This window comes from Ochrobactrum sp. BTU1 (assembly GCA_018798825.1).
In the GTDB taxonomy this organism is placed as follows: Bacteria; Pseudomonadota; Alphaproteobacteria; order Rhizobiales; family Rhizobiaceae; genus Brucella.
Genome location: CP076356.1, coordinates 346,030 through 403,700, shown reverse-complemented (window position 1 = coordinate 403,700; position 57,671 = coordinate 346,030). Strand labels below are relative to the sequence as shown.

Here is a 57,671-nt window from a genome sequence, read left to right as displayed (position 1 = left end):
AGCGCTTAATGGTGGCCATGACTTCATGCCCGAGTGGCTCCGAATTCTGAGTGAGCGCCGCGCGATTGCAATGGACATGATTGCTCAAGCTGATGGGCTCGAAGCAGATGCTCCAGAAGGCGCGTTCTATGTTTTTGCAGATTGCTCGGCCTTGTTCGGCCGTCAAACTACTGACGGCAAGGTTATTGCAAGCGATCTCGATGTCGCTTCATATCTTCTGGAGGAAGCACATGTTGGCGTTGTCCACGGCGATGCATTCGGCATGCCAGGCCACATTCGCTTCGCATATGCAGTAGCGACTGAAACCCTGCTCGGTGCTTGCGCACGCGTCGTTGCAGCAGTCAACAAACTCCAGAAATAACATCTAGAAATTTTCAGCAGGCAGTGTTTTGCCGCCTGCTGATGGACCTTCTCAACTTAAAGCGGCTCTTTAAGCCAGATAAATAGGGTGTAACAATGAAAAAGGTTCTTCTTAGCACTGTAATGGGAATGATTGCCGCCACATCTGCAACATCGATGTCTTCAGCATCCACCCTATCGGATGTGAAAGCACGGGGTGTTTTGCATTGCGGTGTCAACAGCGGGCTAGCCGGCTTCGCAGCCCCAAATGACAAAGGTGAATGGTCAGGTTTTTCTGTCGATTATTGTAAAGCCGTAGCCGCGGCCGTTCTGGGCGATGCGACAAAGGTGAAGTACATTCCTTTGACCTCTAAGGAACGCACACCAGCTCTCCAGTCGGGAGAAGTGGATCTGCTTTCACGCGAAACAACCTGGACAATCAGCCGTGATACCGCCCTTGGTTTCAACTTTCGTCCCGTCAATTTCTACGATGGTCAAGGCTTCATGGTCCGCAAAGACCTTGGCGTCAAATCCGCTCTAGATTTGGATGGCGCTTCTGTTTGTCTTCAAACCGGCACCACGACAGAAATGAACGTGGCGGATTATTTCCGCGCCAACAAGATTACGTATGAACCAATTGTCTTCGAGAAACAGGAAGAGGTTGACGGCGCCTATGCAGCAGGCCGCTGCGATGTCTACACTACAGACCAATCGGCACTTTATTCGCTGCGCTTGACTTTGAAAGATCCAGACAATCACGTTGTCCTGCCTGAAATCATTTCCAAAGAGCCACTCGGCCTCGTCGTACGTCACGGCGACGATCAATGGTTCGATATTGTCAGCTGGGTTCACTACGCACTGATCAATGCTGAAGAATTTGGCATTACACAGGCCAATCTTGATGAAATGAAGCAATCTGTGAATCCGGATATTCAGCGCTTTCTGGGTGTTGAAAGCGGCAACAAGATTGGCACGGATCTCGGCCTCGAAAACGCCTGGTCTGAAAATGCGATCAAGAGCGTCGGCAATTACGGCGAAATCTTCGAGCGAAACCTTGGCAAAGACAGCCCATTGAAAATCGACCGCGGTTTGAACCAGCTTTGGAATAAGGGTGGCATCCAATATGCCCCACCTGTTCGCTAAGTAATCCTTCGCCATATCCGGAAGAGCGCTGATGCGCTCTTCCTTATATCTGCCTTGGTATAGTTTTGGGGTCCTTCCACCAAAGCCTACCAGGACGCGCCTGACATTCGGAGGGAACTCATCCATGGCTGAAAACGTCATGACCAAAGAGCTTGGTCCAGACAAAAAAATGCGTCCCATAAACGATCCGAAGTTTCGCGGGCAACTATTTCAGATAGCTGTACTCATATGCCTTGTTGCAGCTGGATACTGGGTTATCTCAAATACAATCACAAACTTGCAGCGTGCGAATATCGCGTCAGGCTTTGGCTTCTTGGACGGCCGCGCGGGCTTCGATATTTCACAGGCGTTAATTCCCTTTTCGAGCGACTCTACCTATGGGCGCGCGCTTCTTGTTGGATTTCTCAACACTTTGCTTGTGGCTGCCACTGGAATTGTCGCTGCAACCATTCTGGGTTTCCTCATTGGTATTGGCCGGCTATCTAACAATTGGCTGGTCGCCAAATTGTGCACAGTCTACATCGAGATTTTCCGAAATATTCCGCCACTTCTGATCGTCTTTTTTTGGTACGTTGGCGTGATTTCAGTCTTGCCGCAAATTAAGCAATCGATTGAACTTCCTTTATCGATCTTCATTAACAATCGGGGCATATCATTTCCGAAACCTGACTTTGGTGGTTCTAGTAGTTTGGTTTTCTCAGCCTTTGTCATCGCCATCCTAGCAAGTATCACAATTGGGTTTTTCTCACGCAAAAGGCAGGTTGCGACGGGCAGACGTTTGCCCGTCCTTTGGACATCAATTGGACTTTTTCTAGTGTTGCCAACACTCACACTACTCATGAGTGGCGGCACGCTTTCCTTCGACCTTCCCGAACTTGGACGCTTCCGTCTTCAGGGCGGCATGACAGTTGGACCAGAGTTCTTGTCATTGTTCTTGTCACTGTCTTTTTACACGGCAGCCTACATCGCCGAGATTGTCAGGTCCGGTATCGTTGGCGTTAGCAGTGGCCAGACAGAAGCCGCACATGCATTAGGACTGTCACCCTCATTGACCAACCGCCTTGTTGTCGTACCTCAGGCAATGCGGATCATTATTCCTCCGCTCACAAGCCAGTATCTCAACCTAATGAAGGATTCCTCACTCGCTATTGCGGTCGGCTACGCTGATATCGTCTCTATCGGTGGAACAATCATGAACCAGACAGGACAGGCGATTGAAGTCATTACAATTTGGGCCATCGTGTTCGTATCGCTAAGCCTTTCCGCTTCCGGCTTCATGAACTGGTTCAATACAAAAGTGGCGCTGAAGGAGCGGTAAAATGAGCGATACACATTTCGTCCGCAAAGAAATGCACCCTGCCCTGCCAACACCAGCAATACGTACTGGTGCGCTCGGATGGATACATCGTTCGTTGTTTGGGAGCCTGAAAGATAGCATCTTTACCATTATGGCTCTGCTTCTCATCGGATGGATGCTGCCGCCCGCAGTAAAGTGGCTTTTCATTGATGCATCATGGTCAGGCAGCGGACGCGAGGCCTGTTCGACGATTGCTCAGGGTGGCATCCAGCCCGAAGGTTGGTCGGGCGCGTGCTGGGCGTTTGTCAATGCAAAGATGGATCAGTTTATTTTCGGTCGTTATCCAATGGATCAGCGCTGGCGTCCGATTGTAGTCTTTGTGCTCTTCGCAGTCCTGTTGATCCCGCTCCTTCGGTCAAAGGTCGGACACAAAGCGCTTAATGCAGCACTTATGTTCCTGCTATTGCCAGTTGTTTCAGTGGTCTTGCTTATTGGTGGTATTTTCGGCTTGCCATATGTCGAAACCTCACTCTGGGGCGGGTTGCTTGTCACGCTGACACTTTCCTTTGTGGGCATTTCTGTATCACTGCCGCTGGGTGTCCTGCTTGCGTTAGGCCGCAGGTCCGGGTTGCCTGTAGTCCGTATTCTTTCAACTGCGTTTATCGAGCTGGTGCGCGGGATACCATTGCTGGCGGTATTGTTCATGGCAAGCGTCGTCTTGCCACTCTTCCTCCCGCAAGGTTTTACCGTCGATAAATTTATCCGCGCATTGTTCGGTGTCTCGCTTTTCGCTTCAGCTTACATGGCTGAAGTGGTACGTGGTGGTCTTCAAGCAATGCCGAAAGGCCAATATGAAGGCGCAGATGCGCTTGGCTTGAACTATTGGCAGAAAATGATCCTCATCGTCCTTCCGCAGGCAATGAAACTGGTGATCCCAGGCATCGTTAACACTTTCATTGGCCTGTTCAAGGATACTTCTCTCGTGACAATTATCGCAATGTTCGACTTGCTCGGGATTGTTCGTCTGAATTTTTCCGACGCAAATTGGGCTTCACCTGTCACTCCAGTGACTGGATTAATATTCGCTGGCTTTGTATTTTGGGTTTTCTGCTTCGCTATGTCGAGATACTCAATGCACATGGAACGAAAGCTCGACACGGGTCATAAACGATAAAAAATAAAGGGAATAATACAAATGAGTGCACAAAGCGCCCTCCCGCAATCCGAACTCGGTGTCGAACTCGACCGTTCAAAGCTGGAAGTCTCGAAGACCGATGTGGCCATCGAGATCAAGAACATGCACAAGTGGTATGGCGAGTTCCACGTTCTGCGTGACATCAACTTGAAGGTCATGCGTGGCGAACGCATCGTCGTTGCTGGCCCTTCGGGTTCCGGCAAGTCAACCATGATCCGTTGCGTCAATCGTCTGGAAGAGCACCAGAAGGGCCAGATCATTGTTGATGGCATTGAGCTCACCAATGATCTCAAGAAGATCGACGAAGTGCGCCGCGAAGTCGGCATGGTGTTCCAGCACTTCAACCTCTTCCCGCATCTGACCATTTTGGAGAACTGCACGCTCGCACCGATCTGGGTTCGCAAAATGCCAAAGAAGCAGGCGGAAGAAATCGCGATGCACTATCTGGCACGCGTGAAAATTCCAGAGCAGGCCAACAAGTATCCGGGCCAGCTTTCAGGCGGTCAGCAGCAGCGTGTGGCGATTGCCCGCGCGCTTTGCATGAGCCCGAAAGTCATGCTGTTCGATGAGCCGACCTCGGCACTTGATCCGGAAATGGTCAAGGAAGTGCTTGATACAATGGTGAGCCTTGCAGATGAAGGCATGACGATGATCTGCGTAACGCATGAAATGGGCTTTGCCCGTCAGGTCGCAAACCGCGTGATCTTTATGGATCAGGGTCAGATCGTTGAGCAGAATTCGCCAGCCGAGTTCTTCGACAATCCGCAGCATGAACGCACCAAGCTGTTCCTCAGTCAGATCCTCCACTAGATCACACACGGTTTGGGGATTGATTTGCTGTCCAGAGAGCTGTGGCAAGAAGGAAAGCTTGCATTTCGTCTCAGGCCACACTCAACTATAAATCAGTGATGAATCAATTATTCGCAAGGGTCTTGCATGGTGACGACAAGCCGGGCTACGGCAGGTGGCAAAGAGGTTACGAAACAGCGCGAACTTGCGTATGCGAGCATTATTGACAAGATGTTGGCGCGTGAGTTTGTGCCGGGGCAGTTTCTCTCTCAGCGCCAGCTTGTGGAAAGCACTGGGCTCCCGCTCGGCCCCATCCGGGAAATTATCCCTCGCCTCGAGTCAGAAGGTCTTCTAACCGCTCTGCCACAGCGTGGAATTCAGATTGCACATGTGGACCTTAACCTTATCCGCGAAGCTTTCCAGTTCAGGCTCGTCATGGAAAAAGAGGCCGTGCAGCTATTTACGCGCAATGCGTCTGATGCTGTCATAAAGTCGCTCCGGGCAGAACATGAAGAGATGCTGACTCTCGCTCAGTCACGCATACTAACGTCCGAGGAGGAAGAGGCGGCACAGCAAATTGACTGGAAAATGCACAACACATTCATAGACGCGATGGGCAATAATATCATCTCGACGGCTTATCGGGTAAACTCAGTTAAAACCAGACTGATAAACCAAGAACGCTATACGATTGAGGGACGCGTCGCTCCCGTCATGCAAGAACATCTGCGCATCATCGATGCTATCGAAACGCGAGATCCCGATAAGGCGATTGAAGCATTATCAGAGCACATAAATAATTCAAAAGCACTTGCGCTAAATGTCTGAAATCAGTTGATTTCTCAATACAACGCCCGTGACTGGATGAAGCCAATCCTGAGATCAGCCAGGTAGCATTCTTTGCTCCATGCCTTGATAGCAGCAAGATCGCTCGCTCTCCGCTATAATCTGTCAGTGACGAGAACGGCGATCAGTCGCTTTAGATACTATGACGGCGATGAACAAATCTTGGAAGCTGGACCGAATAGGAGTTGCCGTTCGACGAATTCGCGCCTTGACATCTTGCAATCTGAGGATCCCAAATCATCTTGCTCTGTAGCCATGTCGTAACGTCCTGGCAGCGAAACTATATTCTCTGCGTACGCTAGCTGCCGCCTCTCTTCTCTGTTTGACGGAAGGCGCGCGGGCTCAACCCAATGGCACTACGAAACATGTAGGTGAAAGCACTGGGCGATTGGTATCCTAGATCGAGCGCTACCGAGCTGATTTTTTTACCTGCGGCTAGTTGGGAAACGGCTTGAAGAATGCGGACTTGCCTCAACCAGCGCGAAGGCGGCATTCCGGTTTCGGCTATAAAAAGCCGCTCGATTGTCTTACGGCTAGCCGAGGCACCAGACAGCCATTGATCAACAGACGTAATCGAGCCCGGATCATCTAGCGCAGCCTGGGCGAGTGCCGTGCTGCGCTTATCCTGCGGCATTGCAATTGAAAGTGGGATGTCTCTGGCAGCCAATATTTCGTGACAGAGCAGGTCATATAAAGCAGCCTCATGTGGCTTTGTGAAACTAGACCGCTCGCTGTTTGGGATAACGCGCATGAGGGCTTGAAGAAGCGGTGTCATCTGAACGATGCGCGCCTCTGTTCCGAGTTTGTCTGCCTCAGCCCGGTTAACGTCGACATAAATGATCTCATTGCTCGAAACATAGCGGAGCCAATGGTCAGCATGAGGCGGTATCCAAACAGCCATAGCGGGATTGAGAAGAAGAACACGGTCGCGCGTTCCAACATACATTGATCCACGAATGGCAGAAAAGAACTGCCCGAAGTCGTGGGTATGCCAGCCGAGGTCTCGTCCTGCCTCCTGGCTCTCAATGTCGCGAATATATCGAGGTCGCATTGCGTCAGGCATCGCTGTGGTACCAAGTGTCGATTTGACGAAATCTAGATAGAGATAGATCAATCGTCGACAGAAAGACAGTGCGTTTTCCGCTATTCTTGCCGTAAACTGGGACAGCGAAGGGACATTGCCGCCATGGTCGCAACTTCAACACACCAGAACGTGGTGACGGATTGGGCCGCTATCGTGATCGTCATATTGAGTGTAACAGCCTTTGCAGTCGCTCAGGGTCTCACCTTTCCGCTCATATCACTTGCGCTTGAAGCAAGAGGCGTGACGGGAAGTTTGATCGGTCTAAATGCCGCCACCTACGCTGCCGGTGCCATTGTCTCTGTTCTGATTATAGATCGGCTCACTGTGAAAGTTCCAGGAAGCCGCTTGATTGTCGCGGCGTTATTTGGCTGCTCGGCCAGTCTCGCGGCCTTCGCGATGACTGACTTGTTGTCAGTCTGGTTCATTGCCCGTTTTACTGTTGGCTTTTGTGCGAGTTTGATCTCAATCCTCAGCGGAGCATGGCTTAACACCGCAACCCCCGACGCCATACGCGGACGGGTATCCGGTTTCTACGGGGCCGGAATGTGTGTGGGATTTGCAGCCGGCCCATTGGCCATTCCGCTTCTGGGCACGAGCAGCGGCGTGGCCTTTACGGTTGTGGCTGGATATATTGCAACGATTGGGTTTGCGTGCGCAGTTTTTAACGGCAGGACGCGCACAGTACCAGAACGCGCGCCAGCTGGCGGTTTGCTACGCTTCATCAGCACGGCGCCTATGCTGGTACTCATTGAGTTAGCTTTCGGCTTCTCGGATATTGCTGCTATATCCGGTATGGCCGTCTACTTTGTTCGCGTCGGTCACTCAGAAGCGTTTGCAGCCTACGCGATCACTGTGCTGTCGCTTCCTACAGCTTTTGCCCAGCCGGTGGTCGGGTGGCTGCTAGACAAGGCTTCGCGGGCCGGTGTGACGATCAGCTGTGGCCTTTTGGGCGCGATCGCATTCCTGATCATTCCATTCCTTCAGTCCCAAACCCTCATTTTGATTATATTTGCCATCATTGGCATCGCGACCTTTGCACTGAGCACTTGCGCCCTCACAATTCTGGGAGAACGTTTTGATGGCGGGATGCTGATAGCGGGAACCGCCAGCTTCTCGCTGGCCTATTCCATCGGCAGCGCAATCGGATCAACGGGCACTGGCCTGCTTCTGGAATGGGTTTCGCCAAGTGCTGTCCCGACAAGCGTTGGCTTAGGTCTGCTTGCTTTCACGATACTAATTCTTTTTAAAAGACCATAATTTGCAGAAGCGTACTAAGCCTGGGGAAATCAACGATTGCGCATAAAATCGAAGAGTTTCCATTCACCATTTTACAGACATTGGCTGCAATGAAGCGGCACAACCGCTTTAAGAAGCGTGTGAATGACAAGCAAAACACCGAAAAGGAGGTTTAAAGCGGCGTACACGCAAGCACCGATACGCATTTATGTCGGTGACGATTTCAATCAGATCCGGGTTGATGAGCTTCATCGCCACTCTATCTTGGACAGGCTGAGCGTGAATGTGATATTTTAGGTACATCAGTGCGACAAAGGCTTCGGCTTATATTCTTGTTGCAAATAATGAGAGCAGCGACCTCGTCTTGCAGAAGCCTCTGTTTTGCAAAGATAAAAGATGAGTTTCCAATACATATTTTATTTGATTGCTTGGAATTCTTCTAAATCACTGTGATTGCGCAATATTTTTCAGACCATTAATGCGTGAGAGAGCTTCTGCGAATTTGCAGATGTCACGATTTATGCCCTGTACGGAGTGCGCGAAGGAATGACTTCCCGATTGTGGGATCTGACAGAACTCTATGAAAGTGAGCAGAGCGGTCTGCGGGCTTTTGTGCGTCGTATTGTTGGAAACTCTGCCACTGCGGAGGATGTCGTTCAACAAGCTTTCCTGAACCTCCTTTCCCGCTATGATGATACGGCACAGGCGCCAGGTCCCGCTTATGTGAAGCGGACAGCGCGCAATCTTGCGCTTAATCACCTACGCGATTCCCGTCGAAGGGCGGATGTCGAAGTCGCGGTGGATGAGCCGGAGAGATTCGCTGATTCAAGACCTTCGCCGGAAATGACTGTGCTTTATCGCAGTGAGCTTCATCGTCTTTTACATTCGATTACGCAGCTTCCGCCCCGTCGACGCGAAGCCTTTGTTCTCAACAGAATTGAAGGATTGAGTTATGACGAGGTGGCCGAACGTATGGGAATTTCGCGAAATACTGTTATAACGCAAATTGTTGCAGCCTTGGCTGAACTCGACCGACGGCTTTCAGAATAATAATAAGCGGGACATCAAGGCGCGCATGACGGAGTTTGAAACCGATCCGGTTTATATGAAAGCGCTGGAATGGTTTGTCCTGTTGCAGGATAAAAGCGTCAGCGCTGATGACCGGCGTGCGTTCTCGGCATGGATTGATTCTGATCCTGCACATCGGATGGCCTATGAGCGTGCGCAAACGCTATGGCAACGCTTTGACACAGTTAAGCCTGAATATGACCGGTTCCGTCGATCGGGTCATCCATCGGCTCGACGTGTGGGTCGGCGTGGCGTGGTTTTGGGCGGAATTGCAGCTCTCGTTCTCATTACAAATGCCTATCTCATGTCGCGCGACGGTCGTTTTGCCACTTATCAAACAAGTGTCGGCGAACGCCGCAGCTTTAGGCTTGCCGATGGCAGCTCTGTGGAGCTGGGAAGCTATTCGGCTCTTTCTGTCGATTTTTCGGAGAATACCCGCAATCTTGTGCTCCATGAGGGACAGGGATTCTTTCAGGTCGCCTCCGATCCGTCACGTCCCTTTGTAGTTAGTGCCAATGGAGGCACGATAACCGCCCTCGGGACTGTTTTTGACGTGAAACTGCTAGATCAAGCAGTCACAGTATCAGTTATCGAACACGCGGTTTCTGTGGCGTTCGATCAGGGTACACCCGTGCGCCTTAATGAGGGTTGGCAACTGAGCTATGGGGGCGATGAAGCAACTTTCCCTCATCGCGCTGACCCGCAGACGGTGGAAGCATGGCGGAACGACCGGATCATCTTTGAGGATGTTCCGCTGCGCCGGGTACTCAGCGAGTTGGAACGTTATCGTCGCGGAAGGATTTTCCTCACCGACTCTGAAATCGGCAATATGCCAGTGACCGCCATTTTCGATACGCGTGATGCCGAAGCGGCTCTTGCGACCATTGCCGAAGCCTTGCCGGTTAGGGTGCTCAACGGTTTAGGCTGGATAACTGTCGTTACACGGCGATAGTAACTGAATCAGAAAAATCAGATTTTTTACGAAGGCGATCATTAGATCGTGTTTCCGAGGTGTCTATTCCTCTGAGGGCTGCGCGGCGGCCATGAATTAACAGGAAAATCCTGCCAAACGCAGGGGCGTCAGACATCGAGGATTAAACTATGCGCGTCGATATGAAGAGCCAACTTCGGAACTGTAACAGCCAGGGTTCTCAGGCTCTTCTTAAAACCGGCTTCTCTGTGCATTTGCTTGCAGCCAGTGCGCTGGTAGCGATTACGGCACTCGCACCAAGTACCGTTTGGGCGCAAGTTGCAGGAAATGGCCAGGTGCAGCGCACGTCATTTGACATTCCAGCACAGCCGCTTTCCTCAGCCCTGGTTCAATACTCAAACAAAACCGGCGTCCAGCTGTTCTTTGACGCAAATATTGTGCGTGGCAAAAACTCAGCAGGTGCACAAGGTTCTCTGACACGTACAGAAGCGTTGAGCCGGATTATCTCCGGCTCTGGTCTCAGCTATAGCCTGCAAAGCAATACGGTCACGATATCGGCGCAGCAATCTAGCAATCCGAGCGGCGTTGCGCCCGACGGTGCTTTGGTGCTCAACACGATCACGGTTGAAGGAAATGCCGGTCAGAGCGCATTTGGTCCCGTCGACGGCTATTTCGCGCCCAGCACTTCATCTGCAACCAAAATGGATACGCCACTGATTGAAACACCGCAGTCAATCACGGTTGTTACTGCCGATCAGGTGCGAGATCAGAAAGCCACATCGATCGCCCAGACACTGAGTTATACGCCTGGTGTCTCCGCGCAATCAGGCTCATTCAGCCGGATGGTTGATGATTTGACCATTCGTGGGTTCAATGTAGCTTCCGGCAACAGTGGAACTTTGCGCGATGGTATGAAACTGCAATCCAACGTTTATGACGGTGGGCAAGAGCCCTACGGATTAGAACGAGTAGAAGTTCTGCGCGGTGCCTCCTCAGTTCTCTATGGGCAACTTTCTCCGGGTGGTGTAGTCAATGGTGTTTCCAAGCGCCCTACCGATAAGCCTTTGCATGAAGTCAATGTTGAATATGGCAGCTATAATCGCAAGCAGCTCTCGGCCGATTTCGGGGGCCCAATTACCAATGATGGCAGTCTGACCTATCGTTTAACGGGCCTATTCCGCGATGCGGACAACTGGGTCGATCATACTCCAGACGACAAGTTTTACATCGCGCCAGCTTTGACGTGGAAGCCGGATGAGGCGACATCGCTTACCGTGCTTGGCAGCTATCAGCGTATCAAAACTGGTTTTGCCACTCCACTTCGTTATGAAGATGTCAGCCAGCAGACTATTCCGAGCGATCGTTTTCTGGGAATTGAAGGCTTCGATAAATACAACGTCGATATGTATACAATTGGTGGATTGTTCGAGCACCAATTTGAAAATGGCGTGAAGTTGCGTAGCAACAATCGCTATTTTCATTCTGACGTTGAGTGGAACTACATGTTCGGCAATCTGACTCCGTCAAGCAATGGAAAGCTTACGCGTCTTGCGAGTGAACGTTTTGAGGCGTCGTATGGCGCGACCTCTGACACGTCTCTTGAATATACCTTCAACACGGGTTCGATCGAACATAAAGTTATAGGTGGTTTCGACTATTATCGACGGTCATATGATTCAAATCGATACAGAGGCACAGCTTATAGCGTGCTCGATCTTGAAACAGGCCAATACACTGGTAGCCCTGCAGTGAGTCACGCCGTCAATCGCGGTCAGAGAGCATTAGGTAATCAATACGGGCTTTATCTACAGGACCAAATTAATTTTGACGAGCATTGGACGTTGTTGCTTGGTGGCAGACATGACTGGTCTGAGAGCACAACGACGAATTATCAAAATGGAAAGGTCACAGATCAGAAGAATAACGCATTCACCGGACGAGCTGGTCTCGTCTATCTTTTTGATAGCGGTGTAGCCCCTTATGTAAGCGTTAGCCAGTCATTTGATCCGCAAATCGGAGCAGATGTAAACGGTGATGCTCTTGAGCCGAACAAGGGACTGCAATACGAAGCTGGCATTCGCTATCAACCAGATGGAACCAATCTCATGTTGAGCGCTGCAGTGTTCGACCTGACCCAAAAAAATGTGGTTACCTACAATTCTTTCGGTGAGGCGTTTCAACAAGGTGAAGTTCACTCGCGCGGCCTCGAACTGGAAGCTAGAGGGCAAGTTGGGGATCTTGGCCTGATTGCAGCCTATACTTTTACCGATGCGACGATCGAACAAAGCGCTAGACCCTACGAAATCGGAGAGCAGGTCGCCCTCGTTCCACGCCATAGTTTCTCACTTTGGGCTGATTATGACCTTGATAAGATCGGCGTGACCGGGGTGAATGTCGGAGCAGGTCTTCGTTATGTTGGAAAAACCAACTTGCCGGATATGGAGCAGGATGTCCCAGGCTACACGATGGTCGATGCGATGATGCGGTTCGATTTGGGTGCCTTTAAAAACGAACTTGAGGGGACCTCTTTGACGATCAATGCACGCAATCTTTTCGACAAAAAGTATTACACATGCGTTGCTCAGGACGGATGCCGCTATGGCGAGCCGCTTACAGTCACAGCGACTCTCGGATATAAATGGTAATCGATAGAAGCATCACGCGTCGAGAATTACTTGGGGCGGCATTAGCCGCTCCTTTCGCGTTTGTTAGTACGACCGGCAAAACCGACCAATCAGGCGATACATCGTCGATTTCACGCATTGTCAGCATGGATTTGCTGTTAACTGAATTACTTGTGACGCTGGGCCAACAACCGGTGGCAACGGCTAATGTCCCGCTTTATCAACGTCTTGTGGGCGATCCGGTACTTGATAGCGATGTTGCTGATCTTGGCCCACTGAACGAGCCAAATATCGAATATATGTTCTCACTAAGACCTGATCACATATTGATCGCTGACTGGCAGGCTCCCTCTCTCGATGCCCTTAGAAAAGTCGCCCCAGTCACAGCGTACCCGGTCTTTGCGGGCAAGACCCCCGCCGTTGACCATGTTCAGGCGCTTCTTCGCCAAATTGCCAAACAGACAGATTGTTCTGCGGTTGCAGACCAAGCAATCAATGACTGCGAACGTGCAATCAGTGCAGCGTCGCGCTCACTTACTGGCTTTGACCGCCCGGTTTACGTCTGCCGCTTCAATCGTGACGGCCGAAATCTAGCTATATTCGGCGGCAATGGTTTGATCGGTGATATGCTAAAGCGCCTTGATTTGCAAAATGCTTTTACTGGCCGCGTGAATGCATCTGGTGTTACATCGGCTGCGCTCAACCGTCTTACGGAGAATTCTGAAGCAGTCATTGTCCACTTTGACAGAGGTTCAGAAACAGACGCGGCGTTAGAAAGGCTCTCACAAAATCCGATCTGGAATGCTTTTCCGGCGGTGCGTGCCGGTCGCGTTCTTCGTATGCCTGTAATCTATCCCAATGGGGGTGTGCGTTCTGCTGAACGATTGGCCATACAATTGAGCGAAGGGCTTTCCCATGCCTAAAGCCACCTCCACTGCAGCGTCGCAACCTGAAACCCCTCGCAATAAAAGTATCGCCCTTGGAAGTTCTCTGATTGTTCTGGGGCTTGTCCTTTTCGCTCTTAACCTTCGGCAAAGTGGGGCCTGGCCTGTCACTATTAGGGCGATGTTTATTCCCGATGACGCGCGGCTTACTGAAATGCTCGTTCATTATGGCTATTTGCCACGTGTAATGGTCGCTATTCTAGCTGGTTTACTGCTTGGTCTGTGCACAACGCTACTGCAGCAGGTGCTCTCCAATCCGCTCGCCGAGCCTGGCACTTTAGGCATTTTCTCGGCTTCACGCCTTGCCGTTGCTATGACGATCCTCTTCCTTCCCCTCGCGGCAAACTCTGGGTTTATTCTTCCCTCACTGATTGGCAGCAGCATTGCGCTGGCAATCATTCTACTTCTCACTCGCGCAGAACGGTTCGCTCCGCTCAGGATCGTCCTCTACGGAATGGTGCTTTCGCTTTGTTTTGAAGCCGTAACTGCAATGCTATTGATTGCGCATTTTGAAGATCTAGGTGAACTGATCGTCTGGCAATCGGGATCTTTGTCACAGAATAGCTGGCATGTGGCGCTGCTGCTTTTGGGTTCAGTTCTGGCTCTCACCTCGGTGGCTTTTCTGCTGTTGCGCCCTTTGACGACGATGGGTGTCGACGAAAAGGTGGCAACCAGCCTGGGTTCATCACCTAAACTCATCCGGGGGATCGCTTTGGTCGCGGCGGTTGTCGGATCAGCGATTGTAGTTGCTGCGTGCGGCGTGATTGCGTTTATAGGCCTTGGCGGCGCAGCGATAGCCCAGTTTTCTGGAGCAAGGCGGTTCCAAGATCGGTTGATTGCGGCACCACTGATTGCGGCCGGGCTGTTGCTGACGACTGATCAACTGATGGTCTTCCTTCTGCCCTCGATTGATATCCCAGCGGGCAGCGTGACGGCAGTCCTTGGTGCGCCATTGCTCTTGATCATTCTGCGAAAATCAAGATCGTTGGGCGTCCAGATATCAACTTTAACTTCAGCCGCCTCAATCAACCGCCCCGATTACGGATTTCTCATAGTTAGCCTTTTTGCACTGCCGGCTTTGACGATATTGGTCCTCTTTATCGGCCGAAATCCGGAAGGCTGGTATATTCTGACGCCCAGTGAATGGAGAAGCTATTTTGACTGGAGGGTACCGCGCACAATAGCTGCAGCTGCGAGCGGGGCCATGCTTGCGACTTCGGGATGTCTCATGCAACGTATGACCGGCAATCCGATGGCAAGTCCTGAATTACTGGGGGTTTCCTCTGGAGCAGCGCTCCTGATGATCCCGGTTGTCCTGTTTTTGCCGCCGCTCGGTCGATCAGAAACTATTATAATTGCGGCGCTCGGCAGCATATTTTTTCTCTCCCTCTCCCTTCGTTTGACGGCAAGATCCGGTTTTTCGCCGGAAAGACTGCTGATGACCGGCATTGCAATCACGGCGCTTTCTGGCTCTGTCATGTCAATTGTGATTTTCCTTGGGGATATGAGACTGACCCGATTGCTGGGCTGGATGTCGGGGTCGCTTTATTCAGTCCGCATGTCCGACGCTTTGATCGCATCAGCAATCTGTTTGACCGGCCTTTGCATGGCATTGCTACAACAGCGTTGGATCGAGATCCTGCCACTCGGCCAACAAGTCTCCCGTTCACTAGGCTTAAGGTTGAGCAGAGCGCGTCTGCTGATAATTCTTCTGACTGGCATTATGACAGGAACCTCCATTCTCCTTATTGGCCCAATCAGCTTTATTGGTTTGCTGGCGCCGCATATTGCTCGATTAACTGGCCAGCAAAGGCCGGCCCCTTTTTTGCTTGCTTCAGCCATGTTGGGTGCTGCCATCCTTACACTAGCAGACTGGGTGGGCAGGTATGTCGCGTTTCCTTGGGAAATACCAGCCGGGCTAATCGCCACGTTTGTTGGTGGTTTCTTTGTCTGCGCGGTAGCAGGTCGCCGATGATCAAAATTCTTGGTGATCAGTTTACAGGACCACTTGCCGAACTGGCTGAGACGCTTTTTTTGATGGTTGAAACGGCGCCAGATTTTGAGCCCGCACTTTCAATATTCACTGCAAGTCGCTTAGATAGCGTTTTGAAAAAATTCTCTACCCGGTATGAGGAGCCTGAGCCGCGCGCGGTGGCTTCGCAATGGTCTAAACTTTACTTCTCTCGGCTTATTTTACCCGCCGCCGCAGCCGTAATCCTGTTTGATTGGAAGCTTGAGCTTGATCTTTCAACCATGCGGATCGCTCTGGATGACGATGGCGGTAATATGCGTTTTGGTTTGCGCTCAAAGGGCACAAAGCAAACCCCGCTCAACTCCAAGGACCGTTTTTCTTTTCTTGTTGACGCGCACCTTAGCCATGTCATTCCAATACTGTCGGAAGTCAGCGGATTGCCGCGCAAGGTTCTTTGGAGCAATGCCGGAAATATTCTTGAAACTGTGGTGCAGCGTTGCACTGCGTTCCAAGGCCCCGAACACCAGGGCGTCCGGGACGGGCAACACTATCTTGCAACGCGCCGTTTTGACGACAATTCACTCAATCCGCTATTCGAACCGGTGCGATACACTTGCCATAACGCAGAAACGCAACGCAAACGTCGCATTTGCTGCTTGCGTTATTTCATCCCCAGTTTATCGATCTGCAAAACCTGCCCTTTGGAAAAAGATTAGTCGGCCCCAATATCGGGCCTGCCCTTCGTCGAGTGGCTGCAGTGGAGCGGCTGACGGTATAGCGTCCCGAGGGATATATCTTTCTCAGTGAAATCCGTTCATTATGGTGCTAGGAAATAATCGCGTGGGAATTCAGACCAAAAAAAGCCGCGCTTCAGCCTGAACTCACCGTGTTGAAATCAACAGTCAGCCGACGCAAAGGTGGGTGTCGACAAATGAGCGTGCATGCTGTGCAAGTTCAAATCCGTCAGTCCAGGTATCGCGCCAGATAGCGAGATCGTTCGAAAGCCCTTCAGCAATCACTGCCGACGAAAAGGACTCAAATGTAATGGGCCCCTTATAGCCAATATCCACCAGTGCATGAAAGAAGCCCGTGAAGTCTATATGACCTGACCCCAGATAGCCGCGATGGTTTTCACCTATATGGATATATCCCAACCGCTCACCAACTTCATGCAGCGGACGGATCAAGTTATCCTCTTCGATATTCATGTGATAAGTATCAAGATGGATAACCATATTGTCGGCACCGATCTCATCAGCCAATGACAACGCCTGTCTTGCTGTATTGACGAGATGGGTTTCATAGCGGTTACAGACTTCAAGACCCAGTGTGATGCCGAGTTTGCTGGCATCATTTGCCAGATCCTTGATAACAGCGACAGCATTCTCGCGCCCTCTTGCGCTTGCTGGTTTGCCATACTTGCCAAGAGCACTATAAAGCGCGCCAGTGAGTAATTTTCCGCCCAATCCATGTGTTGCGATCAGCGACTGACGCAATAGTTCTGCACCTTTGCGAACCACGGATGTGTCATCGCTTGAAACATCGGCATCAAATGCCAGCCCGCGCGAGCAGACAATCGAAAGGTCCGATGCGCTTAGGACAGAGCGTGCATGCTCGACGTCAAGATTATCAAGGTCATGCAACGAGAGCTCGAGCAAATCGTAACCGGCCTCCACACTGCGCTTAGCAGCCAGTTCAATTGAAGCTTTTGATGTATCACCGGTCCACACCAATGCATGAACGCCAATCAGATTGTCATAGGTTTTCATCATGCATTCTCCCTCGAACAGTTTTGTACATCGACCCAGCCGTTTGCGGCTTGATTGGATCGGATGCAGGCATCAATGAAATAAAGGCCGTTCAAGCCATCTTCGATCGTCGGATAGGCAATCTTACTCGGATCGCTGATGCGCTGCTGATGGCAGCGAATGGCAGTGGCTGCGGATTTGTAAATATTGCCGAACGCTTCCAGAAATCCTTCAGGATGGCCGGGAGGAACTCGAGCCGAACTCGTATTTCCATAGCTTGCGCCAGCGCCAGCACGCGTCAGCATGCTGCGTGGTTGACCGGCTTTACAATACCAGAGCCGGTTCGGATCTTCCTGTGACCATTCAAGTGAGCCTTTGGTACCGAAGATACGACAATTCAGACGATTTTCATTACCAATGGCAACCTGGCTGATCCAAAATTGTCCCTTCGCGCCATTCTCGTAGCGCAGCAGGATCGAGGCATTATCGTCAACCCTGCGACCTTTGATAAAAGATGTGAGATCCGCGCACAATTGTCCAGGCGTAAGCCCGGTCACGTAGGATGCAAGATTATATGCATGGGTTCCAATATCACCTATTGATCCGCCTGCGCCCGCCTTTTGTGGATCGGTACGCCATTCAGCCGCTTTGGAGCCGTGCAACTCGACAGGTTCACTCAGCCAGTCCTGAACATATTCGCAATTAACGAAACGAATATCGCCCAGTTCACCAGAGAGTACCATGTCCCGCATCTGCCGCACCATGGCATTGCCTGTATAATTGTGTGTGAGGAAAAACAATCCAGGTGCGTTTCGAACGATATCGACAAGTGCTACCGCATCTTCCAGCCTGGATGTAACAGGCTTATCGCAAATAACGTGAAATCCGCCCTCAAGACAGGCCTTCACCGCTGCAAAATGCAGGTGGTTTGGAGTGGCAATTGCCATGACCTCCGCACCGTCTGGTCTGCTTTTCTCTCCGTCAATCAGGGCTTGCACGGTGTCATAAACACGGTCCTGCGCAATACCGAAGGAGGCTGCGGACTTCAGGTTGCGTTCGGGATCCGAACTGAAATCGCCTGCGACCAGCTCAAACTCGTTATCAAGGCGGGCGGCAATGCGGTGCACATTGCCGATTAGGGCACCTTCTCCACCACCGATCATCGCCAATCTAATCTTCTGCATGATTTTCTCCCCATCACCAGTTTGGGATTTAGCCGTTGCACGGAACAACAGATTCGCGCACGCGCATATCCGTCATATGCGTAACGTGTGACAGCGGGCGTTCAGGTTCGCCAATTCGCTGCATAAGAAGCTGCCATGCGCTATCCACCATAGCATTGATGGGCTGCGCGACTGTACTGATTGTCGGTTTGAGCACCGTCATCCAATCGGAATCGTCGAAACCCAGCAACGACAAATCGCGTGGAATTTCCAGTCCTGCCTGTCGTGCCGCCTTGATTGCCCCAAGCGTGGCAATATAGGCAGACGCAAACATTGCAGTCGGTGGCTTTTGACTAAACACTTGTTGCTGCAAGGATTGACGGCACTCCTCTATTGTGACGCCTGCATAGATCACCTTTACCCGGTCCGAGAGACCGGCCTCTGTCATCGCGCGTCGATAGCCTTCGACACGCTGGTTCATATGAACAAGAGTATCGCGCGTTGCGACAAAGGTTATGTCACTATGTCCCTTTTCAATAAGATGGGATGTCCCTGCCCGGGTTGCTGCGATATTGTCGATCGCAACCGTATCGAAATCAGGCAGTTCTGCGCCACGATCCACCAGCACAGTTGGGACAGAACGGATCAGCGAACAACCACTTGAAGATATTTCCTCATCACTGAGAAAAACAATCATTCCATCCACCTGACGGGCAACCAGGGTATCGATAAGATCGGTCTGCGTTGCCAGAAGCTCATTGCTGTTCATCAGCAAAAGCTGCATTCCATGCTGCATGGCGATGGTGCCTGCACGCTGCACAAATTCCGAGAAGAACGGGTTGGTGATATCAGGCACGATAATCCCGATGGAGTTGGTCCGTCCCTGCCGCAGGCTGGAGGCGACAAAATTTGGCTTGTAGTTCATCTCCTCTACAGCTGCGAGAACTGTTTTCCTAAGATGTTGATGTACAAACTTGCGACCGGTCAACACATTGGAAACGGTGCTGGGCGCAACACCTGCATACTTAGCAACGTCCTGAATAGTGACCGGCCTGCTAGCCTTTGGCGGGGTTTTTCGTGTCATGATTTCAGGCAACAGCTCCTGTTTACTTCTTGGTGGCGATCAATCGATCCAGCGTAACCGCTACAATGATGAGGCCCCCCATGACAACCAATTGATAGAATGTGGGAACCCGCATCAGATTGAGACCGTTGCTGATCGTTCCGATAATGAGGCCACCGATCACCACCGATGGAATGCGGCCCTTCCCGCCAAAAAAGCTTGTTCCACCAATGATGGCAGAAGCGATTGCAAACGTTTCAAAGCCAGTCCCTGCAGCAGGTTCAGCTGCACCAAGACGTGCCGTACTCAATACGCCAGCAAGGCCTGCACAAAGGCCGGAAATCATAAACACAATCAGCGTATGGCGCTTGACATTAATGCCCGAAAAGAAGGCCGCTTCGCGGTTACCGCCAATCGCATAAATGTTACGGCCAAGTCGTGTCTGCTGTGTGAGGTACCAAAGAATAGCAGCCATACCAAAAGCAACGATTACCGGCACAGGGACCCATAGGATGGTACCTGCAAAAGTGTCCGTAAAACTATATGGAAAACCAAACACCGGGCTGGCGCCGGAAATAATCAGCGTTATGCCACGGAAAATGGCGTTGGTACCCAAGGTGATGATGAATGGATGCAAACCCGTAAAGTTGACAAGAAGGCCGTTGAATGCCCCAAGGCTAAGCCCTACCCCCGCGCCGCCAATGATCGCTGCACTATAGGGATCAAAGCCTGCGAGCAACAATTTTCCGGTCACAATACCCGCCAGAGCCAAAATAGAGCCGACAGAAAGATCGATACCCGCAATCAGGATAGGGAAGAACTCGCCCAACGCCAAAAGGATCGTGATCGAGCTTTGCAGCATGATCTGAACTAGATTCTGGCGACGCAGGAAATATTCAGGTGAAAGGACACTAAAGAGGACGAGAATGACTACCAGAATGCACAGTGTACCGTATCTGTCCCAGTTTTCCTGAAATTTTCTCATGATGCTGCTCCACCAATTGCGTGGCTTAAGAGTGTTTCTTCGGTTGCGCTATGTCCGTCGACGATCGTGGCAATGCTGCCATCACGATAGACAGCGATGCGGTCACAGACACCAAGCACCTCCGCAAGTTCCGAAGACACGACGATAATAGCCTTGCCCTGCAATGCCAGTTGTCGGATGATGGCGTAGATTTCAGCTTTGGCACCAACATCAATACCGCGTGTCGGCTCATCAAAGATGATCAGATCGGGTTCCGTCGCCATCCATTTGGCAACAATGACTTTTTGCTGATTACCGCCGGAAAGTTCGGTCACCATCTGGTCGACAGACGAACTTTTGACCGCAAGTTTCTTCCGCTCTATTTCCGCGAGCCTGCGATCTTCATGTCTATTTACCACCGCACCCATGCCACCGAGCGGCGCATCCTTCACACGCTTGGAAATGATAATGTTTTCCAGGATAGTAAAATTTTGAAAAAAGCCGCTTTTTCTGCGGTTCTCAGTAATGAACGCCATCCCGTTCTTTAAAGCCTCGGATGGTGATTGGGGCGTAATATCCCGGCCATTCAGTTCGATTTTGCCGGATGATCGCTTATCTGCCCCAAACAGGCATTCCATAAGTTCCGTACGACCTGAACCGATCAGACCTGCAAAGCCAAATACTTCGCCATGGCGCACTTGAAAACTCACGTCGCAGACACGGTCATTGGTTGCAGACGTGACATGACTGACTTTGAGAACCACGGGCGATTCATCGGTGAGCGCCTGATTGGTATAATTATGAATGAGCGCGCGGCCAACCATCATCTGCACCAAATCCTCATTGGTGAAGTCAGCGATCAATCCTGTGCCATTGGAGCTACCATCTTTGAGTACCGTGAAACGGTCGCCAATCTGACGCACTTCATCGAATTTGTGAGAAATGAACAATATTGCCATTCCCTCCTGACGAAGCTGGCTGACCAGTTGCAGAAGGTTCTGAATCTCGACGCGTGTGAGTGAGGATGTCGGCTCGTCCATCACCAGAACTTTGACGTTGCCCATCAACGCTTTGGCGATTTCTAGAATTTGCTTATGTGCAATCGGCAGATCACCGGCCCGCCGGTCAAGATTAATATTGATCTTAAGTTTGGCAAGAATTGCCTGGGCTCGCGTGCGCATCAGTGTCCAGTCGATCTTGGACACAAGAAGGTTTCGCTTGACGGGAAGATTGCCAACAAACAGATTTTCGAGCGCAGAGAGCTCATCAATAATGCTGAGTTCCTGATAGATAATGGAAATGCCCGCCTGTGCAGCCTGACCCGGCGTCAGGCGCGTATGGGTTTCATCACCAATTTTGATTTCACCACTCGTTGGCGCGAAAACACCGGACAAAACCTTCATCAACGTTGATTTGCCAGCACCATTTTCACCCAAAAGCACATGAACTTCCCCGACGTGAATATCGAGATTTACGCCTTTCAAGGCTTGAATACCGCCGAATGACTTCGCGATGTTGCGCATCTCGATAAGAGGACGCGATAGTTCGTCGCCAGAATCCGGCATGAGACTCTCCCCGATTTAGGCTCTGTTGAAAATTGGGGTACGGTCAAATTCTCTGTTTTTCGCATTGTGCACCGCAAACGTGCTTCACACCTTTGCTCAGAAAACTCAGACCGCACCCCATATTCTGACTTTTTGCGTTATTCCTTGGTCACCAGCACAGATTCAATATTGACCTGTGGTGCCTCAGCATCCGGCGCAATAAGCTTGCCGGATTTAACTGCCTCAACAGCGGCGACGAGCGCATCTGCTCCAATTGTTGCGGGGTTCTGGGCAACCGTCGCGTCAAGGCGTCCGGCCTTTACAGATTCACGTGCCTCCGGCGCGCCATCCGTGCCCACAACAATCACTTCGCCAGTTTTCCCAGCGTTCTGCACCGCCTGCACAACGCCCAGCGCCATTGTATCATTGGCGCAATAGAAGGCTTTGAGATCCGGCGACGATTGTAGAATATTGGCCGCAACATCGAGAGCTTTCAGACGATCCCAATCGGCAGGCTGACTTGCAACGAGCTTGATGTTGGATGCTTTGCTGAAAGCCTCGGTAGCACCAGCTTTGCGGTCCTCACCCGACGCAACGCCAGCCTTTCCTTCGATGATTGCGACTTCACCACCATCTGCACCAAGCTTTTCAATGATGAAGTTTGCACCATTGGCACCAACAGCCTTATTGTCTGTTGTAATAAAAGCCTGGATGTTTGCACCTGCCTGTTTGAGAGCCGCAAGATCGACCTTCTCATCGATATTTATGAGCGGGATGTTCTTTTTATAGGCTTGTGCTGCTGGCTGGACCAGATTGACCGGTGAAATCGGTGCAAACATGATCGCCTTATAATCGCGGTTGAGTACATCCTCGAACAATTGGAGTTGCGCCTGCGTATCGTCTTCGGTTGGCGATGCAAACACATCGACTTCAACGCCGAGTTCCTTGGCCTTGTCCTCGACCCCTTGTTTCATCGACTGCCAGAAAGGGTTAGAAAGAGTCTTCAGAATAACCGCATAGTCGGCGGCCTGAACAACAGATGCATTCATGAATGCACCGACTGCAAAAACTGCTGACAACAAAAGTGCTTTACCGGATTTCATGTTCATTCTCCTCCATAGAACGTGAAAATATTGGTAGGCTGGTTTTATATTATGAAATTGATACCGGCTTTGACCGGAGCTTGGCAGCTGTTGCGGGATCGGCTCGGCGGCACAATTGCGGCGGCAACCCCTTCATGATCAGTTCAGCGTCTGCGACCGTCATCGAGCCAATTTCAAAAAACGCGTCGCGTGTTCCACCTGTACGATGTGCCGAGAGCAGAAGCCCGTCGATCGATCGCACCGGGTCGTCCGCGGCAACGGGTTCGTCGGGAAACACATCGGTTGCGGCCTGAATGTGACCAGACGCAACTGCTTCAAGCATTGCTGGGAAATTCACTACGGCCGCTCGGCTCATTAGAAGAAACTTCGCGCCCTTTTGCATCATCGCAAATTCACGGGCACCAATCAGGCCCTGATTTTCGCTTGTGACGCTAGCAAACACTAGAATGAATTGGCTCTCCTTAACAACCCGATCAAGGGATGCGGGAATACACTCAGCCCGTTCGATGATTTCAGTCGGTAGCCACGGATCATAAACCAACGTCTTGTTGCGAAACGGACGGATCAGATCGCGGAATTGCCGTCCTAGGTCACCAAAGCCGATAATTCCGACCGTTGCCCCCATAAAACGCACAGTATCGACGTTGCCTTCGAGACCATATTGCTCCGTGCCTGCACGCATTTCGCGGTCAGCACTGGTAATCCCACGTGCCAGGTCCAGCGTCATCGCAAGAGCGGATTCAGCAACCGGACCGGCAAAGGCAGAGGCCGGGGTGAGTACCCAAATGCCACGCTCGACACAAGCCTGATAATCGATATTGGGCAGGAAGTTCGTTTCAACGTTGAAGATGCCCTTGAGCTTCGGCGCGCGGTCAAGACGCTCTTTTGGCATAGCCGTTTGGCCGATCAGAAGAACTGTATCAGGCAAATACCGCTCAACAACCTCATCGTCCATTGGCTTGTCTTCGCTGATGACAAGCTCACCCAGGGCTTCAAGTCGAGCCCTGACTTCAGGACGCGCAATCAGGTCTAGGGTCCGCGGTAACGGATCCACGAGAATTACATTCTTTGTCATAGCTCCTCCCACAAAGCCCGATCAATGTGACGGAAAAATCGATTTTCTGCAACTGTAAATTTGAGTGGTACAAGTCGACGAGAATATTTGGGCCGGTTGTGCAAAAAACCCTCCTTATCGTTGAGCGCACTGAATGCCGCTTTCTCGGCCTGCCAAAAGCTGTTTGCGGAGACTGCGCTCGCTTCGTTTTCTCCCCGAGCCCTTAGCGCCAGATGCAGGGGCGAATTTATCGCCCCCGCTTACCTCTCGTGAGCTACCAGTCCAGACAGAATTTTCACCGAATATCTTTCGCTACCGTCTTTGTAAGCGCAAGTTACCGAGAATGCGGGTAATGCGCTGCGTCCTCCGGCGTTGATTGCGCTCACGTGTACGCCTCCAGACTGCACATTATGCAGAATAGCTTTTAGCAAGGCTGCCGTGACGGATAGGGTTGAGATTTTCTTGGTCATTTGCAAAGCCATTTTGGCTTCCCTAGCTGGAAGAGGCTAATCCAGTGGTTGCATCTGTACCCGCATATTTCGTGAGGAAAGCATGCACGATATTTTGAGATACAGGTCTCATATCTGTGCCGGTTTCGGGTTGTGATCGGAGAAATTAAGGCATAGACCGTTTACATTGGCTCAGCAGCACCCACATTTCATTTTGTGATCCCGCATAAGATTGGCCAAAAGACACGATGCAGCTAACGTTTTTTGAGTTAAAGGTATTCTTTTCCCTCGTCAGGTGTCTGCAGAACGGATTAACGCAATTAATCCCGCCCGTTGTTGCAGTTTTGGTCCCTGAGCGCGCCATCTCGAAACGCTGCTCAGCGTAGGCTCGCTCATACTTTCAGTCGCTCATGACAACGTGCGAAAAGCAGGAAGCAATTTCCTTGTTAGCACCCAGATCTCGGGCCCACTTTATCAAAATCGGGCCATCACCCTCTTCGGCCATGCCTCCCCACACGTCTTTGAAAACCGGTACACCCGATGAACTGTCAAAGAAGAAATAACCTGGGTCTGCAACGGGTGTGGACGCATATATAACGGTCCATTTTCCAGAATGAAGCGCCGCGTCGATTTCAATGTTCGCTGGCTTCAACTTTTTATCGAGGCTCTTGGCAACAAGGGTAGCGTATTCGGCTTTGTTCTGCTTCGTCAGACTTTGATCGACGCCTGAGCAAGGATTCGCAGCTATTGCTTGTTGGCTAAGACCAAGAACCCCAATTAGAACTACTCCAAACGTATAGCCAGTTATTTTACGCATATTTGTATCTCCGCGGGGATTGCTCCTATGGAAACTATTTTGCGAGCACATTGCAATTTCACCTTCCCAATTTCGAACGAAATGTAAAGTAACATTTATAAACTAAACTTACCTGCAACAGTGAACCACCTCGGCTAGAATGCACCGCTGCCGGCGGCGCAGATCCAATTAGCTTTCAAAGAATATGAAGGAGGATCGAGCTGATGCAGCCACGTTGGTCCGTCTTGAACCTGACGCCAGACTTCGGTGCTTACCGTGGTTGAACTACGGCCAAGGCAATGCTCCCGCGGATCGGCATCACCACACAAAAATGACCGACGCCGCAAAAAGCCGGCTTCCTTGGGCATAATGTCCACTCATCGGAATTATTAGAGCCGCATCATGGGCGACATATCTCCGCACTTCCCACCAGCATGCAGATTGCGCACTTTTGAAGCGGCATCTGGAAAGGGTATGAGTTCAACTCTTCAAGTAGAATTCCACTCAAATCTGAAAAACACTATCGCCGGAGATCCTATAGACTACCCGACTGCGGCTCGTTTAAACTGTTGTTGAGTTTGTCGGGTATTCCAGTCTTCCTCGCTTATTGAAACTGCTTGACCCATTTGTTTTTAAGCATGATCGATCCCAAACCCAATCTCACTTTCGAGAAGCTTGCTTTAGTCGGAGACGAAGCCTTAATGATCAAGGGTATCGCGTTACTTTTGTTGTTCCAGCTCACTGGCGAAAGTATCATATTCATGAGTGGGTTCCCCGTACCGGGGCCCGTTGTGGGACTTGTACTCCTGTTTGCAGCCATGCAGCTGTGCAAAACACTCAACTGGAACATTTTTACTCAAGCTGAAACAGCGGCCGACGGATTTCTTAGAAATCTCGGACTGCTCTTCGTTCCGGCGGGTGTCGGGCTAGTTGCGATGTGGAGCCAGATCCAGGGGCAAGCCACTGCAATCCTAGCGATCGTCGTTGTCTCAGCGATATTGACATTGGCGGTGACGGTCTGGACCTTCATTCTCGTTCAACGTGTCATGGGGAAGAGATAACGCCATGAAGCATCCCCTTGAACTATGGGTCTATCTTTCAGCTTCGCCCTTGCTTTGGCTCACACTCACCTTATGTTCTTGGATCGCAGCAACAGAAATATCAGTCCGGTTAAGGCGTCATCCGCTGGCTAACCCAGTCTTGATTTCCATCGTACTGCTCTCCAGCCTCCTTTTGATTTTCGATGTGCCCTATGAGAGATTTTTTGAGGGAGCCCAGTTTATCCACTTCCTGCTTGGCCCCGCTACCGTTGCCATCGCCGTACCTCTGTTCCGCCAATGGCACCAGGTGCGCAAAACCCTTATACCCATGGTGTCCGCGTTGGTCGCCGGCTGCTTCTTTTCTGTTTTTTCCGTCGTTGTAATGGGCAAATGGGCCAATCTCTCAAATGAAGTATTGATTTCGTTCCTTCCGAAATCGGCAACGGCAGGGGTAGCGATGGCAATCTCTTTCACGCTTGGCGGTACACCGCCGCTGACTGCAGTGCTGGTCATACTCACGGGTATCATCGGAGCGCTCGTCGTCACTCCTTTCATGAACGCAATGCGGATAACCGACTATGCGGCACGGGGATTTGCTGTTGGTCTGACATCGCACGGCATTGGAACTGCGCGCGCCTTTGATGTCAACGAGACCGCGGGGCTGTTTGCCGGGATTGCGATGGCGCTCAATGCAATTGCGACCTCCCTTGTCGTTCCGCTACTCGTCAATATGCTTATCAATTGAATTGCCAAAACAGCGGTTAAACATTTGGCCGGCTAATATTAAATTATCCCAATCTGTCCCAATGGCCACTACGAGCACACCGGCTCTCCGGTGGCCTGACCGTCTTCTCCATACCTTTCTTCAAGTTCAGTCCACGCCCCCCCGACCTGATTCTTCGCGGCGCTCATCTGAAAACGGCCGATGCTTTCGATGAGGAACCTTGGAGCAAGTCTATTCCCCCGAAATAGCCGATCTACGTAGCGCTTGTGGAGGTAGGTGCCCAAATGCATTTCCTGTAAGAAAACACACGCAAAACCTGCCAGATCGTCCTGGACTTCCACTAAGTGATGTAGATTGTTCGAGCGGATATGATTTTACGCGTCAACGCCACTCTCTATTTCAGCGTATGTATTGTCCGCTATGTTTCGACCGTTCAATATCGCGTACATTCACAATATCGCGGAACCATTGCTTGATAGGGCGGGCCGGTACCCCTCCCCACCGTTCGCCATCGGGAATATTGTTTATAACGTCGCTACCGGCTGCCACCCCCACACTTGTCCCTATCACCGTGTGGTCAGCAACACTGACAAGGCCCCCAAGCATAGTATTGTCGCCAATTATACAACTGGCGGAAATACTACAATGCGCGGCGATCAGACAGAAGCGCCCGATACGAACACTCTGTGCGATCTGAACAAGGTTATCGATTTTGGTGCCAGCGCCTATAATTGTATCGCCGGGCGCGCCCCGAGCCACTGTGGTGTTCGCACCTATTTCAACGTCATCTTCAATAATGGCGCGCCCCAGCGGAGGTATGTTTTCTACGCTTCCAACGCCCGCCCCAAAGCCAAAGCCGTCCTGCCCGATGCGCACGCCGGGATGCAGGGAAACAGTGTTACCGATGAGGGCAAACTGAACAGAAACGCCGGGCGCGACGTAGCAGTCGCTCCCAATCTGGCATCCTGCTCCAATAACAGCGGAGGACGATACGAGTGAGCCTGCACCGACTATGACGTTTTTGCCTAAGACCGCTCCGGCCTCTATCGTTGCACCAACCCCTACATGCGCGGTGGGATGAATAATTGCCTCCGGAGAAATGCCCGTATTTCCGAACCAGCTTTCCGGGCGTACAGCATTAGGGAACAGCATGCGTCCGACCGATGAGAAATCGCGGCGCGGATGGGGCGTAATTAAAACAGCTGTGTCGCCGGAAAGACTGGTGGCGACGGCTTCGGTACAAAGAACAGCTGCAACGTTCATGTTCTTGAACTCTCCGAAGTTCTTCGTGTTCTCCAAAAAAACGAGGGCTCCTTCGCCTGCGTCTGCGATAGAAGTAAGACGGGTGACGATACGCGAAGCATGTGTTTGGTCGAGAAGGGTCGCACCGGTATAGTCAGCAACCTCACCAATCGTAAGTTCACGTGACGGCGAGAAAAAAACGGGACCTAGCATCAGAGCACTTTCTCTCCGGCGACCAAATTCGCCAGAAGATAGCAAATTTATCAGAACATTTGATAAACCGAAGTGAAATTCTCTTGTTTGTCTCAAATACCTTCTGAGAGAAGCACTAGCTGCGGCCTAATTTCTTTCATTTGTCGAAATTGCAGACTGGCTCGATTCCATATCGGTCGCCGCCGCAAGATGCCGCATTGGGTCTACGCGCGAATTATTGGTGGAACTGCTTCAACGCGCTTATTCGGACGAACTGATAGACTGGCAAGCAAAAATACTTGTGGAGCGTTCCCTGCAGTCCGTTACCCGGATTACCTTCGTCAATTCGCGAGTTCACCGACTTCATCCATTGCGCGCATTCTATTTGCCAAGCCATCGACAATCAATGAGAGCCCCGATCAAACGTTGCATCGGGTCTCACTCCGTTCCAACTATTGACCGCGACACTAAGCAAAGGCGGAGCAAGCACGGTTCCTTGTGCCATTGCGTTCGCTCGTATCGCTTTCACGGGCGTGATCCTCAAGCACGTCCCCAACCGTATAGAAGTTAATGGTCACCAGGGGATTCGTTGCAGCATCAACTGAAAATCCTGCCTCACAAAGAAACTGGAGCTGCGCTGCGCCTGTGCTGTTTCCATCTGCGAAGACCGCGGCCGCGTACGTGCGTGAATAGGCGTTCCGTCACGAGCAGCGCTTGCCCAAAACTTCTAGCGTTCCTAATCAGAAATGATATCCAATCATCATCGGCACCTCCGTGCATCTCATAGCTATATCAGCTTGAGGCATGCTCTAGTGAACTGATCAGCTTTAGATGTGAATACATGGTCAGGTGAGCCCGATCGATATCACGAGCTTCAATCGCATCAACGATCGCAATATGCATCTCACTTTGCTGGCTCGCATATTCGCGTTTACGTGCCTCGCGAAAGATCGCATCATGGGTGCGTTGCCATTTCGAGCGCGCTCGCACAGACGCGAGAGAGCGAAAGATCGCAGCAAGCAAGGCGTTTCCGCTTGCACGTGCGACGGCCTTATGAAAAGCGTCATCGAGACGCTCATATTCGCGCCAATCCTTGGCCATCCCAGTGGCAACAGCAAGGTTACGCAAACTGTCGAGATCGTCATGAGTGGCATTCAATGCTGCAGCTGCAGCCAATGCTGGTTCGTAAACAAGCCTTGCTTCCATAAGATCCCGAGCGGATGCAGATTCGATGATGCGCTCAATCGGCCGTTCGACGTCTGAGGACGGGCTACCCATGAAAGTGCCCTTGCCCTGATGACGCCAAACCAGACCTTCGATCTCAAGCTGGCGTAGAACTTTTCGTGTCGTTTCACGGCTGCAACCAAGTCTGGTCGATAGAATCCGCTCGGGCGGTATTTTGTCCTGAGGACCCAGCCGCTCTTTTTCGAAGAAGCTTAGCATCCGTTGCATAGCTTCCGCGGTCGACATTCGGTCACTCATCACTGTTTTTCCATACCAATTTGCAGACCATTTCACTCCACACCTAGTCTCCTATCAACTGTCGGTCAAGCCGACCAATTTAAGGTGAATAATTGATGCGTTTTGATCCGTTTTTGATTTTGATGATTGCTGCGGTTGTGCTGGCAACCATTTTACCAGCAACCGGGAGCGCATCCGACATCGTCAGTACATTAGGTTCTATCGGCGTTGCCCTGTTGTTTTTTGGCCATGGAGCCGCATTGTCTCATCGCGCAATCGTTTCAGGGCTGAAGCAATGGCAGCTTCATTTATTTATTTTTGCGACGACATTCATCATCTTCCCACTGATCGTGCAGCCTCTGCGCCTCATTCCCGAAACAATCCTGCCGCCCGACCTTGTCCTCGGGTTCATTTATCTGGGAGTTCTTCCTTCGGCGATCTCCAGCTCTATTGCCTATACCGCTATTGCAAAAGGCAACGTTCCGGCAGCAGTATGCAATTCGGCGGGTTCGAACGTCTTCGGACTTTTATTGACACCAATTTTGATGGCGATTTTTATGCGTTCGTCCGGATCGATTGATCTCGGACATGCATTAGGCGATGTAGTATTTGAACTTCTTATACCGTTTGGACTGGGGCAAGCCTGCCATCGCTGGCTGGGTCCACTCCTTGCAACGCGCAAACATTGGCTGGAAAACTACGATCAGTCGGTGATTGTGCTCATTATCTATTCTGCTTTTTCTCAGTCTGTCACCGCGGGTCTTTGGCATGTCCTGCCGACATCGGGCCTCATCACTGCTGTTGCGCTTTGCCTTCTTGTCCTCACTTTTGTGATTAGCTTCACCATGACGGGGTCGCGCTGGTTAGGTTTCGCTCGTGAAGATGAAATTGCGGCTGTGTTCTGCGGGTCAAAGAAAAGCCTTGCATCAGGACTTCCACTGGCCCAAGTCCTTTTTGCAGGCGTGCCAGGATTTGGCATGATCGTGTTGCCTATCATGCTCTATAATCAGATCCAGATCCTTGTTGGAGCGATCCTGGCCCGACGCTATGCAATGCGAATTTCCGACTCGTCCAAAGCTATGGGGATGGATTAACATGACAAAAGACCAGGTTCATCTTGATAACCCCGCCGAATGGTTGCGACCCCTGGATAATCAGCCACTTTCCATACAAGTCGCTGAGAAGGTGCGGCTCGCGATCCAGGAGGGATGCTGGCAAGAAGATCAACGCCTACCAAACGAAAAAGACATGGCGCAATCTCTTAACGTGTCGCGGGCCACTTTAAGAGAGGCGATCGGGATGTTGGTTTTCGCCGGCATTGTCGAGCGTCGACATGGCTCCGGAACGTTCGTGAGGGAAACACAAAGCTGCCGTTAATGGCCAGCATTTTACCCTCATTACATGCTTTAACGGTGCGATCTATGAGGACGCAAGCTGCCCATATCGCTTTGATGCGCTTGCAATAAATGCTAAAAAGTGAACGCAGATAGGTTTACCTTAACTTCAAGATCTGTAGACCGACTTACTTCATGTCTTCCAGAGTGATCCGATAGGAAGTTTGCCGAACCTGGGAATAAACTTTGCGGATAACATCGTAGATCTAGTTGCGTAAAGCGTCGAAGGCAACCAGATGCGATGATTCCGGGGCAGCGATGACACCGTATTTCTCAAGTGCGGATTTATCGATTAAAAATGGAACCGAAGTCATTAAATCGTAGCTGACAAATCGGACGCCCGTCGTTAAATCATCGAGACTTCAGCCAGGGTCTGGAAATGAAAGGGCCATTATGTTTCGCTTTTAATTGCGCCACCTTCATCATCCCAACGCTCAACGGCTTTCGCCATTGTTCGATGCTTCTTGGCGAATTGTTTCAACGCGATATTCAGTCGACCTTCGTCACATGTTCCCTCCTGAAACCGTCGCGCAAGGTAGCGTGCAGCATCGGTGCGCAATTCTTGCGTGTCGCCGGGCTTGCGAACCTCCCTGAGTAGACGCGAAATCATAGTAATGTTTCTGTAATTCAAGGCGTTGGAAGACATGGGGTCCTCCTTTGTTGCGGGCCAGGCATTCTAAGCCTGAATGACAGCGCCCGTTTCAAATGCTGTCGTGATGATCACCATGCGCTTTATGGACGGAGAAAGCAAATAAGGCTGCGATATTACCGTTCTTAGCCCAGTCTGTGCTGCGTCGTTGGAAACGGCTCCCTCTTCATATAGGCCGATGCCGCCGCACCGGCCATCAATTTTGTACGTCCCCAACTCCACCGCAATAGCTTTTGGGCGGCTTCGGGACACGAAACAGGCAGTACGGTCCAGACGAATAAGCTAGCGAAGCGGCCATCGTTGTGTGCCAGCACGGCCGCTTGATCGCCAGTCAGGGTCCCCGGAATTCTACCGACTGTAATGGGGCCATTGGCGGAAGGACCGGTTTAACGGCATAAAATTTAAATGCAGAAACAAGCATCTGCCGATCTGATTGATTGCCACTCAAGAAATAGGCAACATGATAAACTTCCAATGACCTTAGCTCGCTCTTTCGGTTCAACTATTGATGCCCCAAGGGCCGTGAGGAATATCTTTGCCGTCAACCCGCTCAAAGCCGTGTGCGCCAAAGAAATCGCGCTGCGCCTGAATGACATTGGCCGTGCCGCGTGAACGGCGATAGCTGTCAAAATAGCCCAGTGCCGATGCGAGAGCAGGCACTGGCAGACCCGCCAGTACTGCGGTCGAAACAACGCGCCTTAATGCGCCATCTGTTTCATTGATCAAGGTTGCAAAAGCTGGCGTCACAATAAGATTGGCAACGTCCGGCGCAGCTTCAAATGCACTCGCAATCTCATTAAGGAACTGGGAGCGAATAATACAACCCTCGCGCCAGATCTTCGCGATAGTGGGCATTGGTAGATTCCAGTTGAACTCCCGTGAAGCGGCAGCAAGTGTTGCAAATCCCTGAGCATAAGCGCCAATTTTGGCGGCCAGGAGCGCATTTTCCAGATCATCAATAAAGATGGCTCTGTCTTCGACGGACAATGCCGGGACTGGCGGCATTCCGAGAATTTTCTCGGCTGCGATACGCTCTTGTTTTAGCGCGGAAATACAACGCGCGGCAACAGCTGCTTCAATCGTGGTTGCAGCGACGCCCATGTTCTGCGCTTCAATTACAGACCACTTCCCGGTGCCTTTTTGGCCTGCTTTATCAAGAATAACATCAACAACAGGATTTCCGCTGACGGGATCGCTCGCGGCAAGTACCTTTTCGGTAATTTGGATCAGATAAGAGTTCAGGCGTCGCTTGTTCCACGACCCAAACACTTCACTAATTTCGCCAGCCGACATTTTAAGTCCATCACGCAGAACTCCGTAAACTTCGGCGATCATCTGCATATCGGCGTATTCAATGCCGTTGTGAATGGTTTTCACAAAATGGCCCGCACCATTTTCACCAAGCCAGGCAACACATGGTTCACCATTATATTTTGCGGCAATCGATTTGAGAACTGACTGAACGCGATTGTAAGAGTCCTCGGTGCCGCCAACCATGATCGAAGGGCCGTGTCGTGCCCCCTCTTCGCCACCTGAAACACCCATACCAATAAAGGTCAGGCCACTGTTTTTGAGGCTTTCAAAACGGCGCATGGTATCGCGGAAATTCGCGTTGCCTGCATCTATCATAATGTCACCATCAGAGAGGTGGCTGGAGAGCGCCTCCATCTGCTGATCGACGGCCTCGCCGGCTTTGATCATGATGATAATCGGGCGTGGCGGACGAATTGCAGCAATGAATTCTTCGATCGTCTCGCAAGGAATGATCTGGCTCTGTAGCTCGCCCGCTTCCTCATAAAATTTTCTGGTCGCTTCGACGGTACGATTAAATACAGCGATGCGGTTGCCCTTCTCGGCAATATTCAGCGCCAGATTCGACCCCATAACACCGAGGCCAATCAGGCCTATTTCAGCTTGCGACATTAAATTCCTCCATTTTCATTTCTTTTCCCGAAGAGTGCCGGCACCTTGCGGCGCAAGCGCGTTTCCCCATCCTGGATCAGAAACTTAGCTGAACTTTCATAGACTGACTACGATCTCCAGCTATTTCGAACGCTTTGATTGCATCCTCGTACGGATAAACAGCTGATAAGAGCGGCTTGAGGTCGACGCGCTTCGTGTTGATGAGATCAACGGCCAGACCAAACTCGCCATGGAAGCGGAATGTGCCCTTCAATTCGATTTCTTTTGCAACGATGGTATTCTGCGGAAGTGACATTTCATCGCCGAGCCCAAGCTGAACGAGAACAGAACGCGGCCTCAACACCTCAAGCCCACTGCGGATAGCTTGTTCATTGCCAGAGGCCTCAAACTGCACGTCAAAATAGCCTTTATTTGCAGCATAAGCTGCAAGGGCCTGCGGATCTTTGCGGATATTGAGAACTTTATCCGCACCAACCGCTAGAGCTTTTGTTAGTACCGCATCCATTACGTCTGTTGCCACAATCTCACAGGCACCATGTGCGCGCGCTGCAATGATGGCCAACGCACCGATCGGACCACAACCACTCACCAGGACACGCTTGCCCAACAGACTGCCTGCGCGCGCAGCCGCATGCAAAGCCACTGCAAATGGCTCAGCCAATGCTGCTTCATTGATGGAGATGTCGTCTGCGACCTTGAAACATTGCGCCTGTCGGGCAACAAGCCGCTGGCGAAATGCGCCCTGAATATGCGGCATGGGCATTGCGCTTCCATAAAAACGCATATTGATGCAGTGGTTCTGCATACCTTTGTGACAATAGTCACAATCACCACAGGGACGACTGGGTGAAACAGCAACCCGGTCACCGATGGCAAGACCGGATACGCCATCGCCCAAAGCAACAATCGTTCCGGCGACTTCGTGACCAAGCACCATGGGTTCACGCAGGCGAACCGTACCAAAGCCACCATGGTTATAATAGTGCAGATCGGAGCCGCAAATGCCGCCGGCTTCAATCTTCACTTCTACTTCACCAACCCCTGCCGTTTCAGGCACGCGTTCCTCAATACGCAAATCTTTTGCGGCATGAATGACAATAGCTTGCATGGCGTTTCCTCACACAACTGAAGTAAGTAGGTCTAACCCGGCGAAATGGGCAGCCAGATTGTCGCGCACAAGTTTGCCCATCGCCTGTCGCGTCTCTAATGTTCCTGAACCGTGATGCGGCTGAACGACAACATTATCGAGAGCAAAAAAACGCTCATCGATCTCTGGTTCATTCAGGAAAACATCAAGGCCAGCGCCCTTAATCGCTTTGTTTTCCAGCACTTTAAGAAGTGCGGCTTCATCGACAGTTGAACCGCGCGAAACATTGACCAGAATACCCTGCTTACCGAGCGCTTCTAGCACAGCGCTGTCGATCATGTTTCGGGTTGCATCACCGCCTGAAAGTGTAACAATCAAAAATTCCGACCATTTTGCCATTTCCAGAAGATCTTTGAAAAAAGGATAGGCTACACCGTCGCGTTGATTTCTGCTGAAGTAGGCAACATCACAATCAAATGCGGCCAGTCGTTTTGCAACGGCTGCGCCGATCCGGCCAAAACCGACCACACCAACACGCTTCCCACTGACGCGTGTGACCATTTCCATATTGCCTCTGGCCCATTTGCCCTCACGGACAAATTGATCTCCCTGCGGTAACTTGCGTGCAGTTGCGAGCAACAATGCCACGCCAAGATCGGCAACATCAGCGGTCAGAACATCCGGTGTATTGGTTACACGGATGCCGGCACCTCGCGCATATGCCAAATCAATCGCATCAGTACCCACGCCGTAGCAGGCAACAATTTCGAGCTTAGGGAGTGCCTGCATCAGCCTGGCTGATGCGCCGAGTTCACCACGGGTCGCGATCGCGCGAATTTCCGGCGCATGCTGTGCAATGAAAGCATCCCTATCCTGCGCTTCATAGACCTTGTGAACATGATAACAGGCTTGAAGTGCTAAAAGATCCCATTCAGGATAAGCGCCCATCAGAAGAATTTCGGGTTTTGACATAGCTTCACCGTGATAATTTGGAGGAATGTTCGTCATCGCCGCCTGACAATCAGCGGCAGCGCGAGATCAGCGACATTCTGGGCCGAGCGCTCAATATCGACGATGATCGCATCATCTTCGTCTGTCGGAAGTTCAAGTGTGTTGAACTGACTGTCAAGCAACGCGGCTGGCATGTAATGGTTCTGGCGCGCTGATATTCGTTCAAACAGCAGCTGCCTTGGCCCCTGCAGACAAACGAATGTCAGCGGACGCCCGGCCGCCACCCGCAACCGCTCTCTGTAAACTCTGCGCAGTGCCGAACAGGACACCACCACATTTGGGTTCCAAGCGAGCCTGTTGCCGATGGCATCAAGCCATGGCCAGCGATCATCGTCAGTGAGTGGAATGCCAGCCTGCATTTTTGAGACATTGTGGGGCGAGTGAAGATCATCGCCTTCAATAAATTCTGCCTCAAGGCTAACCGCGAGAAGTCGTCCGACGGATGACTTGCCACAGCCTGAAACTCCCATCACAATAACCGGCGCCGGCGACGTTAAATCAGAGACAAGTGGTGATCCCGCCGTCAACATAAAGAGTGTGTCCATTTACAAATGACGATGCCTGCGCGGACAGAAACACCGCTGCTCCGATCAGTTCTTCCACCTCACCCCAGCGTCCTGCAGGAGTGCGGTTTTGCAGCCATGAGGAAAACTCCTCACTGTCCACAAGCGCCTGATTGAGAGGTGTTTTGAAATAGCCCGGCGCAATAGCGTTGATCTGCAACCCATAGCGAGCCCAGTCCGCACACATTCCTCGGGTAAGGTTCTTTATAGCGCCTTTTGTTGCGGTATAGGGTGCGATCCCTGGCCGTGCGAGTTCACTTTGAACGGACGCGATATTGATGATCTTGCCTTTGCCGCGCTTAATCATAAAGCGCGCAACAGCTTGTCCGGCATAAAAGGCGCTTGAGATATTTGTCCTAAGCAACTCATCCCAGCGATCAACAGGAAAATCCTCAAGCGGCGAGCGAAACTGCATACCGGCATTGTTAATCAGGATATCAATAGGACCCTGATCTTCCTCAATTGCAGCAACGCCTTGCTGCACGCCACTTGCATTCGTCACGTCAAACGCTGCCGTCTCTACAGAAAAGCCTTGCGCCCGCAAACAGGCAGCCGCCGCGTCAAGTTTTGCGACATCGCGTCCATTAAGGACAACGGCGGCGCCGTGCGCGGCCAGCCCGCCAGCGATTGCAAGACCAATACCTTGCGAGGAGCCAGTGATGAGTGCGCGTCGGCCACCAAGATCAAATAATGGAAACGTCATGTATCGGGTCCTACAGATGCCAGTGTCGATTTAATTTCCATAATGCCATTGCGGAGGAAAGGATCGGAGTGAATATAAAAGAACTGCACCCCTTTCGCCCGCCAGTGTGGGATTTCCTGAAGCGTTGCCAGTGTACCTGCAATCTTCCCCGCATTGCGGATTTTATCGATGGCTTCCGCGACCTTTGCCATTACCTCTTCAGGGCGTGGCTTGCCAAATGGCGGAGCCGGAGGAAACCCCATGTCCTGTGAGAGGTCACCAGGCCCAATGAAGAAGACATCAACACCTTCAACGGCAAGAATATCCTCTAGGTTGTCAATTGCCGACGTCGTTTCTATCATCGCAACGATCAGTCGCTTCGCATGGTCCGAAGGTAAAGCATAACGCACAGCATCAACGATTAACCGCGCCTGTTCCGCCGATTCAACCATTGGAACCATAATGCCATCTGCGCCTGCATTAAGATAGCGGATGATGATAGGTCGTTCATGTGAGTGTGGACGAACGACGGCAGCGCCGCCAACAGATCGTGTAATCTGCACCGTCGTGCGGACATCATCAAAGCCCCAGGTTCCGTGCTCACAATCAAGAAACACGGAATCGGCACCGAGCTCAATCAGACGAGCTGCCAGTCCAGTTGAAACATGATGGGGATTGAACATCGTAACGCTCGCACCAGTTGCCAGTTTACTGCGTAACACGTCACCACTCATTGGCGTGCGTCCCTGTTCTTGATCGTAGATGAATGAATAATTATCGCAGTGCCTGTATTGCAGCAGCGATACGAGTGCAGCCTTCCCGGATTACCTCTTCCGAAGTCGCAATTGAAAGCCGGAAGTATCCCGGCATTCCATATGCACTGCCGTGAAGAGCAGCGACACCGACGCTTTCGAGGAGGTAGATGATGAAGTCGAGATCAGTTTCGATCTGCTTGCCATCTGGCTTTACCTTGCCAAAAACGCCGGTGCAGTTTGGAAAAACATAGAACGCGCCGTTGGGTGACGTGCAACGAATGCAGGGAATTGCATTGAGAAGACCGACTGCAAGGTCACGCCGCCCACGATAAACGCTTGCAGCTGTCGTAATAAAAGATTGATCGCCATCAAGTGCTTCCACCGCAGCGGCCTGACTGATCGAGGACGGGCAGGAAGACATTTGTGATTGCAGTTTATTTATCGCTGCAACAAGCTTCACGTTTCCGACACCGTACCCGATGCGCCAACCGGTCATAGCATAGGTCTTTGAGACGCCGTTGATGATAAACAAGCGCTCTTTAAGGCTCGCTTCAACAGTTGCAACGTTGTCCGGTGCGTTGCTGTCAAAAAGGACCTCATTGTAGATTTCATCGGCGAGCACCCATACATGCGGATGCCGGACAAGCACGGCCGCAAGCTGAGTGAGTTCTTCGCGCGTATAAACGGAACCGGAAGGGTTGGACGGCGAGTTGATAATCAGCCAACGTGTGTTCGGGGTAATGGCCTGTTCGAGCGCTTCCGCGGTGAGCTTGAAGCCATTTTCTTCACGGCATTCCACAATGACTGGTTTGCCATTGTTAGCCAACACCATGTCAGGATAGGAGACCCAATAAGGGGTAGGAATAATGACTTCACTTCCACGTTCAACGCTTGCCATTAGCGCCAGAAAAATAATCTGCTTGGCGCCGCCCCCAACACATATCTGATCATTTTCGTAGCAAAGGCCGGATGAACGCTTAAATTTAGCTTGAATTGCTTTGCGCAGAGCCGCCGTGCCGTTAACGGGAGTGTATTTCGTATCGCCCGACCTGATTGCTTCAATACCCGCTTCCTTGATATTGTCAGGTGTGTCGAAATCCGGCTCCCCTACGGTGAGGTCGACAATATCGCGCCCCTCCGCCTTAAGATCCCGTGCGCGCGCTGAAGCAAGTGAACTCGGAGATGGCTTGATACGATTTACCCGGGATGCAGGTTGAAACTCAATCACTGTAATGTCCTTCTGCTTTTATGGCTGGCGCTGAACCAAGCCAGCGCTCCGCTAGCCACTGCCTTGTCATGTGCTGGACCGGTGTCCTACAAAATTTCGGAAAGGAACTTTTTAGCTCGTTCACTTTTTGGGTTTGCGAAGAACTCAGATGGCGTTGCGGTTTCGATAAGACGGCCTTCGTCCATAAACCAAATGCGATCTGCGACTTCGCGGGCAAAGCCCATTTCGTGGGTGACGCAAACCATCGTCATGCCCTCACTGGCGAGCCCCTTCATAACCTGCAGGACTTCACCGACCATTTCAGGATCAAGTGAGCTTGTCGGCTCGTCAAAAAGCATGACTGGTGGCCGCATCACCAGAGCCCGCGCAATTGCTACACGTTGCTGCTGACCGCCTGAAAGTTGGAGGGGATAGGCGTTTGCCTTATGCGCAAGGCCAACACGGGTCAACAGCTCCGTCGCCCGCGACTGAGCTTCTGCCTTTTTGGCCTTTTTCAGTTCCAAAGGTGCAAGAGTGAGGTTCTCCAGCACGCTCAGATGAGGAAATAGATTGAACTGCTGGAAGACAAAGCCGATATGCGTGCGCAGCTCATCAATATTGGTAGACCGCGCATTTACATTCACGCCATCAACCTGAATTTCCCCTGACTGGATCGCTTCAAGACGGTTTATCGTCCTAATCAGAGTTGATTTACCAGAACCGGATGGTCCACAGATAACAACAACTTCCCCGCGGCTGACACCAGCGTTGATGTCATCGAGTGCCTTATACTCGCCGTACCATTTGCAGACGTTCGAAAATTTTATCATACCGTTGCACTTTCGACTGTCGACCTGGCGCCAGAACGCTTGTCATTGATTTTATTCTCGGCAAACTTCGCGATAGATGTCAGCGTGAAGTTCAAAACAAAGTAGGTCAGTGCCAGCAGGCCAAATACTTCAAAAGGCTTGGTCAACAGGACATTGTTGATCTGGTCTGCAGCAAAAGTTAATTCCTGCGTTCCAATGATATAGGCCAGTGAAGTTTCCTTAACCGTCGAGACCAACTGATTGAGCATGCTCGGGAGCATGTTGAAGAGTGCCTGAGGAAGAATGATCACCCGCATAACTTTTAGATACGGCAGCCCCAGAGTTCTTCCTGCCTCGTACTGGCCAGCAGGAAGTGCTTGAATTCCAGCGCGTATAATCTCCGCAAGATATGCACTTTCATAAAAGGCAAGCGTGACAATCATGACGACATAACCAGGAACGGAAGCACCGGTAACAAGGGGAATAAGAAAATAAGCCCAGAAGATGAACATCAGTAGCGGCACGCCGCGCACGAAGTAGATGACAGCGATAGCCGGCAGTCGAACAGCTGCGAAAGGACTAAGCCGGGCAAGAGCGAGCAGAATGCTTAACGGCAGTGCCAGCAATATGCTGCTTATTGCCATTCCCAAAGTTGCAGCGAGCCCACCAATAGGACCATGTGGATAGGAGCCAATGAGAAGCAAAAGCCAATTGTTTTGAATGATTTCAAGCATCTCAGCCAGCCTTTACGGATGCTGGGTCTGTGCGCACGACAGTAGAATAGCGATGCGCAAGGACACTACCACCCCACATGATTAATAGCGAGAACACGAGATAGAACACGGTGATGACGACATAGATTTCAAATGTTTTGAAGGTGTAGTTTTCGATCTCCCGACCCGCAGCCGTAAGCTCTAGGACACCGATTGCCATAGCCAGGCTGGTGTTTTTGAACATCAATACTGTCTGACTGACCAGTGGCGGTACTGCGATGCGAAATGCCTGAGGCAGGATAATGCGTCGCAATGTCGATATGTAGTTTAGCCCAAGCGCACGGGCAGCTTCTGTCTGGCCTGCCGGTATCGAGCGAACGGCGCTACGCAAATCTTCGGAAATGTAGGCCGATCCGACCAGACCGATCGCGATCATCGCCATCAGGAATTCAGCATTGTGATCATAAAGCCAGTTCGTCACAGATTGTGGCAGAAGGGCCGCAACACCGAAATACCAAAACAGGATATGGACCACCATCGGAACGTTTCGGTGGAAAGCCACATAAACGGCGACAAACTTGTCCGCAATCCACCAGCCCGTGAGCCGAAGACCTGTCAGAACACTGCCGACAAAGAATGCAAGCAAAAGCGAAGTCAGCGTGAGCAAGATTGTCGTCGAGAAGCCGGAGACGAGAAGATTAAAGTATTGTTCCTGGAAGATAATACCAAGATCGAAATTGTACTGCATGGCCTCATCTCACTTTGTGATGGCCTTCCCGGTAAGTACGCTTTGCAGAGCAAAGCGAAAACTCATTTAAGAAACAGCCCACATTGTGGGCTGCTATCGGAGCAAACGAATTACTCCTTGATTTCCTCAATCTTGAATTCCCGCTTCAACCCGCCAAACGACGTTTCAGCGCCAAACCACTTATCAAAAATCTGGTCGAATTTTCCGGAAGTTTCGAGATCAGACAGAACCTTATTCACATGGTCCTTGAATACATCTTCCCCCTTTTTGATACCAAGACCCCATGGTTCAGCAAACAGAGCAGGTTCGAGAATAGTAACTTCGACGCCACCATCTTTCTTCGCAGCATCGCGTAACTTTATATGCGCCATCTCAGAGGACACCATGCCACTCACCTTCCCTTGCTGAACTGCAAGAAACGCGCTCGCGCCATCCTTGAAGGTCAGGACATTCACGTCTTTTATATGTTCACGCGCGCCGCGCTCCGAACTAGATCCGCGAACGGCACTCACACGCTTGCCCGCCAATTCGTCAGAGGATTTCAACCCGGAATCGGCACGAACAAGGATTTTCTGCATGCTGACAAAATGCTGGTTGGAATAGTCAATCTGCTGGGCACGTTCAGGGTTCCAGCCAAGATTGGCAGCGACAAGATCGACGCGGCCTGCAATGAGTTCCGGGATGCGGGCCTCAACTGAAATCAGCTTCAACTCAAGTGGCACGCCGAGACTGTCAGCAATTGCCTGACAGATATCAACTTCATATCCAACAACCTCACGTGTTTTGCCGTCCTGGAAACTAAAAGGCTCAGAAGTACCGAGTGTCCCGCAGATAAATTTGCCGCGTTCCTTGACGTCTTTCACGACGTCCGCGCTTGCGGAGGTCACAACAGCTGCGCCAGCCACAAAGACACAGCCCGCAAGCAACACCGATTTCAGATAAGTCATGTCATTCCCCATTTGTTAAATTTCCGAGGTCGAATTTATTATTCCTCGGTTTAAAACGGCTCGATCAGGCACCTATCACAAAGCCCTTATCACGGAGCTTGTCTTCTAGATTGCTGACTTCGATAACCGATTTTCCAGCCTTGTAAGCTGCAATATATTCAGCCTCGTTTTCTTCACGTAGCCGGGATTGCTCCACTACGTTTGCAACCTCGGACTTACGGACAACCACGACGCCATCTGCATCACCAGAAACCACATCACCCGGGTTAATCGTTTCTCCTCCGATAATGATTGGCTGATTGATTGCCCCCAAGGTTTCCTTGACCGTACCTTTAATCGAAACACTGAGCGAGAAGACCGGAAAGCCAAGCTTCCGCAATTGCGCGGTATCGCGCACACCGGTATCGGTGACAAGGCCACCGATCTTCGCTGCCAAACATGCATTCGCGAGCACATCACCGAAAGAGCCCGCCTCCTCGTATTCGCCAGCGGAGACTACGATGATATCGCCTGGCGATGCATAAGAGATTGCCACCTGCAGCATAATATTATCGCGAGGAGCACAGCTAACGGTGAATGCCGGTCCGCAAAGCTTCATGGCAGGATCAACCGGTTTGATCCGCGATGACAACGCACCACGCCTTCCTTGTGCTTCATGGATCGTAGCGGGTGCATATGCACTGAGCGCAGACACCAAGGTAGCGTCTGGGCGATCGACCAATCTGTGAAGATGGACCATTGTTCCTCCAAAAAATCTGCTTTTTTGCTTTTAGCGTTTATTGCTTGAAGGAATATATTGCGCATTAAAATCAATCAAATATATAATGCTAATATGATTCATAAAGTATTTTTATATTACTAGGTCTCAATAGATCCCGCATCCAGTGGATGGGCGCGACGTACCGCTGTCACTGCTATCGCATAGGAGTTCGCATGATCCTGACTGTCATCCGGATGCGCTATTTTGTAAGCATCGCAGAGCATGGCTCGCTCACAAAAGCTTCCGCCGAACTTGGGATTGCGCAACCAGCTCTCAGTCACCACATTCGCCTTCTTGAAGACGAGCTGAATGTGAAGCTGCTAACGCGCACTGCCCGTGGAATGGTGCTCACTGAGGCTGGTGATACGCTACTTGTTCACTGTCAAAGCATCCTTCACGCGCTAGAGCGTGCAGAGAATGCGACACGCGAGAAAGCTTCTGTCCCCTCTGGCGACGTAATTTTGGGGGTCGTGAGTTCGATTGCCCCTATTTTGGCACCTCCTCTCATCAAGGTCTGCCGAGAAAAATATCCGCGCTTGCGTCTTATTTTACGCGAAGGTGACAGCCAGACGCTGAAAAGCGGGCTTGAAGCCGGCAGCTACGACATTGTTGTGAACCTTTCAGACGTCGCAGGAAAGGATGCGCCATTGGCCTTCAGGGAGGGCCTATATGTCCTTGGGGCAGCTGGCTATTTCAAAGGAAAAAGCCCGCAGATTGAGCTTCAGAACCTCGCAGATTTGCCGCTGATTTTACCGTCGAGGAAGCACGCCATACGTATTTTGATGGAGCGTGAAGCCGAAAAAGCCGGCTTCAGTCTGAATGTTTCACTTGAAATAGAAGGTGCAGGTAGCATCAAAGCCGCAGTGCGTGCTGGCTTGGGCATGACGGTCATGGGCTGGAGCCTGACAGAACCGGAAAGTACACCTCACAACTATTCGAGCGCACTAATCTCAAAGCCTGCCCTTTATAGAAAATTTGCTATGTTCACGGCGCAACGTAGCCGGACAAGCAACGCGGTTTTGGCTGTACAAAACCAACTCAAGCAACTCGTCAGCGATTTCTGCCAAAATGGCCATTGGAAACTCGATTAACTTGAACCGCCAGGGCGATAACTTTAACCCCCGGCTTCGAGCCGTCAGTTAATGCACACATCGCCGGGTGAGCATCGAACGGACGAAAACACCGAGCTGCGCTATTTGCGGTGGGCATCTCCATTGCCATCACCCACCATCACTACAGCCTCTGCCAAGATATGGAGATGTTGCCCCGGATTGAGACCGGGGGATCAGTCTCAATCCAAAGCAATTCCGTACCACCAGCATCCGATACCTACGGTTTAGTGCACCGATCCTCGTTCTTATAAACCACATCATAACAGGCCTTGCGTACCCAGCGACTAACGTGCTCCGCGCACGAAGCTTTCGCCCAGTGCTTGTGGAAGGCTTGCTTTGCGACCAGCGATCAACAGCACCAGCATCACCATGGCAAATGGTAACATCTGAATGACGTCTGTTGGCACGTTGACACCGGCGACCTGTAAGGCTGTTGCCAGCGATAGGCTGGCACCGAACAATAGTGCGCCGCCCAATACCCATGACGGTCTACCCCGCGCCAGCATTGCTAGTACGATGGCGATGAAACCATTGCCATGGCTCATGAACGGAATGAATACGCCAGCAACTGCAACAGACATGAAAGCACCACCGAGACCGGCCAGTGCGCCCGTCATCAGCACAGCAACGCTTCGCGTTCGGACAACATCCACACCGGTCGCATCGAGCGCAGCCGGTTTATCGCCTGCCGCCTGCAAGGCGGTGCCGAGATGCGTCATACGATAAATCCAGGCGAAAACTGCGACAAGGACGACAGCTACATAAACGATCGGATTGTGATTAAACAGGATCGGTCCAAGAACCGGAATTTCGACCAAAGGCCAGATAGGCCATTTCGGCACCCCGTCCAGGCGTGGATAAGTTTGCGAAAACTGTACGAAATGCAGGAGCGCGGTCATGCCTTGAACTGCCAATGTCAGAGCAATACCGATGACGATCTGATTGAGGCCTAGCCGCACACAAAACAGCACCATGAACGACGCGACGAACGCGCCCGCAGCGATACCGCCTACAAAGCCGAGCCCCATGCTGCCGGTGGTCCACGCCGCAAGAAAACCGGCATAGGCACCGGCCAGAATCATGCCTTCCAACCCGATATTGAGTACGCCTGCCTTTTCCGACAATTGCTCTCCCAGTCCTGCAAGCAAAAGCGGCGTGCCCGCAGCGATTGCACCGAGAAACAGCGTGATGATGAAACTTTCCGTAAAAAGTGCCATGTTCTTCTCCTTCTCAGACCTTGGCTCGGTAACGGCGGTTCTTGTCAAAATATTCCGCCAACGCCAAAGTGATCAGCAACAACGCCACGATAACTAACGAGAAAAAACTCGGCACACCGAGGCGGCGTGCTGCACTTTCCCCACCGATCGTGAGCGCGGAAAACAGGAAGACATAAGCGATGGAACCAAAGCCGTTGAGCCGCGCAAGGAAAACCAGCGGTACCACCGTCAGGCTATAGGCCGGATTCCAGTCCGCGCGGACATTGCCTTGCGTACCCAGAATGTCGACCGCGCCCGACAGCCCCGCAAGGCCTGCCGAAATGGCGAAGACGGCTATGGTCAGTTTGGGGACCGAAAGTCCCGCGTGAACAGCGGCACGTGGATTGGCCCCGACCAGTCGCAATTTCATTCCAAACGACGTTTTCGTCATCATCAGATGCATAGCTATGATAACGACGAGACCGATGATCAGGCCAGACGAAATGGTGGTATCAAACAACTTCGGCAAGCGCGCATCCACAGGAAGTGTGCGCGTTTGCGGAGTGGTGGTCGCGGGATCAAGAAAAGCGAGTTTCACCAGCACATTGGCCAGCGAAACGCCGAGGAAACTCATCATCAGCGTGGTAATGATTTCATTGATGCCGTGCCATGCCTTGAGTATTGCAGGCAACAGGCCCCACACCGCACCAACCGCCAAACCAATCACCAGACCGACAGCGAGGTTAAGCCAGATTGGCAGCCCCGCCGTGTACAAAAGCGGCGTCGTGGCCGCAACAATCACTGCAGCCAGCAGAAACTGTCCGTCACCGCCAAGGTTCCAGATTCCAGCACGGAAAGCCACAATCAAGCTTGCCGCAATCAGGAGAAACGGCCCCATACGTGTCAGTGTTGCCGAAAGGCCGGAAGGCGACATAATTCCCCGCTCGACCACATAGGCATAGTAACTTAGCGGATTGACGCCCATAGCAAGCAGGATCAGTCCACCCAAGACAAGGGCTGAGATCAGCGGTCCAACGCTTACGGCAAGGATTCTGCCCCATGCGGAAAATGGCGGACGCGTCATCTGTCCAGCTATTCTGGCCGTGCCGGCTTGCTGATCGCTCATTCTTCTTCTCCGGTACTCATCATGCGGCCGATTGCATCGCGCGCGCCTAATCCATTTTGGACCGTGCCGAGCAGTCTGCCCTGGTCGATCACGGCTATTCTGTCGGCAAGCTCCAAAAGCTCGTCCAGATCGGTTGAAATAAGCAACACTGCCTTGCCAGCATCTGCGGCATCGCCAATACGCCGGCGGACCGCGCGAATGTTTTTTACGTCGAGCCCATATGTCGGCTTTGCAAAAATCACCGCTTCGGCTGTGCCTGTCAGTTCACGCGCCAACAATACCTTCTGGATGTTACCGCCCGACAAGGTGCCGACCGGCGTCTCAACATCCGGCGTTCGGATATCGAAATTGCGTACATGTTCCGCAGCTTGCGCGCGGATATGCTGCGGCTTTTCCAGCCCTTTGCGCCAAAACGGCGCAGCGCCGATGTCCTTTAGGAGAAAATTTGTGGCAACCGCGAATGCACCCACCGTCCCCTCTCCGAGACGATCATCCGTCACGTAACGCAATCCGGCCATGCGACGCTCGCCCACCGAAAGCGCACCGATCTCGGTCCCGTGTAAGCAAACACTCCCAACCGACGGCAATTGTCCAGCAAGCGCCTCTGCAAGCTCCTTTTGACCGTTGCCGTCAATCCCGGCAATTCCGAGCACTTCGCGGGAGCGGATTGTCAATGAAACATTCCGAAGGGGGATGCGTCCTGCGATGGAATTAAGCTTATCGACGCTGAGGACCGTCCCACCAAGCTCACGACTGATCCGTGGCTCGGATTCACCCTCGCCCGTAACAGCATTGCCAAACATGAGTCGAATGATATTAGCAGTATTTTCCGCATCGGTATGGGTTTGCAACTCTTCAGGCGTGATAGCGCCTGCATTCTTACCTAGGCGCAGCACGGAGATGCGGTCGCCATAGGCAAGTGCTTCATTGAGCTTGTGGGTGATAAATATGACGGCCAATCCTTCCGCAACGAGCCGCCGCATTAGCTGCCCCAGCGACACCGCCTCGTTGGGGGTCAGCATGGCTGTCGCTTCGTCAAGGATCAGGCATCGGCTGCCGCGCATCAACGCACGCAGAATTTCTACCTGCTGGCGTTCTCCAAGCGACAGGCTTGAAACCAGCGCAAAGGGATCGACCCGCAATCCCACGCGGCTCGCCGTTTCGTTAATGCGCTTTGCAACGCCGCTGCGATCCGGTTTCCGCCACCAGGTCCCGCCCAGCGTAAAATTGTCGACAACCGTCAAACTCGGTACCAGCATCGAATGCTGGAACACAGTGCCCATCCCCAGCGACAAGGCATGGCGGGGCGATGTAATGTTTACCTTCGTACCATCTACCTCGATCCAGCCGTCGTCGGGCTGTTGAAGACCTGCCAACATGCCAACGAGTGTGGATTTTCCCGCGCCGTTTTCGCCCAACAGAACATGGACCTCCCCCGGCCAGACATCTGTACTGACGTTATTATTGGCGACGACGCCGGGAAAGCGCTTGGTTATGCCGCGCAAAGCGACAAAGGGCACGCCCGAAGAACTGACCGGAGAACTTTTTGCCTGTGATGAAAGAGGGACTACTTTTTGTGTTGTCACCTGCATCAAACTGTCCTTCATGGAAGCCGGCTCGTCGCGACCGGACGGATCACGATTATGCCCGGAAGCAACGAGACGGGTATTCGAGCGCTGTACGTTGTATCGGTCGCACATTGTCGCTCTCACTGCTTGGTCCAGGCATCGAACGTTTCAGAAGCTGTTACAGATTTCTGGGCCGATGCTTGAATAAGCTGGTTACTTGGAAGCGACCGTTTTGACCAACGCATGCACGCTGTCGGCATCGAACTTCGGCTCAACCTTGATCTCGCCGGAGACAATCTTGGCCTGAAGATCTTCGATCTCCTTCCACACATTGTCCGGAATGTTTTTGGTCTTCAAAAGACGCAAGCTACCGTCATCCAGTTTGATATTATAGTTGTGGCTCCCATATTTGCCGCCTTTGAGATCCTCGATCATGGCCGCATAAACGGGCTGCAAATCCCAGATGACGGAGGACAGAAGAAAGCCCTTGTCGATCGAACTCTTGTCGCCGATGACGTCGATGAAATAGGCCTTGCCACCATCCGTGGCCGGCGTTGTCTCGACGGCTTGCAGCATGCCAAAGCTGGAACCGTTGCCCTGTCCAAAGATAACATCAGCGCCGGAAGCAATGACGGTTTCGGTCACGCGCTTGCCACCTGCGGCATCGGCATAGGCAGCTGGTCCGATGACGGCATAACGAACTTCAACCGCCGGGTTTTCAGCCTTCACACCCTGCGCGAAAGCAACCGACATGTTGTTCCACGATGGCGGCTCACCCGAAACGACGATACCGACGATCTTCGTACGGCTGACTTTGGCGGCGAGACGACCGGCGAGATAAGCACCATCGCTGCCAGCGGCGGTGTAATCGGCAACCTTGCCTGCGGAAAGCTTATCTGGGCTATCGACAATCGCGACAGGAATCTTCATTTCCTCGCCGATTTCCGGAGCGGCGGTGTTGTAGCCAGAGGCATGCGCGATCAGCAAGCCAGCGCCATCTTCAGCGAGTTCGCGTAGCGTTGGACGCACATCGCCATAGCCGAGGTTTTCCGCAACCACGACCTTGATACCGGCAGCCTCGCCCGCGGCCTTTGCCGCTGCAACGCCTTGCTGGTTCCAGCCCATGTCAGTTCCCATTTCCGGGGCCAGAATAGCAATTGATTTGATATCTTCCGCCAATGCAGCATTGGCCATCCAACCACTTACTGCAAGAGCAAGCACAGCTTTACTTACTGCACTGATTCCCATTTTTTTCATTATATCGTTCCCTATTGTAGATTTTTGTTGACTATTTTTTACCTCCCGGTTGAACTCTTCAGTACAAATGGGAGCAATGTTTGCAAATGCGAATTCACCTTACCTTTCTTGCTACGGCATTTCTTAGTTTGAATTCAGCTAATTCTGCTATCAGTGAACCAAATCTCGACATTACCGTCGAGAACAGTGGTAAGACTTCACTGGTTTGCTCGGCCGCTTTCGCGCACTGGTTCTCTGCTGATCTCGGTGAAGTTAAGCCTGGAGCAAGCCGCTCATTCAGTTTTGGCGTCGATGTGAAGACGGGCAATGTCTTCCAGTTGAATTCGGTAGGTGACAAAATGGCCGTGCAGCGCATCTGGTGCGGGCACAAGGGTGATGACTGGTCAACACGCGCCGAAATACCCATGGAGCGTCGCGCAGGCGTTACACCGAAAGCTGTGCATCTGGTCTGCGAGGCGGGCGTCAATGCGACCCGATGCGCCGCCCCATAGCGTCGCTCGAACAAGCCCTGGATTGGGCGAATTGCCAATCTGTTACAGCCCTGCATCTGACCCCTCCATTTGGAACGAAGCGGGTCGCAAACGCAGATCACCGAAAGATCTCTGCTGCCCATGAACCTCACCCCGATTGACAGTGCGAGAATACGATAGCATGATCATACCGTAATACAATATTGAAAATCGAGTAACGGTGAATTTGCAGAAATCCTTGTATCCATTTGGGTATAAAGGACAATTTCAGAAACGCCGGCAGTCCAGCAATTACAAGAGAGAGAAAATGCGCACAGCAATTGTTACCGGGGCGAGCCGCGGGTTGGGGAAAGCTTTCGCGATCGGACTAGCAAAAGACGGATTTGCACTTAGTCTTTGCGCCCGCGATGCGGCTGCTCTTGAAGAGACAGCGGAGGCTGCTCGCGCCTGTGGCGCGCCGGAAGTCGTCGTCATTGCCGCCGATCTTTCGCAGCCTGGTGCAGCAGAAAAAGTCGTCGCAGATACTCTCGCCGTCTCTGGTCGGATCGATGCGCTTATCAACAACGCGGGCGCAACGAAACGCGCCGACTTCCTGTCGCTTACAGACGATGACTTTCTCGAAGGCTTTGCGCTGAAGTTTCATGCCACTGTGCGCTTTTGTCGAGCCGCATGGCCTTCGCTAGTCGAAAGCAAAGGCAGCATCGTGAATATATCGGGCGTTGGCGCACATACGCCAGAACCCGATTTCGCAATTGGCGGCTCGGTCAATTCGGCACTTATCAACTTTACAAAGGCGATTGCAAAGCGCGCCCAAGGCACCGGGATGCGGATCAATACACTTTGCCCCGGACATATCGTGACTGACCGGCTGCTGCGTCGAATTGAGACGCTGGCAAAGGAACGTAATATCCCTGTGGATGCGGCGCGTGATGCGCTACGCGAAGCCCAAGGAATCCAGCGCTACGGAGAAGCAGAAGAAGTTGCCGACGTTGTGCGCTTCCTGTGCAGCCCAGCCGCCAGCTATGTGCACGGCACTGTCATCAATGTCGATGGTGGAGCGACGCCGGGAATATGACCCCGGCGTCAAACTTTCGGTTTAAGAAGCGCTGGCCTCCTCGGCCAATCGCTCACGCAGAATGGCGATTGCGACTTTTCCCGCATTCATGACGTGATAGGCCGCGGCTTTGCGGGCTTGTTTGCCGCGCCTTGCTGCAAGATGCCCAACGACCTCTTCCAGCTCGGTAAGGCTTTCGCGCGTTCTGCCCGGTGCGCCGAGCGACGTTGCGCGCAGAACCATGACACGGGCGTTTAGCGAAGACAGCGTATGCCCCAGCGCCTCATTGTGCGCCCCATAGATCAGGCATTCATAGAAGGCGTTTTTCGCCGTCAGCCGCTCCAGAGGATCAGTGATCTTGTCGCTATTCTTCAGTATTTCGAATGCTGCCTTTAGGGCAGCGATGTCATCATCTGTCGCATTTTGGGCGAACAGCTCACAGGCGAGACCTTCAAGTTCGACACGAACCTGATAGATACCCTCAGCCTGTTCGGGCTTCAGCCTCGCAACGATGGGACCGCGATGCGGCACCACTTCCACTAGGCCTTCACTTTCGAGCTGGCGTAGCGCTTCGCGCACAGCTGTGCGGCTCACGCCGGTCATTTCGCACAAATCACGTTCCGTGATACGCTGCCCGGCGGTGAAATATCCAATCGCAATAGAATTACGGATACTTTCCGTAACGCTATGACGAACAGGCGCGGCAGCCTTTATCACTTTGAAATCAATAGGTGGGGTTTTTCCGTTCATTAATATCGCCATAAGTTTGTGCCCCCATAAGCGAAAAGCGGGCATATTACCGTATTACTATACGATAACTGCACTTTTTGAAAGCATGCTACTGTGCGCTCTGCCCGTTTTAGGTGCACAACGTTACGCGGATGCCTCTTCAATCACCGCCATTGCCGCAGATACGCCTGCGCCAATGTCGATATTGGGAGCCCCTGCGGCTTTGAGACCGCCTGCAATTGCTGCAACCGAAACCAGCGAATAGGTCGGCCGTGCCGTTGGCCCCATATGTCCGATACGGATTAGCTTGCCGAGCGTTTCACCACGCCCGGAAGAAAAGACGACACCGTAACGCTCTCGGATCGCCGACCGCAGTTTGGCTTCATCCACTCCTTCCGGGATGGCCACAGCCGTACAGGTCGGCGACGCAATTTCTTCCCGTGCGGCCCATAGTTTCAGACCGGCGGCTTGAATGCCTGCCCGGCATGCTTTTGCGGTCCATGCGTGACGCGCCCATACCGCCCGTTCGCCCTCTTCCAGATAAAGGTCAAGCGCCGCATCCAGCGCGTTGATTTCGGAAACAGATGGCGTGAACGGAAATGGCATATGTGCTTCATGAGCACGTTTCCAATCAATGATCGACAGGATGGAAGCCGTCGGCGCATTGGGATTGGCGGCGATTTTCTCCCAGGCAGCGTCGCTGACATGTAGGAGAGTCAATCCTGGCGGGCAGCCAAGACATTTGTTAGGGCCAGTCACGAACACATCTGCATGCGCAGTTTCAGGCAACACGTCCATGCCGCCGAAGGCCGACACGGAATCAACAATGAACAATTTACCAGCGGCCTGAACAACGGCTCCGATTTCCGCAACGGGATTGACTGTACCAGATGGCGTATCGTGGTGGCAGATCGCCACAATCGCCACATCAGGGCGCTTTTTGAGGAAATCAGCCACCAATTCAGCGCTCAGCACCTCATTATAAGGCACTTCGAGATCGACCACTTCCTTTGCATAACGCGCAGCCCAGGCGCCGAAGCCTTTTCCATAAACGCCCGAAACGAGATTGAGTACAACATCATTTCTTGCAATCAATGAGGCGGCTGCCGCTTCCAGCCCCAAAACAGGCTCTCCATGCAGAATAACCGGCGGTGTTTTGGTATGAAATACGCGCTGCACCTTTGCATTCACAGCCTCGTAGAATGCAAGAAACGCCGGGTCATAATCATAGAGAACAGGACGCGACAAGGCTCGCAGCACAGCCGGATAGGCATCGACTGGACCAGTGGTCAGCGTAAAAATCGGATCAACAATTTTTCCTGCATTCATTTCGGTCTCCCTTAATTATATTTTATTTTGATGCGCTAGTTGGCTCGCGCCAAATTGAGAAATGATGTTGCGTCGATTGCGTCCTCTATCCCTTCAAGAGTAGCGATCAATGCCCCCGCGTCGATTTCGATCCCGCGCCAGTCAATCTGCGTTCTGAATTTCTGCACCAGTTCGGCGTTGCTCATCGGATGAGCAAGTCCACCTTTGGCGCCGTCGATCTTGCACACCAATTTGCGCCCATCTTGCAAGAGAACGCTAACCTCCACCGCCTCAAAGGAGAACGACGGATCATCGACAAAAGCCAGCTTTTTGCCCAGCGCCTTCAGTTCAGGATCGGCTACGGCAGCATCGGAGAACGCCCACAGATCTGCTTTTCCCCACAACAAGCTGACGGCAACAGCATGTTGGGCGCTGACCTGCGCCAGCCTGCCAGTGGTAACGTGGGGCCTATCCGTACGCTGGCGCAACAGCGGATTTCCAGTCAGGATCACAGCAGCAATAGTATCAGCCCGCAGGCCACCTTCACCGTGCAATTTAAGGCAGGCTTCAATCACCGGATTGAGGACAACACCGCACGGATAGGGCTTGAACGTATTCTTCAAGATTTCCCAATCGCCACCAAGTCCGCCGATCAGTGCTTCATAATCGGGGGCATCAGAATGCAGGGCCAGAAAGCCACGCGCTCCCTCTAGTGGCTCAGCCGGGCCCGTATAGCCATCAGATGCCAGCAAAGCGGACATGAGGCCTGATCGTGCCGCCTGCCCCACTGAAAGGCTTTTGGACATCGTACCCAAGGTCTCGACGGAACCGGAAGCCTGCGCCAGAGCATGACCCAAGGCATCGACGAGTTGCGACGCAGAAAGCCCCAACAGTCGACCCGCCGCCAATGCTGCGCCAAAGGTCCCTGTGGTGGAGGTGATGTGCCAGCCGCGTGCGTAATGAACCGGGTGCAGCGCATTGCCCAACCGGCATGTGACTTCCGTGCCAAGCACGAAGGCTTCTATCAACGCGGTGCCCGATACTGGACGCCCCTCCCCAGCCATCGCTTCTGCCAGCGCCAAGACAGCCGGCGCAACCGGTGCCGAGGGATGAATGACCGTCGGCACATGGGTATCGTCAAAATCAAAAATATTGGAGGACGCAGCATTGATATAGGCAGCCCAGAGTACATCGGCGCGTTCGGAGCGCCCAATGATGCTTGCTTTTGCGGGACCTGAGAAAGCTGGCAGCAATGCCACCAGCTTTTGTATCGCAGCTTCATTCGAACCGCCTATGGCGGTGCCGACCATATTGAGCAAGGAGCGTCGTCCTGCAACGAGCACTGCTTCAGGCAAAGCATGCGTCGCATGGACAAACTCCGCCAGAGTGAGGCTTAAACCCTTCATGTCACCTGCCAGCAGCTTTGCCGCGCACCTCGGCGCCCGCCCATTTTTCAAGCGGACGAATAATTGCGGTCATGTCGGCATCCGCTCCAAGCTCGGCCTTGGTGATCGAGAAGAGCATACGCACCGCGTTGCCGACCATCATAGGCACACCGAGCCGTTCGGCTTCTTCAAGGCACAAACGAATATCCTTAAGCGACAACCCGATTGCAAAGCCAAAATCAAACCCGCGTGGCAGCACGAAGCGGGGGAGTTTATCTGCGCTGGCGGAAGTGCGGCCCGAACCGGCATTGAGGACTTCAATCATCACATCGGCATCAAGACCGGCCTTGGCGCCCATCACCATGGCTTCGGAGGTAATCGCAAGTGCGGCAGCAGAGCAGATATTGTTGATCAGCTTCATCACCTGCGCCTTGCCTGGTTCCTCGGCGACGCGGATCACCTTACCAAGCGCGAGCAGCATCGGCTCGACGACAGAAAAATGCGGCGAAGGACCTGCGGCCATCAGCGCAAGCGTTCCTTTCTTGGCGCCTGCGACGCCGCCAGAAACTGGGCTATCGATCAGAGCGATTTGCGCGGCCGACAATATTTCTTCCAGATCCATTTCCGCCTTCGGTCCGGTGGTCGACAGATCTACAACGCGCTTAACGACACCGGGATTGGCAGCAATGCTGCGACCAACGGCAATCACTACTTCAGGCGTCGGCAAAGAGAGGAAAATCGTCTCTGTGCGTGCGGTTAATTCGCCGATCGTGTCAGCTGCTTGCGCTCCTACGGCAATCAAAGCGGCTACGGCCGCTTCGGCGCGGTCATTCACGGCAAGGCTGTAACCTGCGCTGATGATACGCTCCGCCATCGGGCGTCCCATATTGCCAAGGCCGACAAAACCGACTTCGCTCATTCCACTCTCCTTTTATTGCGGTCAGCACTTATGCAAACGACCAGCCATTATCTACCGGTATTGCCGCACCGTTAATTCCTTCGCTGGCAGCGCCACAAAGGAACAGCGCCAAAGCAGTCACCGTCTCCATCGGAATAAATTTTCCACCCGGTTGACGGGTTGAAAGAAAAAGTCGCGTCGCTTCATCGGTGGTGATGCCTTTTTCCGAAGCCAGCACTTTGATGCGGTTAAGTGCGGAATCGGTTGCCATAAGTCCGGGGCAGATCGCGTTGCAGGTGATCGATGTGGAAGCCAGTTCAAGCGCCACTGTCCGCGTCAGGCCGATCATCGCATGTTTGGTGGTGACATAATCCGCGCGACCCGCGAGTGCGATGAGACTGTAAACTGAGGCCATATTGATGATCCGACCCCACCCCTGCGCCTGCATACCGGGCAGGCAGTTACGAATTAGCCGGAAGGGTGTCGAGAGATTAACCTCGAGTGCCTTGTCCCAATCGGAGTCAGCCAGCGCCTCGACTGGCGACATCTTGCGAATAACCGCATTGTTGATCAGAATATCAATACCACCCAACTGGTCACGGGCAGTTGCTGCAAGATGATCGACTGCCCCGACCTTAGAAAGATCCACCACCAACGAGCCAACTGTCTGTCCTGTTTCCCGGCTCAATGCGCTTGCGGCATCGCTTACTTCGGGCTGAATATCGGTGAGGAAAATGTGATCACCAGCCTTCGCAAAGCTGCGGGCCAGTTCCAGGCCTAAGCCGAGAGCCGAACCGGTGATTAGAACACGACGTCGTGTTGCAAATGTCATCGCGTCAGCTCCGCCCAAGTCAAACGCGGTGCAACATCAAGGCGGACAACAATGCCTTCCAATTCCGCCGAAGGTGATGAATAGGCACGCATTACTGCGGGGTCATGGCCGGGAACAATATGATCAAGGCTCGGCGCAAGTTCGTTCAGCCGGGCATAGACGCGGATGAGAGATGCCTCGTCATAGAGCACAGGAAATGGATTGCGGCGCTCCATATTGGCGTAAAAATGGGTAGCATCAGAAGCAAGAACCACCCAGCCCCGGGCGGTATAGACGCGAACCACTTGCAATCCCGCACTGTGGCCAGGCACGGCATGAAGCCAGAAACCAGGCGAGAGCTCATGGTCGCCCCGGTGAAACGCTATCCTGCCCGCATAGAGGCTACGAACATAGGCCACAATGTTTTCTACATCGAAAGGAGCGCGCGCTTTCGTGTCGCACATGCAGGGGCCTGTGGCATGTCCCGCTTCATCAACTTGCAAATGAAAATGCGCAGCCGGGAAATCGCCAAGCGTTCCTGCGTGATCATAATGGAGATGCGTCAGCACAACCTGCGACACATGGTTTGCATCGACGCCAAGAAGCGCAAGGGCATCGACTGGTTTGCGTAGCAGGGTCCGGCCACGCGCATCGGCTGCATCCTGCCCAAAGCCAGTATCTATCACGAAGACCTCGTCGCCGCGCCGGGCAAGCCAGACGAAATAATCGAGATCAGCGCCCGACTCATGTGGGTCGGAAACATGAAGAAAATTGTCATTCACAGTCCGTCCACCATGTGTGGCGTAACGCAAAGCATAAAGCTCGAAGGGCGCTATTTTCCCGTCAGTTTCGGCTATCGGTTCTGCCATGATCCTCCCGCCCCAAAGCTTATTCAACGTCGGCGCGTCAAACAATTTTATCCTAGCCTACAGTATGACCGTAATCTTGTCATACAATCTATTGACAGGTCAAGTCCGACATGTCTAACCTTGGCTCAATAAACAAGACAACTATGGGGACCAGCTGGCGCACTGCCACCTTAACGGAGACATGTATGACTCGTCCTGAATTCAAAGGTGAACAATTCGAGAAGGGGTTGAAGGTTCGGCGCGAAGTGCTTGGCGAGGCTTATGTCGCGCCTTCGCTGGCCAATGCCGACGATTTGACCGCACCGCTTCAAAAGCTCGTGACCGAATGGTGCTGGGGTGAAATTTGGACCCGTCCTGGTCTCGAGCGAAAGACACGCAGTTTTCTCAACCTCGCCATGCTGACGGCTTTGAACCGTCCGCATGAAATCAAGATTCACGTTCGCGGTGCATTGAACAATGGCGTGACCGAGAACGAAATCGTCGAGGTCATTCTTCAGGCCGCGATTTACTGCGGTGTGCCTGCCGCGCTCGACGCCATGCGCGTTGCTTCGGACGTAATCCGGCAAATGCGTGAAGAAAGGGCCGAAAGCGCCTGACTTATATAATCGGAAACGCTTCATAAAACCGGG

General features: G+C 52.2%; 55 protein-coding genes and 1 pseudogene (1 of these 56 running past the window's edge). 21 read left to right on the top strand and 35 right to left on the bottom strand.

Translation table 11 applies throughout. The annotated features are described in order from the left end of the window. The 6 genes from KMS41_21045 to KMS41_21020 all read left to right on the top strand — a co-directional run. Positions 1–361, top strand: partial view of a pyridoxal phosphate-dependent aminotransferase gene (locus tag KMS41_21045; GenBank protein ID QWK81143.1) — the end only. 821 nt of this gene lie to the left of the window's left edge; only the last 361 of its 1,182 coding nucleotides appear in the window; its start codon lies beyond the left edge, outside the window; the stop codon is at positions 359–361. A 95-nt stretch (positions 362–456) separates the two neighbouring features. Then, positions 457–1,482: an amino acid ABC transporter substrate-binding protein gene (locus KMS41_21040; protein ID QWK81049.1), complete on the top strand. Its 1,026-nt coding sequence runs from the start codon at positions 457–459 to the stop codon at positions 1,480–1,482. A 124-nt stretch (positions 1,483–1,606) separates the two neighbouring features. Beyond that, positions 1,607–2,800: an amino acid ABC transporter permease gene (locus tag KMS41_21035; protein ID QWK81048.1), complete on the top strand. Its 1,194-nt coding sequence runs from the start codon at positions 1,607–1,609 to the stop codon at positions 2,798–2,800. 1 nt (position 2,801) lies between these two features. Then, positions 2,802–3,953, top strand: coding sequence for an amino acid ABC transporter permease (locus tag KMS41_21030; GenBank protein ID QWK81047.1), 1,152 nt, complete (start codon positions 2,802–2,804; stop codon positions 3,951–3,953). Positions 3,954–3,974: 21 nt separating this feature from the next. After that, positions 3,975–4,784, top strand: coding sequence for an amino acid ABC transporter ATP-binding protein (locus tag KMS41_21025; GenBank protein ID QWK81046.1), 810 nt, complete (start codon positions 3,975–3,977; stop codon positions 4,782–4,784). Positions 4,785–4,910: 126 nt separating this feature from the next. Next, positions 4,911–5,591, top strand: coding sequence for a GntR family transcriptional regulator (locus KMS41_21020; GenBank protein QWK81045.1), 681 nt, complete (start codon positions 4,911–4,913; stop codon positions 5,589–5,591). A gap of 316 nt (positions 5,592–5,907) precedes the next feature. Here KMS41_21020 and KMS41_21015 read toward each other — a convergent pair whose 3' ends face one another. After that, a complete protein-coding gene (locus KMS41_21015; protein ID QWK81044.1) occupies positions 5,908–6,672 on the bottom strand; it encodes an AraC family transcriptional regulator in 765 nt (254 codons plus the stop codon). Positions 6,673–6,795: 123 nt separating this feature from the next. Here KMS41_21015 and KMS41_21010 point away from each other — a divergent pair, with 123 nt between their 5' ends. The 7 genes from KMS41_21010 to fhuF all read left to right on the top strand — a co-directional run bounded on the left by KMS41_21010 (position 6,796) and on the right by fhuF (position 16,184). Continuing rightward, complete coding sequence (locus KMS41_21010) at positions 6,796–7,950, top strand: MFS transporter (GenBank protein QWK81043.1); 1,155 nt, start codon at positions 6,796–6,798, stop codon at positions 7,948–7,950. A gap of 525 nt (positions 7,951–8,475) precedes the next feature. Then, positions 8,476–8,979 (top strand): sigma-70 family RNA polymerase sigma factor, encoded by a 504-nt coding sequence (locus KMS41_21005; protein QWK81042.1) that lies wholly within the window; start codon positions 8,476–8,478, stop codon positions 8,977–8,979. A 25-nt stretch (positions 8,980–9,004) separates the two neighbouring features. Then, positions 9,005–9,949, top strand: a complete 945-nt coding sequence (locus tag KMS41_21000) for a FecR family protein (protein QWK81041.1) — start codon at positions 9,005–9,007, stop codon at positions 9,947–9,949. Positions 9,950–10,098: 149 nt separating this feature from the next. Then, positions 10,099–12,573 carry a TonB-dependent siderophore receptor gene (locus KMS41_20995; GenBank protein QWK81040.1) on the top strand — a complete coding sequence of 825 codons (2,475 nt, stop codon included), beginning with the start codon at positions 10,099–10,101 and terminating at the stop codon, positions 12,571–12,573. Then, entirely contained in the window at positions 12,567–13,475 is a 909-nt protein-coding gene (locus tag KMS41_20990; protein ID QWK81039.1) for an ABC transporter substrate-binding protein, read from the top strand. The genes KMS41_20995 and KMS41_20990 overlap by 7 nt, the downstream gene beginning before the upstream one ends. Beyond that, positions 13,468–15,471 carry a Fe(3+)-hydroxamate ABC transporter permease FhuB gene (gene fhuB / locus KMS41_20985; GenBank protein ID QWK81038.1) on the top strand — a complete coding sequence of 668 codons (2,004 nt, stop codon included), beginning with the start codon at positions 13,468–13,470 and terminating at the stop codon, positions 15,469–15,471. The genes KMS41_20990 and fhuB overlap by 8 nt, the downstream gene beginning before the upstream one ends. Further along, complete coding sequence (gene fhuF / locus KMS41_20980; GenBank protein QWK81037.1) at positions 15,468–16,184, top strand: siderophore-iron reductase FhuF; 717 nt, start codon at positions 15,468–15,470, stop codon at positions 16,182–16,184. Before fhuB ends, fhuF begins: the two co-directional genes overlap by 4 nt. Before the next feature lie 186 nt (positions 16,185–16,370). On the opposite strand, the gene KMS41_20975 is transcribed toward fhuF, so the two are convergent. From KMS41_20975 to KMS41_20940, 8 genes are all read right to left on the bottom strand, one after another. Continuing rightward, positions 16,371–17,240, bottom strand: coding sequence for a sugar phosphate isomerase/epimerase (locus KMS41_20975; protein ID QWK81036.1), 870 nt, complete (start codon positions 17,238–17,240; stop codon positions 16,371–16,373). Next, positions 17,237–18,400 (bottom strand): Gfo/Idh/MocA family oxidoreductase, encoded by a 1,164-nt coding sequence (locus tag KMS41_20970; protein ID QWK81035.1) that lies wholly within the window; start codon positions 18,398–18,400, stop codon positions 17,237–17,239. The genes KMS41_20975 and KMS41_20970 overlap by 4 nt, the downstream gene beginning before the upstream one ends. 28 nt (positions 18,401–18,428) lie before the next feature. Beyond that, positions 18,429–19,463: a LacI family transcriptional regulator gene (locus tag KMS41_20965; GenBank protein QWK81034.1), complete on the bottom strand. Its 1,035-nt coding sequence runs from the start codon at positions 19,461–19,463 to the stop codon at positions 18,429–18,431. Positions 19,464–19,485: 22 nt separating this feature from the next. Continuing rightward, on the bottom strand, positions 19,486–20,427 hold the full coding sequence (gene alsC / locus KMS41_20960) for a D-allose ABC transporter permease (protein ID QWK81033.1): 942 nt from the start codon (positions 20,425–20,427) through the stop codon (positions 19,486–19,488). Further along, entirely contained in the window at positions 20,424–21,971 is a 1,548-nt protein-coding gene (locus tag KMS41_20955; protein QWK81032.1) for an ATP-binding cassette domain-containing protein, read from the bottom strand. The genes alsC and KMS41_20955 overlap by 4 nt, the downstream gene beginning before the upstream one ends. Positions 21,972–22,108: 137 nt before the next feature. Further along, positions 22,109–23,053 (bottom strand): D-allose transporter substrate-binding protein, encoded by a 945-nt coding sequence (alsB, locus tag KMS41_20950; protein ID QWK81031.1) that lies wholly within the window; start codon positions 23,051–23,053, stop codon positions 22,109–22,111. Between the two features lie 49 nt (positions 23,054–23,102). Then, on the bottom strand, positions 23,103–24,128 hold the full coding sequence (locus KMS41_20945; protein ID QWK81030.1) for a hydroxyacid dehydrogenase: 1,026 nt from the start codon (positions 24,126–24,128) through the stop codon (positions 23,103–23,105). Positions 24,129–24,956: 828 nt separating this feature from the next. After that, positions 24,957–25,373, bottom strand: a complete 417-nt coding sequence (locus KMS41_20940) for a hypothetical protein (protein QWK81029.1) — start codon at positions 25,371–25,373, stop codon at positions 24,957–24,959. Between the two features lie 680 nt (positions 25,374–26,053). Here KMS41_20940 and KMS41_20935 point away from each other — a divergent pair. Next, entirely contained in the window at positions 26,054–26,413 is a 360-nt protein-coding gene (locus KMS41_20935) for a CidA/LrgA family protein (protein QWK81142.1), read from the top strand. A 4-nt stretch (positions 26,414–26,417) separates the two neighbouring features. Further along, positions 26,418–27,137 (top strand): LrgB family protein, encoded by a 720-nt coding sequence (locus KMS41_20930; GenBank protein ID QWK81028.1) that lies wholly within the window; start codon positions 26,418–26,420, stop codon positions 27,135–27,137. Positions 27,138–27,515: 378 nt separating this feature from the next. On the opposite strand, the gene lpxD is transcribed toward KMS41_20930, so the two are convergent. The 3 genes and pseudogenes from lpxD to KMS41_20915 all read right to left on the bottom strand — a co-directional run bounded on the left by lpxD (position 27,516) and on the right by KMS41_20915 (position 30,032). Then, positions 27,516–28,571 (bottom strand): UDP-3-O-(3-hydroxymyristoyl)glucosamine N-acyltransferase, encoded by a 1,056-nt coding sequence (lpxD, locus tag KMS41_20925; protein ID QWK81027.1) that lies wholly within the window; start codon positions 28,569–28,571, stop codon positions 27,516–27,518. Positions 28,572–28,891: 320 nt separating this feature from the next. Beyond that, a pseudogene (locus KMS41_20920) lies at positions 28,892–29,330 on the bottom strand (TetR/AcrR family transcriptional regulator C-terminal domain-containing protein). A gap of 12 nt (positions 29,331–29,342) precedes the next feature. Next, positions 29,343–30,032 (bottom strand): FCD domain-containing protein, encoded by a 690-nt coding sequence (locus KMS41_20915; GenBank protein ID QWK81026.1) that lies wholly within the window; start codon positions 30,030–30,032, stop codon positions 29,343–29,345. Positions 30,033–30,124: 92 nt separating this feature from the next. Between KMS41_20915 and KMS41_20910 the strand changes: the two genes are divergently transcribed. Both KMS41_20910 and KMS41_20905 read left to right on the top strand, forming a co-directional pair. Next, positions 30,125–31,105, top strand: coding sequence for a bile acid:sodium symporter (locus tag KMS41_20910; GenBank protein ID QWK81025.1), 981 nt, complete (start codon positions 30,125–30,127; stop codon positions 31,103–31,105). Position 31,106: 1 nt separating this feature from the next. After that, positions 31,107–31,388 (top strand): GntR family transcriptional regulator, encoded by a 282-nt coding sequence (locus tag KMS41_20905; GenBank protein ID QWK81024.1) that lies wholly within the window; start codon positions 31,107–31,109, stop codon positions 31,386–31,388. 408 nt (positions 31,389–31,796) lie between these two features. Here the strand turns inward: KMS41_20905 and KMS41_20900 are convergent, their stop codons facing one another. From KMS41_20900 to KMS41_20840, 13 genes are all read right to left on the bottom strand, one after another. Beyond that, positions 31,797–32,051: a hypothetical protein gene (locus tag KMS41_20900; protein QWK81023.1), complete on the bottom strand. Its 255-nt coding sequence runs from the start codon at positions 32,049–32,051 to the stop codon at positions 31,797–31,799. A gap of 501 nt (positions 32,052–32,552) precedes the next feature. Then, positions 32,553–33,977 (bottom strand): NADP-dependent phosphogluconate dehydrogenase, encoded by a 1,425-nt coding sequence (gene gndA / locus KMS41_20895; protein QWK81022.1) that lies wholly within the window; start codon positions 33,975–33,977, stop codon positions 32,553–32,555. A gap of 76 nt (positions 33,978–34,053) precedes the next feature. After that, positions 34,054–35,085 carry an L-idonate 5-dehydrogenase gene (locus KMS41_20890; protein QWK81021.1) on the bottom strand — a complete coding sequence of 344 codons (1,032 nt, stop codon included), beginning with the start codon at positions 35,083–35,085 and terminating at the stop codon, positions 34,054–34,056. A gap of 9 nt (positions 35,086–35,094) precedes the next feature. After that, positions 35,095–36,036: a 2-hydroxyacid dehydrogenase gene (locus KMS41_20885; protein ID QWK81020.1), complete on the bottom strand. Its 942-nt coding sequence runs from the start codon at positions 36,034–36,036 to the stop codon at positions 35,095–35,097. 32 nt (positions 36,037–36,068) lie between these two features. Continuing rightward, positions 36,069–36,605: a gluconokinase gene (locus KMS41_20880; GenBank protein QWK81019.1), complete on the bottom strand. Its 537-nt coding sequence runs from the start codon at positions 36,603–36,605 to the stop codon at positions 36,069–36,071. Continuing rightward, entirely contained in the window at positions 36,574–37,341 is a 768-nt protein-coding gene (locus KMS41_20875) for an SDR family oxidoreductase (GenBank protein ID QWK81018.1), read from the bottom strand. Before KMS41_20875 ends, KMS41_20880 begins: the two co-directional genes overlap by 32 nt. Then, positions 37,338–38,054 carry a 2,4-dihydroxyhept-2-ene-1,7-dioic acid aldolase gene (locus tag KMS41_20870; GenBank protein QWK81017.1) on the bottom strand — a complete coding sequence of 239 codons (717 nt, stop codon included), beginning with the start codon at positions 38,052–38,054 and terminating at the stop codon, positions 37,338–37,340. Before KMS41_20870 ends, KMS41_20875 begins: the two co-directional genes overlap by 4 nt. 40 nt (positions 38,055–38,094) lie before the next feature. Further along, positions 38,095–39,303 carry an aspartate transaminase gene (locus KMS41_20865; GenBank protein QWK81016.1) on the bottom strand — a complete coding sequence of 403 codons (1,209 nt, stop codon included), beginning with the start codon at positions 39,301–39,303 and terminating at the stop codon, positions 38,095–38,097. 86 nt (positions 39,304–39,389) lie between these two features. Then, entirely contained in the window at positions 39,390–40,112 is a 723-nt protein-coding gene (locus tag KMS41_20860) for an amino acid ABC transporter ATP-binding protein (GenBank protein ID QWK81015.1), read from the bottom strand. Continuing rightward, positions 40,109–40,825: an amino acid ABC transporter permease gene (locus tag KMS41_20855; GenBank protein ID QWK81014.1), complete on the bottom strand. Its 717-nt coding sequence runs from the start codon at positions 40,823–40,825 to the stop codon at positions 40,109–40,111. The genes KMS41_20860 and KMS41_20855 overlap by 4 nt, the downstream gene beginning before the upstream one ends. Position 40,826: 1 nt before the next feature. After that, positions 40,827–41,552, bottom strand: coding sequence for an amino acid ABC transporter permease (locus KMS41_20850; GenBank protein ID QWK81013.1), 726 nt, complete (start codon positions 41,550–41,552; stop codon positions 40,827–40,829). 110 nt (positions 41,553–41,662) lie between these two features. Continuing rightward, positions 41,663–42,490: an ABC transporter substrate-binding protein gene (locus tag KMS41_20845; GenBank protein QWK81141.1), complete on the bottom strand. Its 828-nt coding sequence runs from the start codon at positions 42,488–42,490 to the stop codon at positions 41,663–41,665. Between the two features lie 73 nt (positions 42,491–42,563). Next, positions 42,564–43,238: a 4-carboxy-4-hydroxy-2-oxoadipate aldolase/oxaloacetate decarboxylase gene (locus tag KMS41_20840; GenBank protein ID QWK81012.1), complete on the bottom strand. Its 675-nt coding sequence runs from the start codon at positions 43,236–43,238 to the stop codon at positions 42,564–42,566. 194 nt (positions 43,239–43,432) lie between these two features. On the opposite strand from KMS41_20840, the gene KMS41_20835 reads away from it, so the two are divergent. After that, the gene (locus KMS41_20835) at positions 43,433–44,350 is read left to right on the top strand and encodes a LysR family transcriptional regulator (protein ID QWK81011.1); all 918 of its coding nucleotides are present in this window, start codon (positions 43,433–43,435) and stop codon (positions 44,348–44,350) included. 305 nt (positions 44,351–44,655) lie between these two features. Here the strand turns inward: KMS41_20835 and KMS41_20830 are convergent, their stop codons facing one another. The 4 genes from KMS41_20830 to KMS41_20815 all read right to left on the bottom strand — a co-directional run bounded on the left by KMS41_20830 (position 44,656) and on the right by KMS41_20815 (position 49,509). After that, positions 44,656–45,588 carry an ABC transporter permease gene (locus KMS41_20830; protein ID QWK81010.1) on the bottom strand — a complete coding sequence of 311 codons (933 nt, stop codon included), beginning with the start codon at positions 45,586–45,588 and terminating at the stop codon, positions 44,656–44,658. A 13-nt stretch (positions 45,589–45,601) separates the two neighbouring features. Then, positions 45,602–46,693, bottom strand: a complete 1,092-nt coding sequence (locus KMS41_20825; GenBank protein ID QWK81009.1) for an ABC transporter permease — start codon at positions 46,691–46,693, stop codon at positions 45,602–45,604. Next, on the bottom strand, positions 46,690–48,285 hold the full coding sequence (locus KMS41_20820) for an ABC transporter ATP-binding protein (protein QWK81140.1): 1,596 nt from the start codon (positions 48,283–48,285) through the stop codon (positions 46,690–46,692). The genes KMS41_20825 and KMS41_20820 overlap by 4 nt, the downstream gene beginning before the upstream one ends. 189 nt (positions 48,286–48,474) lie before the next feature. Next, on the bottom strand, positions 48,475–49,509 hold the full coding sequence (locus KMS41_20815) for a BMP family protein (protein QWK81139.1): 1,035 nt from the start codon (positions 49,507–49,509) through the stop codon (positions 48,475–48,477). Between the two features lie 95 nt (positions 49,510–49,604). Here KMS41_20815 and KMS41_20810 point away from each other — a divergent pair, with 95 nt between their 5' ends. Together KMS41_20810 and KMS41_20805 are read left to right on the top strand one after the other, a co-directional pair. Continuing rightward, a complete protein-coding gene (locus KMS41_20810) occupies positions 49,605–50,009 on the top strand; it encodes a hypothetical protein (protein QWK81008.1) in 405 nt (134 codons plus the stop codon). Between the two features lie 286 nt (positions 50,010–50,295). Further along, on the top strand, positions 50,296–51,063 hold the full coding sequence (locus tag KMS41_20805; GenBank protein QWK81007.1) for an SDR family oxidoreductase: 768 nt from the start codon (positions 50,296–50,298) through the stop codon (positions 51,061–51,063). Between the two features lie 21 nt (positions 51,064–51,084). On the opposite strand, the gene KMS41_20800 is transcribed toward KMS41_20805, so the two are convergent. The 6 genes from KMS41_20800 to KMS41_20775 all read right to left on the bottom strand — a co-directional run bounded on the left by KMS41_20800 (position 51,085) and on the right by KMS41_20775 (position 57,042). After that, positions 51,085–51,792: a GntR family transcriptional regulator gene (locus KMS41_20800; GenBank protein QWK81006.1), complete on the bottom strand. Its 708-nt coding sequence runs from the start codon at positions 51,790–51,792 to the stop codon at positions 51,085–51,087. 123 nt (positions 51,793–51,915) lie between these two features. Next, complete coding sequence (locus tag KMS41_20795) at positions 51,916–53,100, bottom strand: alanine--glyoxylate aminotransferase family protein (GenBank protein ID QWK81005.1); 1,185 nt, start codon at positions 53,098–53,100, stop codon at positions 51,916–51,918. Between the two features lie 35 nt (positions 53,101–53,135). Next, entirely contained in the window at positions 53,136–54,485 is a 1,350-nt protein-coding gene (locus KMS41_20790; protein ID QWK81004.1) for an MmgE/PrpD family protein, read from the bottom strand. A gap of 1 nt (position 54,486) precedes the next feature. Further along, positions 54,487–55,383, bottom strand: coding sequence for an NAD(P)-dependent oxidoreductase (locus KMS41_20785; GenBank protein QWK81003.1), 897 nt, complete (start codon positions 55,381–55,383; stop codon positions 54,487–54,489). A 28-nt stretch (positions 55,384–55,411) separates the two neighbouring features. Continuing rightward, entirely contained in the window at positions 55,412–56,194 is a 783-nt protein-coding gene (locus KMS41_20780; protein ID QWK81002.1) for an SDR family oxidoreductase, read from the bottom strand. After that, the gene (locus KMS41_20775; protein ID QWK81001.1) at positions 56,191–57,042 is read right to left on the bottom strand and encodes an N-acyl homoserine lactonase family protein; all 852 of its coding nucleotides are present in this window, start codon (positions 57,040–57,042) and stop codon (positions 56,191–56,193) included. The genes KMS41_20780 and KMS41_20775 overlap by 4 nt, the downstream gene beginning before the upstream one ends. 185 nt (positions 57,043–57,227) lie before the next feature. Here KMS41_20775 and KMS41_20770 point away from each other — a divergent pair, with 185 nt between their 5' ends. Then, a complete protein-coding gene (locus KMS41_20770; GenBank protein ID QWK81000.1) occupies positions 57,228–57,638 on the top strand; it encodes a carboxymuconolactone decarboxylase family protein in 411 nt (136 codons plus the stop codon). Positions 57,639–57,671 lie beyond the last annotated feature (33 nt).

Coding starts and splice junctions, on each gene's coding strand:
- KMS41_21040 (QWK81049.1), top strand. CDS start 457: ATGAAAAAGGTTCTTCTTAGCACTGTAATGGGAATGATTGCCGCCACA.
- KMS41_21035 (QWK81048.1), top strand. CDS start 1,607: ATGGCTGAAAACGTCATGACCAAAGAGCTTGGTCCAGACAAAAAAATG.
- KMS41_21030 (QWK81047.1), top strand. CDS start 2,802: ATGAGCGATACACATTTCGTCCGCAAAGAAATGCACCCTGCCCTGCCA.
- KMS41_21025 (QWK81046.1), top strand. CDS start 3,975: ATGAGTGCACAAAGCGCCCTCCCGCAATCCGAACTCGGTGTCGAACTC.
- KMS41_21020 (QWK81045.1), top strand. CDS start 4,911: ATGGTGACGACAAGCCGGGCTACGGCAGGTGGCAAAGAGGTTACGAAA.
- KMS41_21015 (QWK81044.1), bottom strand. CDS start 6,672: ATGCCTGACGCAATGCGACCTCGATATATTCGCGACATTGAGAGCCAG.
- KMS41_21010 (QWK81043.1), top strand. CDS start 6,796: ATGGTCGCAACTTCAACACACCAGAACGTGGTGACGGATTGGGCCGCT.
- KMS41_21005 (QWK81042.1), top strand. CDS start 8,476: ATGACTTCCCGATTGTGGGATCTGACAGAACTCTATGAAAGTGAGCAG.
- KMS41_21000 (QWK81041.1), top strand. CDS start 9,005: ATGACGGAGTTTGAAACCGATCCGGTTTATATGAAAGCGCTGGAATGG.
- KMS41_20995 (QWK81040.1), top strand. CDS start 10,099: ATGCGCGTCGATATGAAGAGCCAACTTCGGAACTGTAACAGCCAGGGT.
- KMS41_20990 (QWK81039.1), top strand. CDS start 12,567: ATGGTAATCGATAGAAGCATCACGCGTCGAGAATTACTTGGGGCGGCA.
- fhuB (QWK81038.1), top strand. CDS start 13,468: ATGCCTAAAGCCACCTCCACTGCAGCGTCGCAACCTGAAACCCCTCGC.
- fhuF (QWK81037.1), top strand. CDS start 15,468: ATGATCAAAATTCTTGGTGATCAGTTTACAGGACCACTTGCCGAACTG.
- KMS41_20975 (QWK81036.1), bottom strand. CDS start 17,240: ATGATGAAAACCTATGACAATCTGATTGGCGTTCATGCATTGGTGTGG.
- KMS41_20970 (QWK81035.1), bottom strand. CDS start 18,400: ATGCAGAAGATTAGATTGGCGATGATCGGTGGTGGAGAAGGTGCCCTA.
- KMS41_20965 (QWK81034.1), bottom strand. CDS start 19,463: ATGACACGAAAAACCCCGCCAAAGGCTAGCAGGCCGGTCACTATTCAG.
- alsC (QWK81033.1), bottom strand. CDS start 20,427: ATGAGAAAATTTCAGGAAAACTGGGACAGATACGGTACACTGTGCATT.
- KMS41_20955 (QWK81032.1), bottom strand. CDS start 21,971: ATGCCGGATTCTGGCGACGAACTATCGCGTCCTCTTATCGAGATGCGC.
- alsB (QWK81031.1), bottom strand. CDS start 23,053: ATGAAATCCGGTAAAGCACTTTTGTTGTCAGCAGTTTTTGCAGTCGGT.
- KMS41_20945 (QWK81030.1), bottom strand. CDS start 24,128: ATGACAAAGAATGTAATTCTCGTGGATCCGTTACCGCGGACCCTAGAC.
- KMS41_20940 (QWK81029.1), bottom strand. CDS start 25,373: ATGCGTAAAATAACTGGCTATACGTTTGGAGTAGTTCTAATTGGGGTT.
- KMS41_20935 (QWK81142.1), top strand. CDS start 26,054: ATGATCAAGGGTATCGCGTTACTTTTGTTGTTCCAGCTCACTGGCGAA.
- KMS41_20930 (QWK81028.1), top strand. CDS start 26,418: ATGAAGCATCCCCTTGAACTATGGGTCTATCTTTCAGCTTCGCCCTTG.
- lpxD (QWK81027.1), bottom strand. CDS start 28,571: ATGCTAGGTCCCGTTTTTTTCTCGCCGTCACGTGAACTTACGATTGGT.
- KMS41_20915 (QWK81026.1), bottom strand. CDS start 30,032: ATGAGTGACCGAATGTCGACCGCGGAAGCTATGCAACGGATGCTAAGC.
- KMS41_20905 (QWK81024.1), top strand. CDS start 31,107: ATGACAAAAGACCAGGTTCATCTTGATAACCCCGCCGAATGGTTGCGA.
- KMS41_20900 (QWK81023.1), bottom strand. CDS start 32,051: ATGTCTTCCAACGCCTTGAATTACAGAAACATTACTATGATTTCGCGT.
- gndA (QWK81022.1), bottom strand. CDS start 33,977: ATGTCGCAAGCTGAAATAGGCCTGATTGGCCTCGGTGTTATGGGGTCG.
- KMS41_20890 (QWK81021.1), bottom strand. CDS start 35,085: ATGCAAGCTATTGTCATTCATGCCGCAAAAGATTTGCGTATTGAGGAA.
- KMS41_20885 (QWK81020.1), bottom strand. CDS start 36,036: ATGTCAAAACCCGAAATTCTTCTGATGGGCGCTTATCCTGAATGGGAT.
- KMS41_20880 (QWK81019.1), bottom strand. CDS start 36,605: ATGTTGACGGCGGGATCACCACTTGTCTCTGATTTAACGTCGCCGGCG.
- KMS41_20875 (QWK81018.1), bottom strand. CDS start 37,341: ATGACGTTTCCATTATTTGATCTTGGTGGCCGACGCGCACTCATCACT.
- KMS41_20870 (QWK81017.1), bottom strand. CDS start 38,054: ATGAGTGGTGACGTGTTACGCAGTAAACTGGCAACTGGTGCGAGCGTT.
- KMS41_20860 (QWK81015.1), bottom strand. CDS start 40,112: ATGATAAAATTTTCGAACGTCTGCAAATGGTACGGCGAGTATAAGGCA.
- KMS41_20855 (QWK81014.1), bottom strand. CDS start 40,825: ATGCTTGAAATCATTCAAAACAATTGGCTTTTGCTTCTCATTGGCTCC.
- KMS41_20850 (QWK81013.1), bottom strand. CDS start 41,552: ATGCAGTACAATTTCGATCTTGGTATTATCTTCCAGGAACAATACTTT.
- KMS41_20840 (QWK81012.1), bottom strand. CDS start 43,238: ATGGTCCATCTTCACAGATTGGTCGATCGCCCAGACGCTACCTTGGTG.
- KMS41_20835 (QWK81011.1), top strand. CDS start 43,433: ATGATCCTGACTGTCATCCGGATGCGCTATTTTGTAAGCATCGCAGAG.
- KMS41_20830 (QWK81010.1), bottom strand. CDS start 45,588: ATGGCACTTTTTACGGAAAGTTTCATCATCACGCTGTTTCTCGGTGCA.
- KMS41_20825 (QWK81009.1), bottom strand. CDS start 46,693: ATGAGCGATCAGCAAGCCGGCACGGCCAGAATAGCTGGACAGATGACG.
- KMS41_20820 (QWK81140.1), bottom strand. CDS start 48,285: ATGCAGGTGACAACACAAAAAGTAGTCCCTCTTTCATCACAGGCAAAA.
- KMS41_20815 (QWK81139.1), bottom strand. CDS start 49,509: ATGGGAATCAGTGCAGTAAGTAAAGCTGTGCTTGCTCTTGCAGTAAGT.
- KMS41_20810 (QWK81008.1), top strand. CDS start 49,605: ATGCGAATTCACCTTACCTTTCTTGCTACGGCATTTCTTAGTTTGAAT.
- KMS41_20805 (QWK81007.1), top strand. CDS start 50,296: ATGCGCACAGCAATTGTTACCGGGGCGAGCCGCGGGTTGGGGAAAGCT.
- KMS41_20800 (QWK81006.1), bottom strand. CDS start 51,792: ATGAACGGAAAAACCCCACCTATTGATTTCAAAGTGATAAAGGCTGCC.
- KMS41_20795 (QWK81005.1), bottom strand. CDS start 53,100: ATGAATGCAGGAAAAATTGTTGATCCGATTTTTACGCTGACCACTGGT.
- KMS41_20790 (QWK81004.1), bottom strand. CDS start 54,485: ATGAAGGGTTTAAGCCTCACTCTGGCGGAGTTTGTCCATGCGACGCAT.
- KMS41_20785 (QWK81003.1), bottom strand. CDS start 55,383: ATGAGCGAAGTCGGTTTTGTCGGCCTTGGCAATATGGGACGCCCGATG.
- KMS41_20780 (QWK81002.1), bottom strand. CDS start 56,194: ATGACATTTGCAACACGACGTCGTGTTCTAATCACCGGTTCGGCTCTC.
- KMS41_20775 (QWK81001.1), bottom strand. CDS start 57,042: ATGGCAGAACCGATAGCCGAAACTGACGGGAAAATAGCGCCCTTCGAG.
- KMS41_20770 (QWK81000.1), top strand. CDS start 57,228: ATGACTCGTCCTGAATTCAAAGGTGAACAATTCGAGAAGGGGTTGAAG.